Annotated in this window: 57 protein-coding genes and 1 pseudogene (2 of these 58 cut by a window edge); 23 read left to right on the top strand and 35 right to left on the bottom strand. The window is 67.6% G+C overall.

What is annotated here, in order from left to right; translation table 11 throughout:
• The 3 genes from recA to ABS361_03750 form a co-directional block, all read left to right on the top strand.
• Positions 1-262, top strand: the final stretch of a protein-coding gene (gene recA, locus ABS361_03740) for a recombinase RecA (GenBank protein ID XBY46802.1). Its footprint begins 821 nt before the window's first position; the window shows 262 of its 1,083 coding nt (coding positions 822-1,083); its start codon lies off the left edge, out of view; it ends in the stop codon at positions 260-262.
• A gap of 230 nt (positions 263-492) precedes the next feature.
• Entirely contained in the window at positions 493-3,165 is a 2,673-nt protein-coding gene (gene alaS, locus ABS361_03745) for an alanine--tRNA ligase (protein XBY45407.1), read from the top strand.
• 256 nt (positions 3,166-3,421) lie between these two features.
• Entirely contained in the window at positions 3,422-4,669 is a 1,248-nt protein-coding gene (locus ABS361_03750) for a cyclic nucleotide-gated ion channel (GenBank protein ID XBY45408.1), read from the top strand.
• On the opposite strand, the gene ABS361_03755 is transcribed toward ABS361_03750, so the two are convergent.
• The 3 genes from ABS361_03755 to ABS361_03765 form a co-directional block, all read right to left on the bottom strand.
• A complete protein-coding gene (locus ABS361_03755; GenBank protein XBY45409.1) occupies positions 4,650-5,306 on the bottom strand; it encodes a TIGR02466 family protein in 657 nt (218 codons plus the stop codon). The genes ABS361_03750 and ABS361_03755 overlap by 20 nt on opposite strands.
• Positions 5,307-5,569: 263 nt before the next feature.
• Positions 5,570-6,790 carry an NADP-dependent isocitrate dehydrogenase gene (locus ABS361_03760; GenBank protein XBY45410.1) on the bottom strand — a complete coding sequence of 407 codons (1,221 nt, stop codon included), beginning with the start codon at positions 6,788-6,790 and terminating at the stop codon, positions 5,570-5,572.
• Between the two features lie 132 nt (positions 6,791-6,922).
• Positions 6,923-7,393, bottom strand: a complete 471-nt coding sequence (locus ABS361_03765) for a hypothetical protein (GenBank protein XBY45411.1) — start codon at positions 7,391-7,393, stop codon at positions 6,923-6,925.
• A gap of 98 nt (positions 7,394-7,491) precedes the next feature.
• Here ABS361_03765 and ABS361_03770 point away from each other — a divergent pair, with 98 nt between their 5' ends.
• From ABS361_03770 to rpsD, 3 genes are all read left to right on the top strand, one after another.
• Positions 7,492-8,334 carry an RNA methyltransferase gene (locus tag ABS361_03770; GenBank protein XBY45412.1) on the top strand — a complete coding sequence of 281 codons (843 nt, stop codon included), beginning with the start codon at positions 7,492-7,494 and terminating at the stop codon, positions 8,332-8,334.
• Between the two features lie 161 nt (positions 8,335-8,495).
• On the top strand, positions 8,496-9,383 hold the full coding sequence (gene murI, locus ABS361_03775) for a glutamate racemase (GenBank protein XBY45413.1): 888 nt from the start codon (positions 8,496-8,498) through the stop codon (positions 9,381-9,383).
• 239 nt (positions 9,384-9,622) lie between these two features.
• Positions 9,623-10,240, top strand: a complete 618-nt coding sequence (gene rpsD / locus ABS361_03780; protein ID XBY45414.1) for a 30S ribosomal protein S4 — start codon at positions 9,623-9,625, stop codon at positions 10,238-10,240.
• Between the two features lie 218 nt (positions 10,241-10,458).
• On the opposite strand, the gene ABS361_03785 is transcribed toward rpsD, so the two are convergent.
• Positions 10,459-10,803, bottom strand: a complete 345-nt coding sequence (locus tag ABS361_03785) for a hypothetical protein (protein XBY45415.1) — start codon at positions 10,801-10,803, stop codon at positions 10,459-10,461.
• Positions 10,804-11,297: 494 nt separating this feature from the next.
• On the opposite strand from ABS361_03785, the gene ABS361_03790 reads away from it, so the two are divergent.
• Positions 11,298-11,870: a Fur family transcriptional regulator gene (locus ABS361_03790; GenBank protein XBY45416.1), complete on the top strand. Its 573-nt coding sequence runs from the start codon at positions 11,298-11,300 to the stop codon at positions 11,868-11,870.
• 56 nt (positions 11,871-11,926) lie between these two features.
• Positions 11,927-12,787 (top strand): DMT family transporter, encoded by an 861-nt coding sequence (locus ABS361_03795; GenBank protein XBY45417.1) that lies wholly within the window; start codon positions 11,927-11,929, stop codon positions 12,785-12,787.
• 91 nt (positions 12,788-12,878) lie between these two features.
• On the opposite strand, the gene grxD is transcribed toward ABS361_03795, so the two are convergent.
• The 10 genes from grxD to purC form a co-directional block, all read right to left on the bottom strand.
• On the bottom strand, positions 12,879-13,214 hold the full coding sequence (gene grxD / locus ABS361_03800; protein ID XBY45418.1) for a Grx4 family monothiol glutaredoxin: 336 nt from the start codon (positions 13,212-13,214) through the stop codon (positions 12,879-12,881).
• A 46-nt stretch (positions 13,215-13,260) separates the two neighbouring features.
• The gene (locus ABS361_03805; protein ID XBY45419.1) at positions 13,261-13,524 is read right to left on the bottom strand and encodes a hypothetical protein; all 264 of its coding nucleotides are present in this window, start codon (positions 13,522-13,524) and stop codon (positions 13,261-13,263) included.
• Between the two features lie 10 nt (positions 13,525-13,534).
• A complete protein-coding gene (locus ABS361_03810) occupies positions 13,535-13,768 on the bottom strand; it encodes a BolA family transcriptional regulator (protein XBY45420.1) in 234 nt (77 codons plus the stop codon).
• A 97-nt stretch (positions 13,769-13,865) separates the two neighbouring features.
• Complete coding sequence (purL, locus tag ABS361_03815; GenBank protein ID XBY45421.1) at positions 13,866-16,073, bottom strand: phosphoribosylformylglycinamidine synthase subunit PurL; 2,208 nt, start codon at positions 16,071-16,073, stop codon at positions 13,866-13,868.
• Between the two features lie 192 nt (positions 16,074-16,265).
• Positions 16,266-16,793 (bottom strand): hypothetical protein, encoded by a 528-nt coding sequence (locus ABS361_03820; GenBank protein XBY45422.1) that lies wholly within the window; start codon positions 16,791-16,793, stop codon positions 16,266-16,268.
• Between the two features lie 114 nt (positions 16,794-16,907).
• Entirely contained in the window at positions 16,908-17,597 is a 690-nt protein-coding gene (gene purQ / locus ABS361_03825) for a phosphoribosylformylglycinamidine synthase subunit PurQ (protein ID XBY45423.1), read from the bottom strand.
• A gap of 68 nt (positions 17,598-17,665) precedes the next feature.
• Positions 17,666-17,908: a phosphoribosylformylglycinamidine synthase subunit PurS gene (purS, locus tag ABS361_03830; protein ID XBY45424.1), complete on the bottom strand. Its 243-nt coding sequence runs from the start codon at positions 17,906-17,908 to the stop codon at positions 17,666-17,668.
• A gap of 30 nt (positions 17,909-17,938) precedes the next feature.
• Complete coding sequence (locus ABS361_03835; GenBank protein XBY45425.1) at positions 17,939-18,358, bottom strand: type II toxin-antitoxin system VapC family toxin; 420 nt, start codon at positions 18,356-18,358, stop codon at positions 17,939-17,941.
• Positions 18,359-18,655, bottom strand: coding sequence for a hypothetical protein (locus ABS361_03840; GenBank protein XBY45426.1), 297 nt, complete (start codon positions 18,653-18,655; stop codon positions 18,359-18,361).
• Between the two features lie 129 nt (positions 18,656-18,784).
• On the bottom strand, positions 18,785-19,582 hold the full coding sequence (gene purC, locus ABS361_03845; GenBank protein ID XBY45427.1) for a phosphoribosylaminoimidazolesuccinocarboxamide synthase: 798 nt from the start codon (positions 19,580-19,582) through the stop codon (positions 18,785-18,787).
• 359 nt (positions 19,583-19,941) lie between these two features.
• Here purC and ABS361_03850 point away from each other — a divergent pair, with 359 nt between their 5' ends.
• Together ABS361_03850 and ABS361_03855 are read left to right on the top strand one after the other, a co-directional pair.
• Positions 19,942-20,265 (top strand): DUF1476 domain-containing protein, encoded by a 324-nt coding sequence (locus tag ABS361_03850; protein ID XBY45428.1) that lies wholly within the window; start codon positions 19,942-19,944, stop codon positions 20,263-20,265.
• Between the two features lie 221 nt (positions 20,266-20,486).
• A complete protein-coding gene (locus ABS361_03855) occupies positions 20,487-21,290 on the top strand; it encodes an aldolase/citrate lyase family protein (GenBank protein XBY45429.1) in 804 nt (267 codons plus the stop codon).
• 97 nt (positions 21,291-21,387) lie between these two features.
• Here ABS361_03855 and ABS361_03860 read toward each other — a convergent pair whose 3' ends face one another.
• From ABS361_03860 to purB, 4 genes are all read right to left on the bottom strand, one after another.
• Entirely contained in the window at positions 21,388-22,215 is an 828-nt protein-coding gene (locus ABS361_03860) for a sterol desaturase family protein (GenBank protein ID XBY45430.1), read from the bottom strand.
• Positions 22,216-22,357: 142 nt separating this feature from the next.
• Positions 22,358-22,789, bottom strand: a complete 432-nt coding sequence (locus ABS361_03865; GenBank protein ID XBY45431.1) for a type II toxin-antitoxin system VapC family toxin — start codon at positions 22,787-22,789, stop codon at positions 22,358-22,360.
• On the bottom strand, positions 22,789-23,037 hold the full coding sequence (locus tag ABS361_03870; GenBank protein ID XBY45432.1) for a type II toxin-antitoxin system prevent-host-death family antitoxin: 249 nt from the start codon (positions 23,035-23,037) through the stop codon (positions 22,789-22,791). Before ABS361_03870 ends, ABS361_03865 begins: the two co-directional genes overlap by 1 nt.
• A gap of 62 nt (positions 23,038-23,099) precedes the next feature.
• The gene (gene purB / locus ABS361_03875) at positions 23,100-24,428 is read right to left on the bottom strand and encodes an adenylosuccinate lyase (GenBank protein ID XBY45433.1); all 1,329 of its coding nucleotides are present in this window, start codon (positions 24,426-24,428) and stop codon (positions 23,100-23,102) included.
• Positions 24,429-24,736: 308 nt separating this feature from the next.
• Here purB and ABS361_03880 point away from each other — a divergent pair, with 308 nt between their 5' ends.
• Both ABS361_03880 and ABS361_03885 read left to right on the top strand, forming a co-directional pair.
• Positions 24,737-25,981 (top strand): FAD-dependent oxidoreductase, encoded by a 1,245-nt coding sequence (locus ABS361_03880; GenBank protein ID XBY45434.1) that lies wholly within the window; start codon positions 24,737-24,739, stop codon positions 25,979-25,981.
• Positions 25,982-26,043: 62 nt separating this feature from the next.
• Positions 26,044-26,646 (top strand): DUF4893 domain-containing protein, encoded by a 603-nt coding sequence (locus ABS361_03885; GenBank protein ID XBY45435.1) that lies wholly within the window; start codon positions 26,044-26,046, stop codon positions 26,644-26,646.
• A 48-nt stretch (positions 26,647-26,694) separates the two neighbouring features.
• Here ABS361_03885 and ABS361_03890 read toward each other — a convergent pair whose 3' ends face one another.
• Positions 26,695-27,174 (bottom strand): Lrp/AsnC family transcriptional regulator, encoded by a 480-nt coding sequence (locus tag ABS361_03890; protein ID XBY45436.1) that lies wholly within the window; start codon positions 27,172-27,174, stop codon positions 26,695-26,697.
• 178 nt (positions 27,175-27,352) lie between these two features.
• On the opposite strand from ABS361_03890, the gene ABS361_03895 reads away from it, so the two are divergent.
• Positions 27,353-30,139, top strand: a complete 2,787-nt coding sequence (locus tag ABS361_03895; GenBank protein ID XBY45437.1) for an indolepyruvate ferredoxin oxidoreductase family protein — start codon at positions 27,353-27,355, stop codon at positions 30,137-30,139.
• Positions 30,140-30,162: 23 nt separating this feature from the next.
• Positions 30,163-30,711 (top strand): annotated as a pseudogene (locus ABS361_03900) (DUF6537 domain-containing protein).
• 197 nt (positions 30,712-30,908) lie between these two features.
• Here the strand turns inward: ABS361_03900 and ABS361_03905 are convergent.
• A complete protein-coding gene (locus tag ABS361_03905; GenBank protein ID XBY45438.1) occupies positions 30,909-31,952 on the bottom strand; it encodes a P1 family peptidase in 1,044 nt (347 codons plus the stop codon).
• Between the two features lie 3 nt (positions 31,953-31,955).
• Positions 31,956-32,570 (bottom strand): Uma2 family endonuclease, encoded by a 615-nt coding sequence (locus tag ABS361_03910; protein ID XBY45439.1) that lies wholly within the window; start codon positions 32,568-32,570, stop codon positions 31,956-31,958.
• Positions 32,571-32,833: 263 nt separating this feature from the next.
• Between ABS361_03910 and ABS361_03915 the strand changes: the two genes are divergently transcribed.
• Together ABS361_03915 and ABS361_03920 are read left to right on the top strand one after the other, a co-directional pair.
• Positions 32,834-33,649, top strand: a complete 816-nt coding sequence (locus ABS361_03915; protein ID XBY45440.1) for a hypothetical protein — start codon at positions 32,834-32,836, stop codon at positions 33,647-33,649.
• The gene (locus ABS361_03920; protein ID XBY45441.1) at positions 33,592-34,998 is read left to right on the top strand and encodes a hypothetical protein; all 1,407 of its coding nucleotides are present in this window, start codon (positions 33,592-33,594) and stop codon (positions 34,996-34,998) included. Before ABS361_03915 ends, ABS361_03920 begins: the two co-directional genes overlap by 58 nt.
• A gap of 243 nt (positions 34,999-35,241) precedes the next feature.
• Here the strand turns inward: ABS361_03920 and ABS361_03925 are convergent, their stop codons facing one another.
• The 6 genes from ABS361_03925 to ABS361_03950 form a co-directional block, all read right to left on the bottom strand.
• Positions 35,242-36,354, bottom strand: coding sequence for a branched-chain amino acid ABC transporter substrate-binding protein (locus ABS361_03925; GenBank protein ID XBY45442.1), 1,113 nt, complete (start codon positions 36,352-36,354; stop codon positions 35,242-35,244).
• 283 nt (positions 36,355-36,637) lie between these two features.
• The gene (locus ABS361_03930; GenBank protein ID XBY45443.1) at positions 36,638-36,985 is read right to left on the bottom strand and encodes a DUF6867 family protein; all 348 of its coding nucleotides are present in this window, start codon (positions 36,983-36,985) and stop codon (positions 36,638-36,640) included.
• A 14-nt stretch (positions 36,986-36,999) separates the two neighbouring features.
• Positions 37,000-37,728 carry an ABC transporter ATP-binding protein gene (locus ABS361_03935; protein ID XBY45444.1) on the bottom strand — a complete coding sequence of 243 codons (729 nt, stop codon included), beginning with the start codon at positions 37,726-37,728 and terminating at the stop codon, positions 37,000-37,002.
• Positions 37,725-38,636, bottom strand: a complete 912-nt coding sequence (locus tag ABS361_03940; protein XBY45445.1) for an ABC transporter ATP-binding protein — start codon at positions 38,634-38,636, stop codon at positions 37,725-37,727. Before ABS361_03940 ends, ABS361_03935 begins: the two co-directional genes overlap by 4 nt.
• A complete protein-coding gene (gene livM / locus ABS361_03945) occupies positions 38,636-39,991 on the bottom strand; it encodes a high-affinity branched-chain amino acid ABC transporter permease LivM (GenBank protein XBY45446.1) in 1,356 nt (451 codons plus the stop codon). The genes ABS361_03940 and livM overlap by 1 nt, the downstream gene beginning before the upstream one ends.
• 4 nt (positions 39,992-39,995) lie before the next feature.
• The gene (locus ABS361_03950) at positions 39,996-40,913 is read right to left on the bottom strand and encodes a branched-chain amino acid ABC transporter permease LivH (GenBank protein ID XBY45447.1); all 918 of its coding nucleotides are present in this window, start codon (positions 40,911-40,913) and stop codon (positions 39,996-39,998) included.
• A 708-nt stretch (positions 40,914-41,621) separates the two neighbouring features.
• On the opposite strand from ABS361_03950, the gene ABS361_03955 reads away from it, so the two are divergent.
• The 3 genes from ABS361_03955 (at position 41,622) to ABS361_03965 (ending at position 44,616) form a co-directional block, all read left to right on the top strand.
• The gene (locus ABS361_03955) at positions 41,622-42,137 is read left to right on the top strand and encodes a flavin reductase family protein (GenBank protein ID XBY45448.1); all 516 of its coding nucleotides are present in this window, start codon (positions 41,622-41,624) and stop codon (positions 42,135-42,137) included.
• A gap of 272 nt (positions 42,138-42,409) precedes the next feature.
• Entirely contained in the window at positions 42,410-43,348 is a 939-nt protein-coding gene (locus ABS361_03960) for a MoxR family ATPase (protein XBY45449.1), read from the top strand.
• Positions 43,345-44,616, top strand: coding sequence for a VWA domain-containing protein (locus tag ABS361_03965; protein ID XBY45450.1), 1,272 nt, complete (start codon positions 43,345-43,347; stop codon positions 44,614-44,616). The genes ABS361_03960 and ABS361_03965 overlap by 4 nt, the downstream gene beginning before the upstream one ends.
• A 42-nt stretch (positions 44,617-44,658) precedes the next feature.
• On the opposite strand, the gene ABS361_03970 is transcribed toward ABS361_03965, so the two are convergent.
• Complete coding sequence (locus ABS361_03970; GenBank protein ID XBY45451.1) at positions 44,659-45,132, bottom strand: protoglobin domain-containing protein; 474 nt, start codon at positions 45,130-45,132, stop codon at positions 44,659-44,661.
• 247 nt (positions 45,133-45,379) lie between these two features.
• Between ABS361_03970 and ABS361_03975 the strand changes: the two genes are divergently transcribed.
• Positions 45,380-45,709 (top strand): cytochrome c, encoded by a 330-nt coding sequence (locus ABS361_03975; GenBank protein XBY45452.1) that lies wholly within the window; start codon positions 45,380-45,382, stop codon positions 45,707-45,709.
• 95 nt (positions 45,710-45,804) lie between these two features.
• Here ABS361_03975 and ABS361_03980 read toward each other — a convergent pair whose 3' ends face one another.
• A complete protein-coding gene (locus tag ABS361_03980) occupies positions 45,805-47,463 on the bottom strand; it encodes a multicopper oxidase domain-containing protein (protein XBY45453.1) in 1,659 nt (552 codons plus the stop codon).
• A 185-nt stretch (positions 47,464-47,648) separates the two neighbouring features.
• Positions 47,649-49,451, bottom strand: coding sequence for an adenine deaminase (gene ade / locus ABS361_03985; GenBank protein ID XBY45454.1), 1,803 nt, complete (start codon positions 49,449-49,451; stop codon positions 47,649-47,651).
• A 212-nt stretch (positions 49,452-49,663) separates the two neighbouring features.
• Between ade and ABS361_03990 the strand changes: the two genes are divergently transcribed.
• Positions 49,664-49,807, top strand: a complete 144-nt coding sequence (locus tag ABS361_03990) for a hypothetical protein (GenBank protein XBY45455.1) — start codon at positions 49,664-49,666, stop codon at positions 49,805-49,807.
• A 342-nt stretch (positions 49,808-50,149) separates the two neighbouring features.
• Here ABS361_03990 and ABS361_03995 read toward each other — a convergent pair whose 3' ends face one another.
• The 4 genes from ABS361_03995 to ABS361_04010 form a co-directional block, all read right to left on the bottom strand.
• Positions 50,150-50,704, bottom strand: coding sequence for a hypothetical protein (locus ABS361_03995; protein ID XBY45456.1), 555 nt, complete (start codon positions 50,702-50,704; stop codon positions 50,150-50,152).
• Positions 50,705-50,944: 240 nt separating this feature from the next.
• The gene (gene groL, locus ABS361_04000) at positions 50,945-52,579 is read right to left on the bottom strand and encodes a chaperonin GroEL (GenBank protein ID XBY45457.1); all 1,635 of its coding nucleotides are present in this window, start codon (positions 52,577-52,579) and stop codon (positions 50,945-50,947) included.
• Between the two features lie 38 nt (positions 52,580-52,617).
• Positions 52,618-52,932: a co-chaperone GroES gene (gene groES, locus ABS361_04005; protein XBY45458.1), complete on the bottom strand. Its 315-nt coding sequence runs from the start codon at positions 52,930-52,932 to the stop codon at positions 52,618-52,620.
• A 235-nt stretch (positions 52,933-53,167) separates the two neighbouring features.
• Positions 53,168-53,770, bottom strand: coding sequence for a class I SAM-dependent methyltransferase (locus tag ABS361_04010; protein XBY45459.1), 603 nt, complete (start codon positions 53,768-53,770; stop codon positions 53,168-53,170).
• 155 nt (positions 53,771-53,925) lie between these two features.
• Here ABS361_04010 and ABS361_04015 point away from each other — a divergent pair, with 155 nt between their 5' ends.
• Positions 53,926-54,207 carry an usg protein gene (locus tag ABS361_04015; protein ID XBY45460.1) on the top strand — a complete coding sequence of 94 codons (282 nt, stop codon included), beginning with the start codon at positions 53,926-53,928 and terminating at the stop codon, positions 54,205-54,207.
• Positions 54,208-54,334: 127 nt separating this feature from the next.
• Positions 54,335-55,246 carry an NAD(P)-dependent oxidoreductase gene (locus ABS361_04020; GenBank protein ID XBY45461.1) on the top strand — a complete coding sequence of 304 codons (912 nt, stop codon included), beginning with the start codon at positions 54,335-54,337 and terminating at the stop codon, positions 55,244-55,246.
• Positions 55,247-55,282: 36 nt separating this feature from the next.
• On the opposite strand, the gene ABS361_04025 is transcribed toward ABS361_04020, so the two are convergent.
• Positions 55,283-55,497, bottom strand: partial view of a DUF1203 domain-containing protein gene (locus ABS361_04025; protein ID XBY45462.1) — the 3' portion only. 91 nt of this gene lie beyond the right edge of the window; only the last 215 of its 306 coding nucleotides appear in the window; its start codon lies off the right edge, out of view; the stop codon is at positions 55,283-55,285.

The raw sequence follows: 55,497 nt of genomic DNA on the forward strand, positions 1-55,497 counted from the left end.
CGGCGAGGGCATCTCGAAGGTCGGCGAGCTGATCGATCTCGGCGTCAAGGCTGGCGTGGTCGAGAAGGCGGGATCCTGGTTCTCCTTCGAGAGTCAGCGTATTGGCCAGGGGCGCGAGAACGCGAAACAGTTTTTGAAGGACAATCCGGACGTTGCCCGTCGCATCGAGCTGTCCTTGCGGCAGAATGCCGGCCTGATCGCGGACAAGATCATACCGACCGGCACGGCCGAGGACGAGGACGGACCGGTGACGGGCGATTGATCGGTTCGGTTTCTGTTTCGGGAGACTGAATGTGATAGTCGGGCCGACGTTTGTCGGCCCGGCGGTTTCGAGATCTATTCGAAGGGTGTTCGTCGGAGCGACTTCGGAGGGAGGTCGTTTCGTTCCGCTGTGTGTGCTTGGTCGATGCCGCACCGTCGGGATTTCTGGACAGGCGATGGGGCGGTCGTTAAAACCGCCGACCGGAGCATGAGAGAGGTCCGAGAGTTTCCATGAGCGGCGTCAACGATATCCGAGCGACATTCCTCGATTATTTTGCAAAGGCCGGTCATGCGGTCGTTCCGTCGAGCCCTCTGGTGCCGCGCAACGATCCGACGCTCATGTTCGCCAACTCCGGCATGGTTCAGTTCAAGAACTTGTTCACCGGGATCGAGAAGCGTGACTACGTGCGGGCGACAACGGCACAGAAGTGCGTGCGGGCCGGCGGGAAGCATAACGATCTCGACAACGTCGGCTATACGGCCCGTCATCATACGTTCTTCGAGATGCTCGGGAATTTTTCGTTCGGCGATTATTTCAAGGATCGCGCGATCGAACTCGCCTGGAATCTGGTCACCAAGGAGTTCGGGCTCGATCGTAGCAAGCTGCTCGTGACGGTGTATTCCGAGGACGACGAAGCCTATGAGCTCTGGCGCAAGATCGCGGGCCTTTCGGACCGGCGGATCATCAGGATCTCGACCTCCGACAACTTCTGGCAGATGGGCGATACGGGCCCGTGTGGTCCCTGTTCGGAGATCTTCTACGATCACGGCGATCATATCTGGGGCGGTCCTCCCGGTAGCCCCGAGGCCGATGGCGACCGGTTCATCGAAATCTGGAATCTCGTGTTCATGCAGTACGAGCAGTTCCAGGGTGGTGGCCGCGTGGCGCTGCCGAAGCCTTCTATCGATACGGGTATGGGGCTCGAGCGTATTGCTGCCGTGCTTCAGGGCGTTCACGACAATTACGATATCGATCTGTTCAAGACGCTGATCCGTGCCTCGGTCGAACTGACCGGGCGCCCGGCGGATGACGCGCAGCGCGCGAGCCATCGCGTGATCGCCGACCATCTCCGCGCAACGAGCTTCCTGATCTCGGACGGTGTCCTGCCGTCGAACGAGGGCCGTGGCTACGTGCTCAGGCGCATCATGCGTCGGGCCATGCGCCATGCGCACCTTCTCGGCGCGCGGGAGCCGCTGCTGTGGCGTCTCGTGCCGACGCTGGTCGCCGAGATGGGGCGTGCCTATCCGGAGCTCGTTCGCGCCGAAGCGCTGATCACGGAGACGCTGAAGCTCGAGGAGACGCGATTCCGGCGCACGCTGGAGCGCGGCCTCGGTCTGCTCGACGAAGCGACGAACGGAATGAGCACCGGCGACATGCTCGACGGCGAAACGGCCTTCAAGCTCTACGACACCTACGGCTTCCCGCTCGATCTCACGCAGGATGCGCTGCGTCAGCGCGGGATCCACGTCAATATCGACGGTTTCCAGGACGCAATGGCACGCCAAAAGGCCGAGGCGCGCGCCAACTGGGCCGGCTCGGGCGAGGCGGCCTCGGCGGCGATCTGGTTCGGGCTGAAGGAGAAGGTCGGTCCGACCGAGTTCCTGGGCTATGACACCGAGACCGCGGAGGCGGTCGTCGCGGCCGTGGTCGCCGGCGGTGCCGAGGTGACGGCCCTGACGGCCGGGCAGGAAGGCGCGATCATCGTCAACCAGACGCCGTTCTATGGCGAGTCCGGCGGCCAGGTCGGCGACACCGGCGTCATTCTCGGCGAGGGCTTGCGCTTCCGCGTGACCGACACGCAGAAGGAAGGCGAAGGTCTGTTCGTCCATCACGGTGTCGTCGAGGCCGGGACGATCGCGGCGGGACTCGCGGTTCAGATGGTGGTCGACCATGGGCGGCGGTCGGCGATCCGCGCGAACCACTCGGCGACGCATCTGCTTCACGAGGCGCTGCGGGAGGTGCTCGGCGATCACGTGGCGCAGAAGGGCTCGATGGTGTCGGCCGATCGGCTGCGCTTCGACTTCTCGCATCCGAAGCCGATCTCGGCGGAGGAGATTGCCCGGGTCGAGGAGATCGCCAATACGATCATCCTGCAGAACGCGCCGGTCGTGACGCGGCTGATGGCGGTCGATGATGCGATCGAGTCCGGCGCACGCGCGCTGTTCGGGGAAAAGTACGGGGACGAAGTCCGCGTCGTCTCGATGGGCACGTACGAAGACGGCAACCGCGCCGGCAAGTCCTATTCGGTCGAACTCTGCGGCGGTACGCACGTCAACCGGACCGGCGACATCGGCCTCGTCTCGGTTGTCGGGGAGAGCGCTGTGGCGGCCGGCGTCCGCCGGCTCGAGGCGCTGACCGCGCGCTCGGCGCGTCGGCATCTGGTGGCCCAGGACGAGCGGGTGCGCAGCTTGGCGGCGGTTCTGAAGACGTCGCAGGCCGAGGTTGTCGCCCGCGTGGAGGCGGTCGTCGACGAGCGGCGCAAACTCGAGCGCGAGCTCGGCGATGCCAAGCGCAAGCTCGCCATGGGCGGTGGCGGTGGTGCTTCGGGCGACGGCGTGAAGACCTTCGGCGAGGTGAAGTTCCTCGGCCGCGTGGTCAGCGGCATCGCGCCGAAGGATCTGAAGGGCGTCGTCGACGATGCCAAGGCCTCGATCGGGTCGGGCGTCGTCGCGATCGCGGGCGTCGGCGACGACGGCAAGGCTGGCATCGTCGTCGGCGTGACGGCGGACGTCGCCGGCCGGTTCAATGCGGTCGATCTCGTGCGCATCGGCTCTGAGCTCGTCGGCGGCAAGGGCGGCGGTGGCCGCCCGGACATGGCGCAGGCCGGCGGTCCGGACGGTGCCAAGGCGGCGGAGGCGATCGAGGCGATTTCGGCGCGGGTCGAGGCCTTGGCCGGCGCGTGACGCGACACCTCCGCCGAGGCGTCGGTCCAGGCCTCGCGGGAACATCCGGCGGGGCGGCCCGGTCGGCGAGTTCGTGCTCGGGCGGTCTTCGGGACCTTCGGCGCGGATTGCGACGAGGCCTGCGTCGTGGGGCGCGAACGCGTCCGTTGCGGCGGGCTGGCCGTCGGAGCGGTGCGCTCCGACGGGAGGCTTCGTCGATCGCAAGGCTACGGCCGGCTCTGCGCGGGCCGTCACATGAGCGGGGAAGGGGGTATCGATGGCGGACCTCGGAACCGCGGGCGCGCTGAAGCGGCGGGTCTACGAGGTGTTGGAGGTCGGCGCGGGCGGCGATGCGGTCGCGCGCTTCGTCGATCGAACCATCGTGGCGCTGATCGTCTTCAATCTGACGGCGGTCGTGCTGGAGACAGTGCCGAGCCTTGCGGCCGGTTACGGCCGTTACTTCGTCGCTGTCGAGGCGGCAACGGTCGCACTCTTCGCGGTCGAGTATGTCGCCCGCGTCTGGGTCGCCGACCTCAGCCCTCCGTACCGGCGGCTGCCGTCGGGGGCGGCGCGGCTGCGCGCCATGGTTCAGCCGGCGCTGCTGATCGACCTCTTCGCCGTGTTGCCGACGCTGCTCGGCTTCCTGTTCGACGTATGGGACGTGAACGTCTTCGTGGTGTTCCGGCTGCTCCGGTTCCTCAAGCTCGCGCGCTATTCGCCCGGGCTGAGATCGCTCTGGAGCGCCGTGGCCTCGGAGCGGCGGGCGCTGGTGGCGAGCGCGGTCGTCATGGCCGGCTTGATCGTATCGGCCGCCTCGCTGATGCATGTGATCGAGGGCGCGGTCCAGCCCGACAAGTTCGGATCGATCCCGCTCGCGATGTACTGGGCCGTGACGACGCTGACCACGGTCGGCTACGGCGACTTCGTGCCGGTAACGCCGCTCGGCCGGATCCTGTCGGGCATCGTCATGCTGTTCGGCTTCTGCATGTTCGCCCTGCCGGTCGGCATCGTCGCGACCGCGTTCGCGCGCGAGGTGCACAGCCGCGATTTCGTCGTGACCTGGGGCATGGTCGCGCGGGTGCCGCTGTTCGCCGAGCTGGCGGCGGCCGAGATCGCCGACGTGATGCGGCTCTTGCGCGCGCAGACGGTCGAGCCCGGTACGGTGATCACCTCGGCCGGTGAGCCGGCGCATTCGATGTATTTCATTGCCGCCGGTACGGTCGAGGTCGATCTGCCGCAAAAGAAGCTGACGCTCGGCGAAGGGGCGTTCTTCGGCGAGATCGCGATCCTGAAGCGCGTGCGTCGCTCGGCGGACGTGATCGCGCTGACCCAGTGCCGACTGCTGGTGCTCGATGCCGACGATCTGCACTTCCTGATGCAGAAGCGGCCGGTCATCGGCCACCACATCCGCGCGGTCGCCAAGGCGCGGATCGAAGGCGAGGAAGTGACGCCGCGCGGCGACATCGCCGCGGAGGAGTTGCCGGGCCGGAGCGCGGCCGAGCCGGTCAGACCGCCAGATTCATAGCGATCGAGATCCGCTCGCCTTCGCCCTCGAACGGCTTCACGGCATGCGGAATCCAGGACGGGAACACGACGAACTGGCCCGGTTGCGGCTCGTAATATTCCGAGGCACCGGCGGTGATGCAGTTCTTGATGCCCATGCGCAGGCTCGGCGCATACATGATCGGCAGCACGCCGCGCGGATCGACCAGCTCCAGCTCGCCAGCGTGCGGTGTGCGGTCCTCGTCCTGTTCGGGCACGGCGACGTAGTAGCAGGCCGACCAGTAGGCGCCGGCGTGGGTATGGACCTCGTTGCGGTCGCCGCGGCGATTGACGTTGGCCCAGGCGCTGACCCGCCACGGGATCTCGGCGCGCTCGAAGCTGCCGGCGGCCATCACGAAAGTGAGCTCGGAGGCGACCTTGGCGATCGCGGCGGTCAGTGCCGCGCCGGCCGGACCCGCCCAGGTCTCGAAATCGTCGGTCGACTGCCAGCCGCCCATGTTGCTCTTGGCGACGCTCGGCTGTGTTGCGGCGCGGCTGCGGATCGCCGCTTCCAGGGCCCTGTTGAGGGTCTCGGCGTCGTCGATCTCGGCGACCACGAAGGGGGTCGGGAAGATCGGCACGATGCTCATGTCCTTGACGGCGGGCTGGGCGAAAGACATGGGCTGGTCCTGGCTGGAAGGGCGGGCGGGCGCGCTGGCCCGAATCGAGGCGATGCCCGCAGCTTGCCGCATCGGCAGATGCCGAACCAGTCGATGTGTGTTTCCCGATATGTCTGATGCATGCGTAGCGACGCGTCGGAGCGGGGCCAGGGGCGCCGGAAAGGAGAGCCGCGCACGAAAAAGCCCCGGACCGTTGGCCGGGCCGGGGCTCATTGCGGGCGTAGGGGCAGGCGAAGCGGCGCAGCGGCCGCCTCGCCGGTGCCTCACTTCCAGTTGGCCATCTCGGCTTCGAGGTTCGAGGCGACCTTCTCGAGGAAGCCGGTGGTCGACAGCCACTTCTGTTCGGCGCCGACCAGGAGTGCCAGGTCCTTGGTCATGAAGCCGGCTTCGACCGTGTCGACGCAGACCTTCTCGAGGGTCGCGGCGAAGCGGGCGAGATCGGCGTTGTCGTCGAGCTTGGCGCGATGGGCGAGGCCACGGGTCCAGGCGAAGATCGACGCGATCGAGTTGGTCGAGGTCTCCTTGCCCTTCTGGTGCTCGCGGTAGTGGCGGGTCACGGTGCCGTGGGCGGCCTCGGCCTCGACGGTCTTGCCGTCCGGCGTCAGCAGCACCGAGGTCATCAGGCCGAGCGAGCCGAAGCCCTGCGCGACCGTGTCCGACTGCACGTCGCCGTCGTAGTTCTTGCAGGCCCAGACGTAGCCGCCGGACCACTTGAGCGCCGAGGCGACCATGTCGTCGATCAGGCGATGCTCGTAGGTGATCTTCAGCTCGTCGAACTTGGCCTTGAACTCGGTCTCGTAGACTTCCTGGAAGATGTCCTTGAAGCGGCCGTCGTAGGCCTTGAGGATCGTGTTCTTGGTCGACAGGTAGACCGGCCACTTGCGCATCAGGCCGTACATCATCGAGGCGCGGGCGAACTCGCGGATCGACTCGTCGAGATTGTACATGGCCATCGCGACGCCGGCGCCCGGCGCGTCGAAGACTTCCTTCTCGATCACCTGGCCGTCCTCGCCGACGAACTTGATCGTCAGCTTGCCCTTGCCGGGGAACTTGAAGTCGGTCGCGCGGTACTGGTCGCCGAAGGCGTGGCGGCCGACGACGATCGGCTGCGTCCAGCCGGGGACGAGGCGCGGCACGTTCTTGCAGATGATCGGCTCGCGGAAGATCACGCCGCCGAGGATGTTGCGGATCGTGCCGTTCGGCGACTTCCACATCTGCTTGAGGTTGAATTCCTTCACGCGCGCCTCATCCGGCGTGATGGTCGCGCACTTGATGCCGACGCCGTGCTTCTTGATCGCGTGGGCGGCGTCGATCGTGACCTGATCGTTGGTCGCGTCGCGGTTCTCGACCGAGAGGTCGTAGTATTCGATCTGAAGATCGAGGTAAGGCAGGATCAGCTTGTCCTTGATGAGCTGCCAGATGATCCGGGTCATCTCGTCGCCGTCGAGATCGACGACCGGGTTCGCTACCTTGATCTTCGCCATGGGAAGTTCCCTCTGTTCGGGGGCCGCGGACCGGCGCGGCCGATCGCTTTTCGCGGGCGCGAAACGAATGCGGCGGTCTATATCGCGGCGATTTGCCGCCGCCAAGCTATCCGTTTCGGGGAAGGGCGGAATTCAGCGCCGTTTCGGCTTCGATGCGATGAAATTTTCCTGAGCCTCGATCGTCTCGGCGCGGCCGTCGACCTGTTCGGCCTTGCAGGCGCCCGGCAGGACCGCGCCGCAGACGCGCGCGAGCTCCTTCCAGCCGACACAGCGGCCGTTCGGGCCGCGGTAGCCGGGACCGCCCTTGCAGCCGCAGCCACGGCAGGGCGGCGCCGACGGATCGCCCTTGGGCGTGGCGACCAGTGTTTCGCTCGCGGGGTCGGGGTTGTCCGGCGTGCAATGCGTGCTCGGCGGGATGCCGCATCGGTCCTCGAGCTGGCGCCAGGTGACACAGTGCCCCGCATCGTCGCGCCAGCCCGGCGCGCCGGCCTCGCAGGCGAAGGCACCGCCGAGCGTGATGCCGAGGCCGAGCGCGATCGCCGCGACGCGCAGGGCCGCGGCGAGGCACGGGGGCGAAATTCGCCGGCGAGGCGGGCGGGACACTCTTTCGCGTCGCATGCGACGGCCATATAGAAACGCCTTCCGCGCCACAACGAGCCGCCAACCGGGGATTTCAATCTGAGATGGATGCGCCGCAGCCCATGACGTCCGCTCTTCCGCCCGTCATCATTCTGGTCGAGACGCAGATGGGCGAGAACATCGGCGCGGCGGCGCGTGCGATGGCGAACTTCGGCCTGAAGGAGCTCCGGCTCGTCAAACCGCGCGACGGCTGGCCGAACGACAAGGCGCGGGCGGCGGCCTCGCGCGGCGACACGATCATCGACGAGGTCCGGCTGTTCGACCGGCTGGAGGACGCGATCACCGATCTCGAACTCGTCTTCGCCACCACGGCGCGTCCGCACGACATCGCCAAGGAGGTCGTGTCGCCGGCGGTCGCGGCGGGCGAGATGATGGCGGCGGCGTCGAGCGGGGCGCGGGTGGGCGTCGTGTTCGGACGCGAGAAGTGGGGGCTGACCTCGGACGAGGTCGGGCTCGCCGACAAGATCTGCACGGTGCCAGTCGATCCGGTGTTCGCCTCGCTCAATGTCGGGCAGGCGGTGATCCTGGTCGCCTACGAATGGCGCAAGCTGGTGGTCGGCGATGCGGCCTGGACGCCGTTCGGCGAGAAGGAGCGCTCGCCGCAGGCGACGAAGGCGGATGTGTTGCGCTTCTTCGAGCATCTGGAGCGGTCGCTCGACGCGGTCGAGTTCTTCCGGCCGCCTGAGAAGCGCCAGCACATGGTGCGCAACCTGCGCCAGATCTTCCAGAAGGCGCGGCTCTCCGATCAGGAGGTGCGCACGCTCCGCGGCATGGTCGCCGCGCTCGAGCGCCGGCCGACGCGGCTGACCCTGTCGCGCGAGGCCGAGGTTCAGGCGGGAGAGGGGCAGGGTGGCGGTGGGCAGGGACCGTTGGGCGGCGCCGACGACGCGGCGCGCAAGGACTGACACGGCCCCGGCGCGCCGTTCATATTCATATCTCGTCAACCAATTCGAAACCGCGTCTTAACCTCGTCCATGCCTTCTTATCGCCGAGGCCGGGCGATAGAAGGTTTTGCGTCGCGCCCGCGCCCACCCCTTTCGCTGGCGTCGCCCTCATCGGACCGCCCATGCCCAGCGCTTCCGCTCCCCTCGCTCCGTCGCCCACGCCTCTCCTGGCGGCGGAGCCGCCGTGCCGGCGGATCCTCGTGTTCGATTCCGGCGTCGGCGGCCTCTCGGTGCTGCGCGAGATCCGGCGTGCCGAGCCCGGCGCCGACATCATCTATGTCGCCGACGATGCGGCGTTTCCGTACGGCGCGTGGGGCGAGTCGGAGCTGGTGGCGCGTATCGTGGCGCTGATGGCCCGGCTGATCGACGCGTTCCGGCCCGACATGGTGGTCATCGCCTGCAACACCGCCTCGACGCTGGTGCTGCCGGGCCTGCGCGCGCGCTTCGCCTTGCCCTTCGTCGGCACCGTGCCGGCGATCAAGCCGGCGGCGACGGCGACGCAGAGCCGGCTCGTCAGCGTGCTGGCGACGCCGGGGACCGTAAAGCGCGACTATACGCGCGCGCTGATCGATACTTACGCGAGCCATATCGGCGTTACGCTGGTCGGCTCGGAGCATCTGGCCGCGCTCGCCGAGGCGCACATGCGCGGCGAGCCGATCGACGAGGCGCGGGTCGCGGCCGAGATCCGGCCGTGCTTCCGGCGCGCGGGCGGCCAGCGCACCGATATGATCGTGCTCGGCTGCACGCATTATCCGTTCCTGACCGCGATCTTCGAACGGGTCGCGCCCTGGCCGGTCACGTGGATCGATCCGGCGCCGGCGATCGCCCGACGCGTGTCGAGCCTGCTCGCCGGAGCCGGACGCGCGTCCCATGCCGAGGCCGACGATGTCGGGCCGGGGCGGGTGGTGTTCACATCCGGCCGTCCGGTTCCGACCGCGCTGGCGCCGCTGCTCGTCGCGCTCGGGATCGGCGAGCCGGTCCGCTTCGTCGCGCCGCGCGACGGCGTCTGACCCGGCGCTCGACCGGTTCAGAGCCGGCGAAGCTTGACTTCCAGCGCCTCGGGCTCTAACACCACGCCAGCTTCGCGGGCCTCGACGGCCCGCGAAGCCGTTTAGCGCACCCGTGGATCCGCTCGCACGCTCGATGCCGGATCCTGTCGGCCCCCGAGAGGGGGCAGAGGAGGGCGCGGTTCTCGAAACCCAAAGCCTCGGGGCGCAAGCCTCGCGGGCGAAAAACACGTGAGAACGCGATGTCGAAGCGTCATTCCGCGAAGTTCAAGATCGACCGCCGCATGGGCCAGAATCTCTGGGGCCGCGGCAAGTCTCCGGTCAACAAGCGCGAGTACGGCCCGGGCCAGCACGGCCAGCGCCGCAAGGGCAAGGTGTCGGACTACGGCGCCCAGCTCAAGGCCAAGCAGAAGCTCAAGGGCTACTACGGCAACATCTCCGAGAAGCAGTTCAAGAAGGTCTACTTCGAGGCCATCCGTCTGAAGGGCGACTCGTCGGAGAACCTGATCGGCCTGCTGGAGCGCCGTCTCGACGCGGTCGTGTACCGCGCCAAGTTCGTGCCGACCCCGTTCGCCGCGCGCCAGTTCGTCAACCACGGCCACATCCTGGTCAACGGCCGCCGCGTCAACGTGGCGTCGTACCGGGTCAAGGTCGGCGACGTGATCGAGGTCAAGCAGGCTTCGAAGCAGCTCGCCCTGGTGCTCGAGGCCTCGCAGTCGGCCGAGCGCGACGTGCCGGAGTATCTCGAGGTCGATCACGGCAAGATGGTCGCCAAGTTCGTGCGCACCCCGGGCCTCACCGACGTGCCGTACCCGGTGCACATGGAACCGAACCTGGTCGTCGAGTTCTACTCGCGCTGATCGGGTGGTCCGGACGGCGTCCGGACCGGTTCCGCGGGCTCATCGAGCCGCAAAATGGAAAGGCCGCCTCCGGGGCGGCCTTTTTCGTTGGGGCGCTTTTCGTCCGTGGGCCTTGCGCAAGGCTGCTGGGAGGAGACGGCGGCGACGAGCAGCGTACACATGCCGGCATCGACAACACGGCACCGGCCGTGCAGCCGAACGCGGTTCGGGCGCGAAACTCAGGCCGCGAAGCACTCCGGTGCGCAGGCCCGCGCGGAGGGGGCGAAGCCGCCGGCGAGGCGCAGTGACTGCGCGACCAGGAAACGCTCGACCGCATGGCGATCGAGGCCGTCGCGCGCGAGCACCGCCTCGACGATCTCGTCGTCGAGGATCTCGTGCAGGCTCGGCTCGGTCGCCGGATCGGCCCACGCGGATGCGCCGTCGCCGTCGGACATGCCCTCGCCGGTGTGCCGGCCGTTCAAGCCGGCAAGTGCCTGATAGATGGTCGAGCGATTGGCTCCGTCGCGCTGGACCCGGCACCAGTCCAGCGGGCGCTGCGTTCCTTCCGAGAAGCAAACGGTCATAGCGGCCTCCTCTGTTCCCACCGTCGCGAGACTCGCCGCCCAATCGGGCAGCAACGCGGCAGACCGGAGCCCCCGAACCGATCTCTCCCGGGCAAATTAGCGCCGCGCCATGTCAGCGGCGTGAATGTCGCTGCGGCGTACGTAATCCCACCCGATCGATCGCCGGCGCCGGCCCTCACATGCGCGTGAGCGCAGCACTCCCTCATCGAGCCCAAGCTTTCGTGCTCGGTGCTTCGCTTATCGACTTTCAGTATGATTCGTTCGGAGCTGTCGTGCAACGAATGATTTGCTGAAATTCCTTGTATCGCGAGGATGGATTGCACATTGCTGGAGATCTGCGCTGATATATATTGCAGCGCACACAGTATTTGCTGCGCAGATGCGGCGAGGGTGACGAGGGACGCCCGATCGCCTATCTTCAGGGGCAGAACCGCTTCTGGACGCCCGGTCTCAGCGCGCTTGATCGCGTGGACGGCGTCGTTTTCGAGGAACCCATGGCTCGTCCCCGTTCCGGCACCGACGAGGCCGTTCTGCAGGTGTTGCAGGACGCCGGTACGCCGCTCACCGCCTATCAGGTGCTCGCGGCGCTGAAGACCGAGGGCGTGCAATCGCCGCCGGTCGTCTATCGCGCGCTCGACCGGCTGGAGAAGGCCGGTCAGGTCCATCGCCTGGAGCGGTTGAACGCCTATTTCGTCTGCCATGGCCATCATGCCGGGGAGACGGGCGTCGTCTTCGCGATCTGCTCGAACTGCAAGCGGGTCGAGGAGTGGAACGTCGAGGCCGTCGACGTCGCGCTCGCCCGCGCGGCCGAGACGATGGGCTTCGCCGTCGAAGGCCGCACGATCGAGCTGCGCGGCCTGTGCGCGGCCTGTCGCGGCCTCGCCGAGGCGACCGACGGACCGTCGTGCTGCGGCGTCCACGGCGAGCACGAGGGCGGCCACAGCCATCCCCACGATCACGGGCACCAGCACCAGAATCACGGCCACCAGGATCACGGGAACCACGAACACGGGAAACGCGCCGCCGGCGGGGCGGCCAGGGCGACGGGCCGGGGCGACCGGCATTGACGACCAGCGGCTCGGAACACGGCGCGCGCGGATTGCCGCCCGCGGCGATCGCCACGATGCTGGTGTTGACGGCGACCTGGGGCATTCAGTTGTCGCTGGTCAAAATCGCACTGCCGGAGCTCTCGGCGATCATGCAATCGCTGATCCGAGCCGTGCTTTCGACGGCGCTCCTGTCGATCTACATGATCGCGCGCGGCGAATCGCTGCTGGGCAGCCCGGCGGAACGGCCTGCCGGCGTGATCGTCGGCGTGTTGTTCGCACTGGAGTTCCTGCTGCTGTTCGTCGGGCTCGGGCATACGACGGCGGCGCGCGGCGTGGTGTTCTTCTACACGATGCCGTTCTTCGTCGCGGCCGGCGCCTGGCTGTTTCTGAAGGCGGAGCGCCTGCGACCGCTGCAATGGCTCGGGCTCGCGGTCGCGTTCGGCGGTGTCGCCTTTGCCTTCGCGGACGGCCTTCGGGCAGGGAGCGGCGCACCGACCTTGTTCGGTGACACGCTGATGATCGGCGCCGCCATCGCCTGGGCCGCGACGACCATCGTGCTCAAGAGCAGCCCGCTCGCCGCCGCGCCGGCGACGCGCGTGCTCTGGTATCAGCTCGCCCTGTCGATCCCGGTGTCCGCGCTCGCCGCCGCGGCGGCCGGCGAGGGGATGCCGGCCTGGCAGGTCTCCGCGACGACCCTGGCCATCGTGGTGTTCCAGAGCGTCTGGGTCGCCTTCGTCACCTATCTGGTCTGGTTCGCGCTGATCCAGCGCCACTCGGCCTCGGTCCTGTCGACGTTCTCGTTTCTGACGCCGCTGTTCGGTGTCGCGGCCGGGCACTTCATCCTCGGCGAGACGATCGGCTGGACGCTCGGCATGGCGCTGGGGCTTGTGATCGCCGGGCTCGTGCTGGTCAACCGTCGGCCGAGACGCGGTTGACGCGATCCTGCCGAGCAGGGCAGCAAAACGAAACCGGCGCCGTGCGGGCCGCACGACGCCGGTCGAAATGTCTTGCCGATGGCGGATCGGATCAGGCGGTCGTCTCGCGGACCGCGACGCCGGCGTCCTTGAAGTGGGTCTGCAGCTCGCCCGCCTGGAACATCTCGCGGACGATATCGCAGCCGCCGACGAACTCGCCCTTGACGTAGAGCTGCGGGATGGTCGGCCAATTGGCGTAGTCCTTGATGCCCTGGCGCAGGGCGTCGGACTCCAGCACGTTGATGCCCTTGTAGGGCACGCCGAGGTAGTCGAGGATCTGCACGACCTGACCGGAGAACCCGCACATCGGGAACTGCGGCGTGCCCTTCATGAAGAGCACCACGTCGTTGGTCTTCACTTCGTTGTCGATGAAGCTATGCGCGTCCATGGCTCGTTCCTTTCGTCTCGCCGGGGTCAAGGCCCGGCAGCCGGGATTACGGACTTGGGCGGTCGTCGGGACTGGCATCCAGCCGCTCGACGATCTCCTCGATCTTCAGTTGCAGTCGGATCGACTCGTTCATCCGGGTCAGCATCTGATTCTCGATCAGCACCAGATCGCTCTTCAACTCGTTCGTGTTGCGCTCCAGCCTGCCAAGGCGTGTTTCTTGCCGTTCCAGCACCTCTCGCACGCCCTCGAGCTCCCTCTTGATGTCGCGGAGCAGCCGATGGCTGGCAACATCAGTCTCGGTCGTGCTCATCGGGGGGCCCTTATTTAGGCGCGCTCGTCTGCAGGGCGAGGGCGTGGAGATCGCCGCCCATCTTGCCGCGCAGCGCCTGATAGACAAGCTGGTGCTGTTGCACACGTGTCTTGCCGGTGAAGGCGGACGACACGACCTCGGCCGCGTAGTGGTCGCCGTCGCCGGCGAGGTCGCGGATCGTCACGACGGCGTCCGGCAGCGCCTCCCGGATCATGGCTTCGATCTCGCGTGCGTCCATCGCCATGGGGCGGCTTCCCTCCGGGTTCGTTCGACTGTCTGCGATCGACTGTCTGCGGTCCGACGATCCGCGATCCCGCTTGGCCGAGATCGCGGACCCTTCGTCAGGCGGCGCTCATGAAGGCCGGGAACCAGCCCTCGTGCGCCGACTTCAGATCCTTCAGAGATATGGAGAACAGATCCGTCACCGTCAAATCCGTGCCGCCGACATTTCCGAGCATGGAGACAGGCATCGCCGCCATGGCGGCCTCGACCAGGATGCGCGAAGCCTCCTCGGGCGTGGCCGTGATGACGTAGCGGGCCTGATCCTCGCCGAACAGATAGGCATGCGGGGCGACCGAGGTCTCAGGCAGGGCGAGGCGTGCGCCCTTGGCCCCGGCCATGGCCATCTCGGCGAGGCCGATCGCCAGACCGCCGTCGGAGAGATCGTGCACGGCGGTGACGCGGCCGGACCGGATCAACTCGCGGATGAAGTCGCCGGTCTTCTTCTCGGCCTCGAGATCGACCGGCGGCGGGGCGCCTTCCTCGCGGCCTTCGATCTCGCGCAGGAACACCGAGGCGCCGAGCCAGCCGGCGGTCTCGCCGACCAGAATCACCGCGTCGCCGTCGTTGCGGAAGCCGAGGCCGACGGTCTTGGTGACGTCCGGCAGCAGGCCGACGCCGCCGATCGCCGGCGTCGGCAGGATCGCCTCGCCGTTGGTCTCGTTGTAGAGGCTGACGTTGCCCGAGACGACGGGGAAGTCGAGCGTGCGGCAGGCCTCGCCGATGCCGCGGATGCAGCCGACGAACTGGCCCATGATCTCCGGACGCTCCGGATTGCCGAAGTTCAGGTTGTCGGTCACCGCGAGTGGCGTGGCGCCGACGGCGGTCAGGTTGCGCCAGGCCTCGGCGATCGCCTGCTTGCCGCCCTGATAGGGATCGGCCTCGCAGTAGCGGGGCGTGACGTCGCAGGTGAAGGCGAGGCCCTTCGGCGTGCCTTCGACGCGCACCACGCCGGCGTCGCCGCCCGGATGCTGGATCGTGTTGCCCTGGATGTAATGGTCGTACTGCTCGACCACCCAGCGGCGCGACGACAGGTCCGGCGAGCCGACCAGCTTCAGGAGCGCGGCGGCATAATCGGCCGGCGGCGCGATGTCGGCGGCCAGCACGATCGGCCGCTTCGGCGTCTCGACCCAGGGGCGGTCGTACTCCGGCGCCTTGTCGCCGAGCTCCTTGATCGGCAGGTCGGCCATGACCTCGCCCTGGTGCTTGACGACGAAGCGCAGCGTGTCCGTGGTGTAGCCGACGATCGCGAAATCGAGGCCCCACTTGCGGAACACCGCCTCGGCCTCCGCCTCCTTCTCCGGGTGCAGCACCATGAGCATGCGCTCCTGGCTCTCGGAGAGCATCATCTCGTAGGCGGTCATGCCCGGCTCGCGGCAGGGCACCTTGTCGAGGTCGAGTTCGAGGCCGAGATCGCCCTTGGCGCCCATCTCGACCGCCGAGCAGGTGAGCCCCGCCGCGCCCATGTCCTGGATCGCGATCACGGCGCCGGTCTTCATCAGCTCGAGGCAGGCTTCGAGCAGCAGCTTCTCGGAGAAGGGGTCGCCGACCTGCACGGTCGGGCGCTTCTCCTCGGAATTCTCGCCGAACTCGGCCGAGGCCATGGTCGCGCCGTGGATGCCGTCGCGGCCGGTCTTGGAGCCGAGATAGACGACCGGCATGCCGACGCCCTTGGCCTCGGACAGGAAGATCTTGTCGGTGTCGAGCAGGCCGGCGGCGAAGGCGTTGACGAGGCAGTTGCCGTTGTAGCGCGGGTGGAAGTTCACCTCGCCGCCGACGGTCGGCACGCCGAAGGAATTGCCGTAGCCGCCGACGCCGGCGACCACGCCGCCGACGATGTGGCGGGTGCGCGGATGGTCGGGCGAGCCGAAGCGCAGCGCGTTCATGGCCGCGACCGGGCGCGCGCCCATGGTGAAGACGTCGCGCAGGATGCCTCCGACGCCGGTCGCCGCGCCCTGATAGGGCTCGATATAGGAAGGATGGTTGTGGCTCTCCATCTTGAAGGCCACGGCCTGGCCGTCGCCGATGTCGACGACGCCGGCGTTCTCGCCCGGGCCGACGAGCACGCGCGGACCGGTGGTCGGCAGCGTCTTCAGCCACTTCTTCGAGGACTTGTACGAGCAGTGCTCGTTCCACATGGCCGAGAAGATGCCGAGCTCGGTCAGCGTCGGCTCGCGGCCGATCAGATCCAGGATCCGCTGATATTCGTCGGGCTTCAGCCCGTGGTCGCGGACGAGTTCGGGCGTGATGGCGATGTCGTTCTTCAGCATTCCCGGCCTTCTCGTGTGGTCACGGAACGTCGGGCTTCTTTTGCGCCGAAAGGGGGGGAGGGGGCAAGGGGCGCGGCGCTGTTTTCCGCCGCGCTGGGCCGGCATGCGTGGGCGCGGCCATCGGAGTGGTCGTCGACGCGGATCCGTGCGCTCCCCGACCGCCGGTTGGAGGCGGTCGGGGAGTGGTTGCGATCACTGGCTCGTGAACGGATAGGCGTAACCGCTCTGGCTGCAGTCGACGGAGTAGCCGGACCCGTCAGCGTTGAGCGTGACCGTCCAGTTGGTCGTTGCCGACTGGGTCTTGTCGGTCGAGGTGCGCCACGCACAGGAAGACGCATAGCCGCGGGTCGAGCTGCTGCAGTAGTTCGCGAGCGGGTTTGCCGTGCAGTTGTTGCCGCTGCCGGTCAGGAGCAGCGACTGGCACGCCGACGTCAGAGTAACGCTCATCGTATTCGGGATGCAGATGACCTGTCCCATGTTCTTGGGCGAGCTCGTCTGCTTCTCAGAGTTCTTGCAAGGATTGCTGTTGGTCGTCGTGCAGACGGTCGGATCCGCGAGGAAATCCGTCGTCTGGATCGCTGCCTTCACTGACTTGTTGGAAAAACCCGTCTCCGTCAACGTGATGTAGGTCTCCTGACCATCGATCGCGTGCGAGATCGACGAGCCGCCCAGCACAAGACCGGCAGCTATTCCCGTCATGATAGCGAAATTGAGTTTCATTGTCGGCCTCCCCATTGGCAAGCCGAGGCTAACACTCACCGTCTCTTGATCGCAATGGGTGTGTCTAAGTAAAATTTTTTATCAACGGTGGCATTTGGTTCGAGCCTCATTCGCTCAACCGATCGCGCGAACGAGGCTCTCGAAGAAGCCGCGGCCGTCGGTGCAGCCCTGGATCGGCTCCACGTAGTTCTCGGGGTGGGGCATCATGCCGAGCACGTTGCCCTTGTCGTTCAGGATGCCGGCGATGTGGTTGATCGAGCCGTTCGGGTCGGCAACCGCCGTCGTCTCGCCGTTCTCGTCGCAATAGCGCGCGACGACCCGGCCCTCGCCCTCCAGGCGCTTGATCGTCTCGGCGTCGGCGAAATAGTTGCCCTCGCCGTGGGCGACCGGGGTGCGCACGACCTGGCCGGCCGTGTAGGCGCCGGTGAAGGCGGTGTCGGCGTTCTCGATGCGCAGGCGCACTTCCTTGCAGACGAACTTCAGCGAGGCGTTGCGCATCAGCGCGCCCGGCAGCAGGCCGGCCTCGGTGATGATCTGGAAGCCGTTGCAGACGCCGAGCACGTAGCGGCCCTGGCCGGCATGGGCGTGCACGGCCGGCATGATCGGCGAGCGCGCGGCGATGGCGCCGCAGCGCAGGTAGTCGCCGTAGGAGAAGCCGCCCGGCACGACCACGAGGTCGACGTCCGGCAGCTCCGTATCGCCGTGCCAGACCATGTGCGGCTTGACGCCCGACACGGTCTCCAGCGCGTGGGCCATGTCGCGTTCGCGGTTGATGCCGGGGAAGACGACGACGGCGGACTTCATGGGCGGATCCTCGAATGCGCGTCACATGGCATCGGCAGGCAGAAGGGCGATGGGGCGAGGCGCCGGCCTCAGCCGACCAGCTCGATGCGGTAGTTCTCGATCACCGTGTTGGCGATCAGCTTCTCGCACATCGCCTTGAGCTGCGCCTCGGCGGCGGCCTTGTCGACGGTCTTGAGCGCGACCTCGAAATACTTGCCCTGGCGGACTTCCTCGACGCCCTCGAAGCCGAGGGTGCCGAGCGCGCCTTCGATCGCCTTGCCCTGCGGGTCGAGCACGCCGGTCTTCAGGGTCACGGTGATGCGGGCTTTCATGGGCAGATCCTCGAGGCCGGGGAGAGGGCGTCACGCGAAGACGGCGACACCTTCGTCTGCCGCGGCGCGTAGCATGGCGCGGTCGAGTGAGGCAAGGGTCGCCTTGGTCCGGAGCGCGAGTTCGAGGTATGCGGCGTCGTAGACGGTGAGGCCATGGCGCTGGGCGAGGGTCGTCGCGGCCAGTGTGGCGCGGAGGCTTGCCGGCTCGCAGGTCACCGCCAGAGCAGCCACGTCGTCGAGGATCGGCGCAATTTCCTCCGCCTGGAGGCGGTTGCGACGTAGGGCCACGACCAGCGTGTTGGCGATTTCCGCCCACCATTGGCTCGGCGCCAAGCCACTGCCCTGTCGGATCTGTTCGAAAACGCGAAACGCCAGCGCACGATCGTCGCGGTTCTCGTCCCGCAGGCTCCCGGCGATGACGATCGACGCGTCGACGACGACGATGGTCATTCAGCGGCGCCCCTCCCGAATCCACGCGAGAATCTCGTCGGTGGTCACGCTTGCGCCCATGGCATCGGACCTTGCCCGCATCCGCTCGATCGCCACGCGCCGACGTTCCATCTCGGCTGCGTCGGGCGCGGGCGGGATTTCGAGCGGCGCGTGTTGCGCAGGAGCAGGCGCGGTCGCGGTCACCGTGCCGAGCTCGCGGCCGTCGCCCGTGAGCGCGATCTCGGCGCCGCTCTCCGCTGCCGCAATGACCGCCCGTGCGATCTCGGCCGGCAGTTCGATCGTGACGCGCTTGTTCATGCGATGGCTCCGGACAAAAACAGCCCCGGACAAACGATGAGGCGCGCCGGTTAGAACCGGCGCGCCTCACGATATCACATCTGTCGGTCCGACGGGCCCGAGGGCACGTCAGGCCTCCATGGGCCAGGGTCACTGCACCAGCGTCGGGCCCGGACCGGCGGAGCGCTCGTTGTCGTTCAGGATGCCGAGACGGCGCGCGACCTCCTGATAGGCTTCGAGCATGCCGCCGAGATCGCGGCGGAAGCGATCCTTGTCGAGCTTGTCGCCCGAGGAGGCATCCCACAGGCGGCAGCTGTCCGGCGAGATCTCGTCGGCGACGACGATCCGCATCATGTCGCCTTCCCAGAGGCGGCCGAATTCGAGCTTGAAGTCGACCAGCCGGATGCCGACGCCGAGGAAGAGGCCGGACAGGAAGTCGTTGACGCGGATGGCGAGCGCCATGATGTCGTCGATGTCCTGCGGGCTCGCCCAGCCGAAGGCGGTGATGTGCTCCTCGGAGACCATCGGGTCACCGAGCTCGTCGTTCTTGTAGTAGAACTCGATGATCGAGCGGGGGAGCTGCGTGCCCTCCGGAATGCCGAGCTTCGTCGACAGCGAGCCGGCGGCGACATTGCGCACGACGACCTCGAGCGGGATGATCTCCACTTCGCGGATCAGCTGCTCACGCATGTTGAGCCGCTTGATGAAGTGGGTCGGAACGCCGAGCGAGTTGAGCTGCGTGAAGATGTACTCGGAGATCCGGTTGTTGAGCACGCCCTTGCCGTCGATGACCGCATGCTTCTTGTTGTTGAAGGCGGTCGCGTCATCCTTGAAGTGCTGGATGAGCGTGCCCGGCTCCGGCCCCTCGTAGAGGATCTTGGCCTTGCCTTCGTAGATGCGCCGACGTCGATTCATGGGGACGTACCGTGGTCTGAAGAGAAAATCCATGAAGCCTGAGGTCTCCGGAGGGTCGTGATCATGGACTTCGGACGTCCGGACGGTGTCACTCCGGTCCGGACCGGAACCCCGGCGAAGGAATACGCGCGGGCCGTTGGAATCGTCCACCGAGCCCGCGCGTCCATTCGCACACTATCCGATAGAGCCCGGTTCCACAATGCCGCGGCATTGATCGTGGCTCTGTTCCGCCGAAATCCGGCCGTCGATCCCTGATCGAGGTGAATGGTCTTGTCCGTGCAGTCCGATCGCGCTGCGCCGCAGTGCGCTTTCCGCTGCGTTTGGTCTGGCCAGACCTGCCTGTCAGGCCCATATAGGTTGTCGTCGGGTCGTTTGACAGGAGTTTCCTGCCCATGACGTCTATGGACCAACGTGAAGAAGCCTTCGAACGCAAGTTCGCTCATGACGAGGAGTTGCGGTTCAAGGCGACCGCGCGCCGCAACAAGCTGCTCGGCCTCTGGGCCGCGCAGAAGATGGGGCTCTCGCCGGAGAAGGCCGAGGAATACGCGAAGGAGGTCGTTCGCGCCGATTTCGAGGAGGCGGGCGACGAGGACGTCTTCCGCAAGATCCGGGCGGATTTCGACGCCGCCAAGGTCGAACAGTCCGATCATCAGATCCGGCGCACGATGGAGGAACTGCTGGCGGTCGCCGCCGAGCAGATCAAGACCGCCGGGTGACGAGACGAGGCGCGCGCCACCGCTGGTCGCGCGCGCCGTTCCCCGCCTGCACGCGCCGGGGGCCGGGCAGGTGGATCTCCGGGCACTTGGATCCCTGGGCGCGTGGATCTCGGGACACGGCTGCCCCTTGCGTGCGAGGGGTCGACCGCCGCCCTCGGACCATGCTTTCCTCCACCGACGACACCCGGCGATCAAGCCGGGGACAGGTCCGGAGGAAACGCATGTCCTATACCGCCGCGATCGGCGCTGCTCCCGCCTTCGACGCGTTCGCCCTCGCTACCCGTTTGCGGGCCGGCGGACATGCGACCATCGCCTGGGTCGGCAATCCGGAGCCGCTGGTTGCGGAGGCGATCGCGCGATCGGCCTTCGACGCCGTCACCCTCGACATGCAGCACGGGCTCGCGGACACCGCCTCGGTGATGCGCGGCATCACGGCCGTCGCCGGAGCCGGCAAGCCCTCGATCGTCCGCGTCCCGGTCGGCGATTTCGCGATGGCGAGCCGGGCGCTCGACTTCGGGGCGAGCGGCGTCATCGCGCCAATGATCAACACGGTCGCCGATGCCCGCGCCTTCGCCGATTTCATGAAATACCCGCCGCTCGGCCGCCGCAGCTGGGGGCCGACGCGGGCGATGACGCTCGCCGGCGTCGACGACGCGCAGCATTACCTGAAGAGCGCCAACGCCGGCACGCTGGCGCTCGCCATGATCGAGACGCGCGAGGCCCTGGACAACCTCGAGGCCATCCTTGACGTCGAAGGCATCGACGGCGTGTTCATCGGCCCGTCCGACCTGTCGCTGACACTCTCGGGCGGCGCCTTCGTCGACCAGCATCATCCGATCATCGACGAACCGGTGCGCCGGGTCGTCGCCGCGGCGTCGGCGCGAGGCAAGATCGCGGCGATCTTCGGCGGCGCGCCGGAACGGGCGCGGGCGATGCGCGATCTCGGCTTCCGCCTCGTCTCGCTCGGCATCGATCCGGCCTACACGACGCTCGGCTGCGACACGATGTTGAAGGCGATGGGCTGAAGGCGACGGGCTGAGTCGCTGCCGCTCGACCACCGCATCGTTCAAACGAAAACGGGGCCGTTTCGGCCCCGCAGGTCGTTCGCGCATTTCCCGCGGTTCAGCGGGTTTCGGGGCGCTCCGACGCCGGCGGTTCGACCGCGCCGCTCGCCGGCGTCGTTACCGTCTCGAATCGCTTGACCGTCTCGTCGTAGCGCGGATGCAGCGTGCCCATCAGCCGGTCCCAGAACGAGAAGGAATGGGCATAGTTGTAGCGGAAATAGCCGTGGTGCTGATCGTGGAACACGGTCGAGGCGAAGGGCCAGGGCGTGCGGCCCATCGGCGAGGCGAAGTGCTCGTAACCGGCGTGGCCGAGCATGCCGGAGATCTGGTCGTAGATCTTCTCGGCGACGAGCACCGGCCACGGGATCGGGATCACGAAGACGATCAGGAAATAGAAGCTCTGGTTCAGGATCGCCTCGACCAGCGTCTCGTGGTGGTTGGTCCAGACGGTCGGGGCGACGCTCTTGTGGTGCAGCGCGTGGAAGCGATAGAGCGGCTTCCAGTGCAGGAGCCGGTGCAGCCAGTAGAACCAGGCATCGTAGAGCAGCACGGACGCCGCAAGCGTCAGCGGCACCGACCACCAGGTGATCGGCAGCGGCGTCAGCGCCCAGCCCTGTCCTTGCGCGAACAGGCCGCCCGAGAAGCACAGCGCGATCACGCCGATCGAGCCGGGAGCGTATTTGAGTTCGCCCCACTTGTTCTCGTTGGTGCGGTGGATCTGGATGCGGCGCTCGGGATGGCGCGCGTTCATGATCTCGAAAAAGGCGCCGGTGACGAGCCCGATCACCACGATCGAGGCGACCACGAGCGCGAACAGGGCGAGGAATTCGGTCCAGCCCGCGCCGGGCCGAAGCGCGGCGCCGGCGGTCTCGATCCAGGTCAGCATGGGGAACTCCAGCCTCGAATGCGTTTGCGGCGGACACTAGTGGCGTGTGTGCGCCGCCACAAGCCGCGATACTGCGGAGGTGGGGCGGTTCGATGGCCAGAGGTGTCGCAAATGCGTGTTCGCATTCGGCAACACGAAGTTGTCAGCCGATCGTCCAGAGTTCGACGCCGATTTCGGCTGCGGCGCGTGCCAGCTGGCGGTCGAAAGTCGCCAGCGCACATTTTTCCGTCTGAGCGAGATGCAGGTAGGCCGCATCATAGGCCGAGAGGCCGGTTTTACGGGCGAGCCGAGCGATGGCGGCGGCTTCGATCGTGTCGGCGGCGAGAATCCGCACCGGCAATCGCAACAAGGCCATCAATGCACGCTCGCCGGCAGCAGCCTGCGCCAGCGTGTTGAATACCTTTCGGACCAGGACATTGGCAATTTCGAGCGGCCAGATCGCAGGAACCAGCGCGCCGCGATGGCGGATGGCGTCGATGACGGCGGCGGCGGTCCGCTCGTCTTCGTTCGGAGCCACCATGGCAAGCGCGACACTGGCGTCCAGGACAAGCTCGCGGCCGCCGTCCGATGCCATCACCGCCGACCCTCGTCGCGAAGGACGCGGATCTCCTCGGTCGTCAGGGTGACGTTCGATGCTGCAAGGGCATCCCGGGCGGCGGTGATTTCCCGTGCGATCTCGCCGAAGTCGTCAACCGCGACAGCGGGAACGAGCCTCGCGACCGGGCGACCGTGACGGGTTATCACCACTTCCTCGCCACGCACGACATGGTCGAGCAGCGCGGAGAGCTTGTTTTTCGCTTCGAGCGTTCCGACCGTAATCATTTCTGGCCTCAAATCTGGCTAGAAAATAGCCCGGCAGGCCTCGGTTGACAAGGACAATGGCCTCACGCGTCGCCGAACACGCGGCGGAAGATCGTGTCGACGTGCTTCAGGTGATAGCCGAGGTCGAACTTCTCGCGGATCTCGGCCTCCGACAGCGCGGCGCGGACTTCCGGGTCGCCGAGCAGCTCGGTCAGGAAGTCGACGGTCGCCGTGCCGGACTTCTGGTAGCTGTCCCACACCTTCATGGCGTTGCGCTGGACCAGCCGGTAGGCGTCCTCGCGGCTCACGCCCTTCTGGGTCAGCGCCAAGAGGATGCGCTGCGAGTGCACGAGGCCGCCGAGGCGGTCCATGTTGAGGCTCATGCGCTCGGGATAGATCACCAGCTTCTCGACCACGCCGGCGAGGCGGTTCAGCGCGAAATCGAGCGTGACGGTCGCGTCCGGACCGATCATGCGCTCGACCGAGGAATGCGAGATGTCGCGCTCGTGCCAGAGCGCGACGTTCTCCATCGCCGGCATTGCATAGGAGCGCACCATGCGGGCGAGACCGGTCAGGTTTTCGGTCAGCACTGGGTTGCGCTTGTGCGGCATGGCCGACGAGCCTTTCTGGCCCGGCGAGAAATACTCCTCGGCCTCGAGCACTTCCGTCCGCTGCAGATGGCGGATCTCCACCGCGAGGCGCTCCACCGACGAGGCGACGACGCCGAGCACGGCGAAGAACATCGCGTGGCGGTCGCGCGGGATGACCTGGGTCGAGACCGGCTCGACCGCGAGGCCCATCTTCTCGGCGACGTAGTCTTCGACGCGCGGATCGATGTTGGCGAAGGTGCCGACCGCTCCGGAGATCGCGCAGGTGGCGATCTCCTGGCGGGCGAACACCAGCCGGGCGCGGGCGCGGGAGAACTCGGCGAAGGCTTCCGCGAGCTTCAGGCCGAAGGTGACCGGCTCGGCGTGGATGCCGTGGCTGCGGCCGATGGTCGGGGTCAGCTTGTGCTCGAAGGCGCGGGTCTTCAGCGCGGCGAGCACGCGGTCGACGTCGGCGATCAGCAGATCGGCGGCGCGGACGAGCTGGACGCTCAGGCAGGTGTCGAGCACGTCCGAGGAGGTCATGCCCTGGTGCACAAAGCGCGCCTCGGGGCCGACGATTTCCGCCAGATGGGTCAGGAAGGCGATGACGTCGTGCTTGGTGACGCGCTCGATCTCGTCGATGCGGTCGACGTCGAAGGTCGCATCCTTGGCCATCGCCCAGATCTTGGCGGCCGCATCCTTCGGCACGACGCCGATCTCGGCCAGCGCGTCGGTCGCATGCGCCTCGATCTCGAACCAGATCCGGAACCGGGTCTGCGGCTCCCAGATGGCGGTCATCTCGGGGCGGGAATAGCGCGGGATCATCGGCGGGCCTCGGACAGGTTCGGGCGGCGGGGGCGGGCGAGCGGGTTCGGCGGACGAGCGTCGCCGGCGCCGCCCGCGCATTACCAGAGCGTCGCCCTCGCGACAATCCGGAGCGCGTCGCCCTCGCGACAATGCGGAACGGCGGCGGGCGCTAGGCTGCGATGCGCGACGGTCCGGCGCCCGCGCCGCGGCACGGCTGCGCTTACGCATCTTTGCCGACATGCGCGGGAGCGGTTGCCGGCGCCGCGGCGGCGACGCATGATCCGGTCCGCTTCGTCCCTTTGCCTTTCCTGTCCGGGAGTTGTCCCTTGTCTTCCATCGACGTGATCGCCCTCGGCGCCGGTATGGTCGGCGTGTCGGCCGCCCTCCAGCTGACGCGGCGCGGCCGCAAGGTCGTGCTGGTCGATCGCCGCGAGCCGGGGCAGGAGACGAGCTTCGGGAACGCCGGCATTCTCGAGCGCGAAGGCCTGGTGCCGACCGGCTTCCCGCGCGAGCTCTCCGCGCTGCTGCGCTACGGGCTCAATCTGGCGCCGGAGGCGAACTACCGGCTGCGCGACCTGCCGGGGCTCGCGTCCTGGCTCTGGGCGTTCCGCAAGCACTCGACCGACGCGGCGGCGGAAGCCTATGCCGCGGCGAACGATGCGCTATGCCGGGAGGGCATCGCCGAGCACCGGCTGCTCAGCGCCGAGGCCGGGGCCGATCGGCTGTTCCGCGAGACCGGCTGGATCCGGCTCTACCGCACCCCGCAGGGCTTTGCCGGCACGAAACTCCTGCTCGCGCTGTCGGATCGCTACGGGGTCAAGTACCAGCACCTGACGACCAAGGAACTGACCGACCTCGAGCCGCATATCGCCGCCGACAAGGTCTTCGAGGCCTTGCGTTTTCCCGAGACGCAGTCGGTCTCCTGGCCCGAGGCGGTGACGCGCGCCTATGCCGACCTGTTCCTCAAGCTCGGCGGCCGGTTCGTGACCGGCGAGGCGCAGTCGCTGCGCCAGACCGAGACCGGCTGGGCGGTCAATACGGCCGAGGGCGAGATCGCGGCGCCCGAGGTCGTGCTCGCGCTCGGACCGTGGTCGGCGGAACTGGCCGCGAAGTTCGGCTATCGCTTCCCGCTCGCCTCCAAGCGCGGCTACCACGTGCATTACGGCTCCGAGGGCAATGCCGTCCTCAACGCGCCGGTGGTCGATTGCGAGCGCGGCTATGTGCTGGCGCCGATGGAGAAGGGCATCCGGCTCACGACCGGCATCGAGATCGCCGATCGCGATGCGCCGCCGAACTACCGGCAGCTCAACCAGCTCGACCAGATTGCGCGCGAGATGTTCCCGCTCGCCGAGGAACGGGCGCCGCGCTGGCTCGGCCGGCGCCCGGCGATGCCCGACCACCTGCCGGTGCTCGGCCCGGCGCCGCGCCACCGCGGCCTGTGGTTCGACTTCGGCCACGGCCATCTCGGCTTCACGCAAGGGCCGGTCTCGGGCCGGCTGCTCGCCGACATGATGACCGGGGCGCAACCCTTCCTCGACGTCTCCGCGTTGAAGCCGACGCGCTTCGTCTGAACCGGGCCTCGAGGCCCGGTGCGGTCGCGCATCGACGGACATTGCGAACGGGGAGGGTGTTCATGAAGCGGATCGTGGTCGCGCTGGTGCTCGGGCTGACGGTGCCTGGGCTGGTGGTCGGCGCCGCGCCTTCGGCTCGGGCCGACAGCAGCTATCTCGAGGACAACGTCTCGAAGGCCGATCGCGATCGGCTGGAGCGGTTCGAGGCGGCGCGGACCGCCGGGCTCGCCGAGGCGCGGGCCGGCGGCGCGCCGGCGGATCTCTCGGTGCTCGATCAGGTGCTTGCGGGCAAGCCGCAGTCGCTGCGCGAGGGCGACATCCGCGGCAAGTATCGCTGCCGGACCATCAAGCTCGGCGGCCAGCCGCCGCTGACCATCTACGGCTGGTTCGATTGCGTGCTCGGCGAGGACGATCTCGGCTACAGGCTCGACAAGACCACCGGTTCGCAGCGTTTCTCCGGCCATTTCATCGACGACACCGACACGTCGATGATCTTCTGGGGCGCCAATTACGTGCAGGGCGAGAAGCCCCGCCGCTACGGCGCCGATGCCGACCAGAACAGCGTCGGCCGGCTGGTGAAGCTCGGCCCGAAGCGGCTCAGGCTCGAACTGCCCTGGCCGAAGTTCGAATCCAAGTTCGACATCATCGAGCTGGTGAAGCCCTGAAGCCGGCCGCTGCCGGCCGGCGGGCGCCGCGCCCGTCGGTCGGGAGGCTCAGCCTTCGCGGAGCGGCAGGCTCGGCGTGTCCTTGACCGTGTTGACCACGATGCGCGACTGCACGTCGCTGACCAGATTGTTGTTGAGCAGCTTGTTCCGGAGAAAGGCGTCGTAGGTCTTGATGTCCTCGGCGACGACCTTGATCAGATAGTCGACCGCCCCGGTGATCCGCTCGCAGGTGACGACTTCGGGCCAGCGCGTCACCAGCCGGTCGAACTCCTCCATGTTCTCGCGCGACGGCAGCGCGAGTTTCACGAAAGCGTAGGACACGAAGCCGAGACCGACCGCTTCGCGGTCGACGTGGGCCGCGATCTGCGTGATGATACCGCTCTCCTTCAGCCGCTTGATCCGGCGCCAGCACGGCGTCTGGCTCATGCCGGCCTCGCGCGCGACATCGGCGATGGCGAGCGAGGCGTCGCGCTGCAGGATGCGCAGGATGCGGATGTCGCCGGCGTCGAGATGGATCTTTTCGCTCATGGGTCCGTTTCGAGAAGAAAATCACGGCTAAAATGGATTGTAGCGGGACAATAGCACGGAAATCGCCCGAAACGAGGAGCATCATCATACCATAGGCCGATGGCTGGCCGGCGGCCGACGCGAAGCTCGGGGACGGCGAGTGCGTCGGCGGGGCAGCCGATCGCGAGGAGGATCGCCGATGACGCATGTCGCCCGGAACATCGATCTCGCGGACAAGTACACGCTCGAACAGGGACGAGCGTATCTGACCGGCATCCAGGCGCTGGTCCGGGTCGGCTTCGACCGCATCCGCCTCGATCGCCGGGCCGGCCTCAAGACCGGCGGCTTCATCTCCGGCTACCGCGGCTCGCCGCTCGGCGGCTACGACCAGCAGCTCCAGTCGGCCCGCACGCTGCTCCGCGCCCACGACATCGTGTTCCAGCCGGGCGTCAACGAGGAGCTCGCGGCCGCGGCGGTCTGGGGCACGCAGAAGGTCGATCTCGCGGGCCAGGGCTCCACGCATCAGGGCGTGTTCGGCATCTGGTACGGCAAGGCGCCGGGCGTCGATCGCTCGGGCGACGTGTTCCGCCATGCCAACGCCTCCGGCACCGCGCGGCTCGGCGGGTGCCTCGCCATCGCCGGCGACGACCACCTTGCGAAATCCTCGACGGTCGCCTGCCAGTCGGAACTGACCTTCGCCGATCTCGAAATGCCGGTTCTGAACCCGGCCGATCTGCAGGACGTGCTCGACTACGGTCTGCACGGGCTCGAGCTGTCGCGCTGGTCCGGGCTCTGGACCGCGATGATCGCGCTCGCCGATACGATGGATTCCTCCGGCATCATCAACGTCGACCTCGACCGCCACGTATTCAATCGGCCGCTCGACGTCGCCGATCCGCGTGGGGACAGCGACCTCAACAAGAAGATCTTTCTCGCCAACCGGCTCGAATTCGAAGTCTCTGTGCGCGAGAGGCGGCTCCCGGCCGCGCAGGGGTACGCTCGGGCCAACGGGCTCGACGGCGTGCGCTTCGGCTCGCGCCGGCCGCGCATCGGGCTGGTCGCGACCGGCAAGGCCTATCGCGACCTGCGGCAGGCGCTCGACATCATCGGCATCGACGAGGCGCGCGCCCGCGAGATCGGCCTTGCGATCTACAAGGTGGCGATGAGCTGGCCCATTGAGCCGAACGGCATCGCCGCCTTCGCGCGCGGGCTGGAAAAGCTGGTCGTGGTCGAGCACAAGCGCGGCTTCATGGAGCCGCAGATCAAGGACATCCTGTTCCATTGGCCGGAGCACATGCGCCCGGAGGTCTGGGGCAAGACGACGCCGAAGGGCGCGCCGTTCCTCGCCTCGGTGCGCGAACTGTCCTCGGCCGACATCGTGCCGGCGCTGCTCGCGGTCATTCCCGAGGCGCAGCAGGGCGAGGACATGCGCGCTGCGGCGCGGCGGCTCGTCGAACAGTCGGTGTTCGCCGCCGGCCACGCGACCGACGCGCGCCGCTCGCCCTACTTCTGCTCGGGCTGCCCGCATTCGTCCTCGACGAAGACACCCGAAGGCAGTCGCGCCATGCCGGGCATCGGCTGTCACGCGATGGCTGAAATCGCCGAGCGCGCGACCGACGGCGTGGTGGCGATGGGGGGCGAGGGCGTGCCCTGGATCGGCCAGCAGCCGTTCTCCAAGGACGGCCACATGTTTGCCAACCTCGGCGACGGCACGTTCTACCATTCCGGCAGCCTCGCGATTCGCCAGGCGGTCGCGGCCAAGGCGCATATCACCTACAAGATCCTCTACAATGACGCGGTCGCGATGACCGGCGGCCAGGTCCACGACGGCCCGCTCAGCCCGCAGAAGATCGCCGCGCTGGTGCGCGCGGAGGGCGTCGAGCGCATCGTCGTCGTCACCGACGAACCCGAGCGCTATGACGGCGCCAACGGCCTGCCGGCCTTCGTCACCGTGCATCATCGCGACGAACTGATGCCGGTGCAGAAGGACCTCGCGGCCTATCCGGGCGTCTCGGTCATGATCTACGACCAGACCTGCGCGGCGGAAAAGCGCCGACGGCGCAAGAAGGGGCATTACCCGGATCCGGCGACGCGGCTGTTCGTCAACGACCGCGTCTGCGAGGACTGCGGCGACTGCTCGGTGCAGTCGAACTGCGTCTCGGTCGAGCCGATCGAGACGGATTTCGGCCGCAAGCGGCACATCAACCAGTCGAGCTGCAACAAGGATTTCTCTTGCGTTTCGGGCTTCTGCCCGTCGTTCGTCTGGGTCGACGGCGCGGGCCCGCGCAAGGCGGCCGGGCGGCTCGATGCGCATGATCTGCTCGCCGGGCTGGCCGATCCGGCGATCGCGCCGCTCGAGCGAACGCTGAACCTGCTCATCACCGGCATCGGCGGCAACGGCGTCACGACGGTCGCGGCCGTGCTGGCGATGGCCGCGCATGTCGACGGCATCGAGACGCTGACGCTCGACATGACCGGGCTCGCGCAGAAGGGCGGCCCGGTGACGAGCCATGTCCGCTTCGCCGCACCCGGTCGCGAGATCGAGGGGCCGCGCGTGCCGCTCGCCTCGCTCGACGTGCTGATCGCGGCCGACATGCTGGTCGCGGCCGGCGGCGAGACGCTGGCGATGACACATCGCGACCGCACCCGCACCGTCGCCAACGGCCGGGTCGCGCCGTCGGCGGAATTCGTGCTGCGCCAGACCCAGTCGTTCGAGGCGGCGAAGCTCGCGCGCACACTCGGCGAGGCCTCGCTCGGCTTCGATGCCTTCGACGCGGCCGGCATCGCCGAGCAGCTGTTCGGCGATGCGATCTACGCCAACATGATGCTGATCGGCTACGCGCTGCAGAAGGGCCTGCTGCCGGTCTCGCCGCTCGGCATCGAGACGGCGATCCGGCTGAACGGCGCGTCCGTTGCGCAGAACATCGCCGCGGTCGCGGCGGGCGCGCGCTCGCCGCCGATCCGGCGCGGATCGAGCGGCTGGTGAAGCCGCGGCCGGCGCCAGCGCCGATGGCGCTCGCGGCGCGGATCGGCTTCCTCGCCGGCGAGCTCGAAGCCTATCAGGACGCGGCTTACGCCCGCCGCTTCCGCGATCTTGTGGCCAAGGTCGGCGCGGCCGAGGCCGCCGCCATGGGGACGGGCGTCGAGACGCTGACGCGGGCGGTGGCGGAAAGCCTCTACAAGGTCATGGCGATCAAGGACGAATACGAGGTGGCGCGGCTCTATGCCGACCCGGCCTTCCGCGCCAAGCTCGAAGCCGAGTTCGACGGCGTCGACAAGCTGCGCGTGATGCTCGCCCCGCCGCTGTTCGCCCGTATCGACCCGGCGACCGGCCGGCCGCGCAAGCGGGCGTTCGGGCCCTGGGTCTTCACCGCCTTCAAGGGGCTCGCGGCGGCGAAGCGACTGCGCGGCACGATGCTCGATCCGTTCGGCTATACGGCCGAGCGCAAGGCCGAGCGCGCCTGGCGCGAGGCCTATGTCGCCGAGATCGAGCGCATCGTCGCGGCGCTGACGCCGGCGAGCCATGGCCTGCTCGCCGAGATCGCGGCGGTGCCGATGCAGGCCAAGGGCTATGGCCCGGTCAAGCACGCCAACATGGAAAGGCGAAGGCGCGCCGCGCGGCGCTTTGGGCGCGGCTCGCGCCGGTCGATGCCGGCGAACGGCTCGGCGTCGCGGCGGAATGAGCGGCCGCGCACCGAGCCGCCCCTCGGTCGGGTGACGTCCGGCCGGAGATCCGGAGAGCGGCGGGCGCGGGTTCAGGGCAGCTCGTGCCCGAACCGTTCTTGCCATGTCGGCAGCTGGTCGCCGGCGGCCGGGGTCGCGGCAGCGACGCCGCGCGCGATGGCACGGGCGAGCACGTTGCCGGCCTCGATGGTCAGCGCGACGAAGTCGGGAAGCGGATCGGCGAGCGCGATCTTGCCGGTCGCGAGCGTGAAGATCAGATCGCCGTCGAAGGGCGTATGCGCCGGATAGATCGCGCGGGCGAAACCGTCGTGCGCCTGCACCGCCAGACGCTTGGCCTGCGCCTTGGTGATCGCCGCGTCGGTCGCAACGATGGCGATCGTGGTGTTGCCGCCGAGGGCAGGGGCATCCGCGGCATCGCTGCGTGCGACGCCTTTCAGGCGGGGCACGGCGGCATCCGCGGGTAGAGGCGAGGGCAGGCCGAGGCCGCCGAATTCCGCACCGATCTCGAAGGGAGCCGCCCAGAAGTGCGCACCGTCGCCGACATTGGTCGAGCCGACGGCATTGACCACCACGAGCGCCGCGACCGTCGCACCGCTGGCGAGCACGGTCGAGGCGGTGCCGAGGCCGCCCTTCAGGATCGCGGTGGTGGCGCCTACGCCGGCGCCGGTCGTGCCACAGGCGAAGGGCGCGCGGCTCGCCGCAGTGGCCGCCGCATAGCCGAGATCGCGGTAGGGCGGGAAGCGGCCCCACGCCTTGTCGCCGCCGTTCAGCAGATCGAACACGATCGCGCCCGGCACGATCGGCACCGTCACAGGGCCGATCGCGAAGCCGCGCCCCTGCTCGCGCAAGGCCGCCTGCACGCCGGCGACGGCATCGAGACCGAAGGCCGAGCCGCCCGAGAGCACGAGCGCGTCGATGCGGTCGACGGTCTCTTCCGGCGCCAGCAATTCCGTGTCGCGCGTGCCGGGCGCGCCGCCCATCACCTGCACGGAGGCGGTCGCCGGCTCGTCCGCAATTACGACCGTGACGCCGGACTTCAGGCGTGCGTCTTCGGCATGGCCGACGGTGAGGCCGGCGACATCGAGGATGGAATTGGTCGGTCCGGGACGGGGCATGGTTCAGGCGGAGGCTGCGGCTGCTGGCGAAAGATCGACGTCTTCGTAGACGAGCGCGAGCGGCAGGTCCGCCTCGAGCGCGGGCAGGGGCAGCGCGGCCTCGATGCCGACGAAGGGCGTCATGATCCAGGCGGGGTCGTCGTCCTCGGACCCGGGCGAGCGGGTCCAGGATTCGACGCGCGCCTCGTTCTGATGCACGAGCAGGATCTGCGTCAGGCTCGGGATCGAGGCATAGCGTTCGAACTTGTAGCCGCGGTCCTTCACGATGGTCGACGGCGACAGCACTTCGACGACGATCACCGGATCGGTGATCACCCGGCCCTCGATCGGGGGGCCGCAGCGCACGAAGACATCGGGCACGCCAAGGAAGTGGTCGTCAGATCCAGTGCCGATGAAGACATCGCCGGGATAGGTGCGGCAACCGCGCGGACGAGAGCGCTCACGGAGCGCGGTATACAGGTTTCCGACCAGTGACTGATGCCGCAACGTGTTGCCGGTCATGGCGACGGCGCGGCCGTCGATGAGCTCGAACCGGTCCTCCTTGGCCTCCGAGACGAGGTCGAGAAAGTCGGTGATCGTCAGATCCGGTTCGACCAGTTTGCGCAGCGGCCGGTTCATTGACCATCCTCCAACCAATGCGACCAGGATACCACGAGATCCCGCGAAGCGGGGCATCGCGGCGAGAGCGGTATCCGATCCCGCGGGATCGCATGCCGCTCTCCTGATCCCGATTGATGCATGCGGTCCATGCCGTGGTTCCCGAGCCTTCCGAGTGACAGTGCACGTCGAGGCAAAAAGTATGATCTAACCTGACTGATCGGTCATTTTGGGGGGCTGGAAACGAAATGAGCAGAAGCCAAACGTGCGGAGCCCTTTTCCTGATGCTGACTGCTTCGGCGGCGGTCGCGCAGGAAGAGCCATGGGGCGGCAACGTTCCCGGCTGGAAGTTCACGCAGACCGGGGAAGCCGCCAACGTGGTGAACTGCCGTGCGGTGCAGGGGGCGAATCTGATCTCGCGCCGCACGAACGGTCGCTCGTATGTTTCCGTCCCCGTGCCCGCCGGTCTGCCGCAGGGATGGTACAGGGAAGGTAAGGCTTCGATCATCATCGGAGGCAACGCCGAACCGATCGACGCCGAGGTGACCGGGCGGCTGCTGTTTCACATCGACGACAGCCACTATGCGGCTCTTGCGCGGGCGCGCGCCTACCAGTGGCGCGTCTCCGGACCGCGCGGCATCCTGTCGGGCTCGGTGTCGTTTTCGGGGGACGTCGCCAAGGTCCTGGCCGAGGTTCGCAAATGCGCCAGCGCCAACACTGTCGCCAGGCCCGAGCCGGCGACCAAGCCCAGCTCCGCTGGCAAGTGGTCGGGGGAATGGCGTTGGATCCGTCCCCTCGTGTTCAATTTCGGCGGTGGCCAGCCGCCTCCTGCTCCGGGACCGCAGGACGTGACTGTACGCCAGCGCACGACGGCTTCGTTCGAATTGCAGCCGAACAACCAAGTGAAGGTCTGTATCTCGACCAATCCGTGCAACGTGTATTCCTTCGCTTACTCGAACGGCGCGTACAACGTCGAAGTGTCAGGGGGTGCGATGTCGGTCGTGACCAACGATCAGGGCCGCAGCCTGAACGGTGAGTTCTGGTGGAAGAAGGAAAACCGCGCACGGACGACCCCGGACGCGACCTTCACTTTGCGGTAACGGCCGCGCTGCCGAAAGCCGCGCCGGTGTTCCACGAATTCGCTTCCGGACGCGGCTATCCGAAGCCCGCACGATCGAAAGCTGCTCCCATGTTTCAAGCTCGCATTCTGGCCATGGCCGCGACGGCCGCGGTGGCCGCCGCCGCCCAAGTCGCACCCGCCCGGGCGCAATCGAATGACGCCAACTTCTGCCGGCAGTACGCCGCGACCGCCGCGACGGCATCCGAAGACGCCATCAAGATGAACCCGTCCTGCCTCAACCCGGGTTCGGGTGTTCATGGCGACCGGAAGTCGCATTTCGACTGGTGCATGCGTACGTCGCAGCAAGGCGTGGAGGGCGCCTCGGTCAACATCCGCCGGCTCGCGAGCCGCTGCACCAACTGGCTGGTGACACCGGAGGAATACGGCGGCTATGCCATCATCGGCGCCGGCCAGTTCGAGGAGCCCTACGGCAAGACGCGCGGATGGGAGGTCAGCGCCGCCTACTCCGGGCGCGTGTTCATGTACTGCGTCGCCTCCAACAACGCCGGCGACCGCACGGTCAAGATCGGCGTCGATCAGGCGATGCCGGGCGACGGCCGGCAGTGGCAACTCGCGGTTCAGCTGCCGTCCAAGAAGGATTGGCAGGGGCGGCTGGAGATCGACGGCAGGGAGCCGGCCAACGGCGCGGGCGCCGACGTGAATGGCACCGCTGTCTGGGACTGGACGATCGCCTGGCTGAACATGGGGCAACTCGACGCCCTGCGGCAGGGCAGGACCGCCGTCCTGGGCGTCGGCAAGGGCGACTTCGATTTCAGCCTCGACGGAATGGCCGCCGCCATCTCCAAGGTCGAGGAGTGTCGCGCGCGCAAGGGCGCTGCATCGCCGGGGGGCGCGCTCGCCAGCGCCGCGCCATCGCCCGTACCCGCCGCGCCGGTTGCCTCGGACACGCCCGGCGCGACCGCCGGACCCGAGCCCGCAGACCTCGTCGACAGCATCTACCGCAGCGCGATGGAGGGCCGTGATGTTTTCGACAAGCGCACCCGCGCGCAATATCTATCGCGCCAGCTCCTTCGCCTGATCGTCGAGGACGAGCAGAACAGCGCCCGCAACAGCGAGCCGGGCAAACTGGATTATTCGCTGCTCAGCGGCGGACAGGATCAGCTCAAGATCGGTGATTTGCAGGTCACCGAGGTTTCGCGCCAGCAGGATCGCGTCATTGTTCGCGTGCAATTCCGCAACATCGCCTTCACGGGTCCGGCACCGGTCGAGACCGTCACCTACCATTTGCAGTCGGGCGATCGGGGCTGGCGCATTACCAACATCATTTATAACGGCCAGCATAATCTGCTGGCGTCACTGACGAGGTAAGGCGCGTCCGGCCCGTTCATCGACGGCCAGACGCAGGCCGGGACGTGCTCGAAAGCCGGCGTCGGGCCGATGCCCGGTCTCCGCCAAGGTCTTGATGTACCCCGGTCCTTTCACGGGGGCGCGCGCCCCGAGCGATGCCGGCGTCGCATTTCCCGAGGCTCAAAACAAAACCGCCGCGGAGATCGCTCTCCGCGGCGGCTTCGTAACGGATCGATCAGGCGATCGATCGCCTCGTCAAGACGATCAGTCCTGGACGTAGGTGATCTTGTCGCCGACCTTCTTCCACGTGTACATCACGTAGTCGACGTCCTTGCGGTCGCCCTTCTTGTCGTAGCTGAGGTCGCCGAGGACGGTCTTGAAGACCTTACCCGAGTGGATGACCTCGGCCATCTTCTTGGTGTCGAGCGACTTCGCCTCTTCCGCGGCCTGCTTCATGATCTGAACGGCGGCGTAGGAGTAGAGGGTGTAGGCCTGCGGCTCGAACTTCTTGGCGCGGAACTTCTCGACCACGTCCTTGGCGGCCGGGTTGGTGCGCGGATCCGGGCCGAAGGACATCAGCGTGCCGATGACGCCGTCGCCGCCGATGGTAGCGAACTCGTCGTCGGTGATGCCGTCGCCCGAGAGCATGACGGTCTTCAGGCCCTGGTCGCGCATCTGACGGACGATCAGGCCGCCTTCGGTGTGCAGGCCGCCCCACATGAGGACGTCGGCGCCGGAGGCCTTGATCTTGGAAACGAGCGCCGAGTAGTCCTTCTCGCCGGTGTTCACACCTTCGTAGAGGACTTCCTTGATGCCTTCCTTGTTCATGAAGCCCTTGGCGGCGTCGGCGAGGCCCTGGCCGTAGGTGGTCTTGTCATGAACGACGGCGATCTTCTTGCCCTTGAAGTTCTTGACCGCGTAGTCCGACCACAGCTTGCCCTGCTGGTCGTCGCGACCGCAGGTACGGAACACGTTCCAGAGACCCTTTTCGGTGATCTTCGGATTGGTGGCCGACGGGGTGATCATCAAGAGGCCGTTCTCGGCGTAGACGTCCGAGGCCGGGTTGGTGACGCCCGAGTTGAAGTGGCCGACGACGAGCTTGACGCCGTCACCGACGAACTTGTTGGCGACCGACACGCCCTGCTTCGGATCGGAGACGTCGTCGCCGATCGAGAGGACGATCTTCTGGCCGAGGATGCCGCCGGCGGCGTTGATGTCCTCGACCGCCTGCTCGGTGCCGTTCTTCAGCTGCGCGCCGAAGGCGGCGTTCGGGCCGGTGATCGGGCCGGCGACGCCGAGCTTGATGTCGGCGTGCGCCTGACCGGCGAAAGCGAGGCCGGCGGCGAGAACGACGCCCGAAACCCAAGACTTCTTCATCGAAGTACACTCCTCTCCACGAGTACCGACGGATGCGGCCGTCGAAAGCTGCGGCCGCTGTCCGCAATTCCTTCGAACCATCGGCGCGCGCTCCCCGGCTTTCGCCGAAGGGGCGTCCGACCTCCGCGACGGGCGAGAAAGCTCCGTCGCGGCGTGTGACAACCCCGGCGCGCCGAACCTCCCGGTTCGACAGACGAGGGATGTCACTCCATTTCCTCCCTTTCGGGAAGCCCAAAAATCAGGAAGCCGTCGACTATGGATAAGGCGACGGCTCCCGATGAAGTCACTGACGTGCGGTCCAGCCGAACGGGCCGGCCGCGGCGTAGAGCCAGCGGTATTTGGATACCATCTGGCGCGTGCGCATGTGGCGGTAGCCGAGCGCGCCGATCGCCTGGACGACGACGAGGTCGACCAGGAAATAGTGCGCCGAGAAGAGCGTTCCGCCGAACAGCGCGAAGTGGATGAAGCGCACCGCGGCGGTCAGCAGGACCAGATAGACCGCGAGCACGGGGTAGGGGCGCCAGGTCGAGGCGCAGGCCTTGCCGGTCATCCAGGCCGCCCAGCCGCCCATCAGGCAGGTCACGAGCAGGAACAACCAGATCGACGATTCTTCGTAGATGATGCCTTGCATGATCAACGATCCTCTCAGTGATGGCCGCCTTCGAGGTAGGCCGCGCGGACCTCCTCGCGGGAGAGGAGTTCCTGGCCGGTGCCACTCATGGTGATGACACCGTTGACCATCACGTAGCCGCGGTGGGCGAGCTTCAGCGCGTGGAACGCGTTCTGCTCGACCAGGAACACGGTCAGGCCTTCGGTCCGGTTCAGTTCCTTGATGGCGTCGAAGATCTGCTTGACGATCAGCGGCGCGAGGCCGAGCGACGGCTCGTCGAGCAGCAGCAGCTTCGGCCGGCTCATCAGCGCGCGGGCGATGGCGAGCATCTGCTGCTCGCCGCCCGAGAGCGTGCCGCCGCGCTGGTTCACGCGCTCCTTGAGACGCGGGAACAGCGTGAACATGCGTTCCAGATCTTCCTCGAAGAAGGCGAAGTCGTTGATCGCCGCCCCCATCTGGAGGTTCTCGAACACGGTCATGCGCGGGAAGATGCGGCGGCCTTCCGGCGACTGCGCGATGCGCAGCCGGGCGATGTGATGCGTCGGCAGCTTGGTGATGTCGCGGCCGGCGTAGGTGATCGTGCCCTCGCGGGCGCGCGGGCTGCCGAAGATGGTCATCATCAGCGTCGACTTGCCGGCGCCGTTGGCGCCGATCAGCGTGACGATCTCGCCTTCGTGGACGTCGATGTCGACGCCCTTCAGCGCGATGATGTTGCCGTAGTAGGTTTTTACGCCACGGACGGAGAGGAGCGGGGTCGTCGTCACAGCGACACCTCCGCCTCGGCTTCGGCCACCTCGTCGTCGGAGACGCCGAGGTAGGCCGCGATCACCTTCTGGTCGTTCTTCACGTGGTCAGGCGTCCCGTCCGAGATCTTCGTACCGTAGTCGAGCACGACGACATGGTCGGAGATCTCCATGACCACCGACATGTCGTGTTCGATCAAGAGCACCGAGGTGCCGTGATCCTTGCGGATGGCGCGGAGCAGCTTGTTGAGCTCGGCGCTCTCGCGCGGGTTCAGGCCCGCGGCCGGCTCGTCGAGACAGAGCAGCACCGGCTCGGTGCACATGGCGCGGGCGATCTCCAGCCGGCGCTGGTCGCCGTAGGGGAGGTCGCCGGCGGGGTCGTCGGCGCGCTCGGTCAGGCCGATCTTGTCGAGCCAGTACTTGGCCCGATCGATCGCCACCTTCTCCGACGAGCGGAAGCCCGGCAGGCCGAGGATGCCGAACACGGTCAGGCCCGAGGCGATCATCAGCGGATTGTGCTGGGCGACGAGCAGGTTCTCCAGAACCGTCATGCCCGAGAACAGGCGGATGTTCTGGAACGTGCGCGCGACCTTGGCCTTGGCCGAGACCAGAAAGTCCGGCATGCGCTCGAGCAGGTAGAGCCCGTCGCCGCCGCGGGTGAGCTGCCGGTCGGCCTTGGCGGTCAGCCGGTCGAGGTCGTCCCAGATCGCGAGATCGCCGTGGCGCAGCGCGATCCGGCCTTCGGTCGGCTTGTAGAAGCCGGTGATGCAGTTGAACACCGTGGTCTTGCCGGCGCCGTTCGGGCCGATCAGCGCGGTGATGTCGCCTTCGCCGACGGTGAACGACAGGTCGTTGACCGCGACCAGGCCGCCGAAGCGCATGGTCAGGTGCTCGACCTTGAGGAGCGGGTTGGTTTCCCAGCGGGTCATCAGCCGTGACCCTCCTTGACGTGATCGCCGGACACGGCCTTGCGTTCCTTCAGGAAGGCGGTGGGTTCGCGGGTCGAGATCAGACCGCGCGGCTTCCACAGCATGATACCGACCATCGCCGCGCCGAAGAGCAGCGTGCGGTACTGCGTCGGGTCGAAATCGGCGCCGAACACGAGCTTCAGGAAGTCCATCTCGCGCATCAGCTCGAAGCCGCCGACCATCACGATCGCCGCGATGACGACGCCGTAGAGCGAACCCATGCCGCCGAGCACGACGATCGCGAGGATCTGCGCGGACTCGATGAAGGTGAAGCTCTCCGGCGAAATGAAGCCCTGACGGGCGCCGAAGAAGCAGCCGGCGAAGCCGCCGAACATGGCGCCGAGCGCAAAGGCGGTGAGCTTGGTGTTGGTCGTGTTGATGCCGAGCGAGCGGCAGGCGATCTCGTCCTCGCGCAGCGCTTCCCAGGCGCGGCCGATCGGCAGGCGCCGGAGCCGCGTCGTGACGAAGGCGGTGACGAGCGCCAGCACCAGGATCACGTAATAGAGGAAGATCGTGCGGTGGATCGGCGTGAACTCGAGGCCGAAGGTCGCCGCGAAGCCGTTGTCGGCCGCGGTGAACGGGATGCCGAACAGGGTCGGGCGCGGAATGCCCGAGATGCCGGCATAGCCGCCCGAGAAGTCGACCCAGTTGATCAGCACGAGGCGGATGATCTCGCCGAAGGCGAGCGTCACGATGGCGAGATAGTCGCCACGCAGACGCAGCACGGGGAAGCCGAGGATCATGCCCCACATGGCCGCCAGAATGCCCGAGACCGGCAGCAGCACCCAGAACGACAGACCGAAGGTCTGCGACAGGAGCGCGTAGGAATAGGCGCCGACCGCATAGAAGGCGACATAGCCGAGGTCGAGCAGACCGGCGAGGCCGACCACGATATTGAGGCCCCAGCCGAGCATCACGTAGATCAGGATCTGGATGCCGAAATTGTCGATCCACTTGATCGAGCCGCCGGGCCCGTTGATCGCCAGCATGGCCATCGGGTAGGCGAAGACCAAGCCGAGCAGCAGCGGGCCGACCCAGCCGTACTTGGCGGTCGAGGCCGCGGCCGCCTTGGTCTTCTTCGGCCGCGACCAGACGAAGATCGTCATGAGCAGGCGGCCGGCCATCAGCAGGCCGACAAAGGCCGCGAGCAGGGGCCAGCGCGTCTCGAGGACGAGCTGGTTCTGCATGTTCTGCACGGTCTTGAGGCCGATGAAGGGGCCGAGGATCGCCAGCGCGACGAGGCCGGTGATCAGCGTATCCTTGATGACGGCGCGGACGTCGAGTTCGACGGCGCCGGCGTTCGTGTTCGAAGCCATGTCGTCAGACCTTCTCGACTTCGGGTTTGCCGAGGATGCCCTGCGGCATGAAGATCAGCACGATGACCAGGATGGAGAAGGTCGCCACGTCCTTGTAGTCGATCGTGAAATAGGCCGACCACAGCGTCTCGATCAGGCCGATCAGCAACCCGCCGAGCACGGCGCCGGGCAGCGAGCCGATGCCGCCGAGCACGGCGGCGGTGAAGGCCTTCACACCCGGCGTGAAGCCGTCCGAGAAGCTCACGACGCCGTAGTAGACCATGTACATGGTGCCGGCGACGGCGGCGAGCGCGGCGCCCATCACGAAGGTCAGCGAGATGGTGCGGTCGACGTCGATGCCGAGCAGCGAGGCCATCTTGCGGTCCTGCTCACAGGCGCGCTGCGCCCGGCCGAGCGAGGTCTTCTGGACCAGATACCAGAAGGCGGCCAGCAGGATCGCGTTCACGACGATGATCAGGATCTGCTTGTAGGAGATCGTGACCGGGTAGCTCGCCGACTGGATGACCGTGATCACGTCGTTCATGATCGGCGGCAGCGGCTTGTTGCGCGGGCCCTGCGTCACCTGCACGAAGTTCGACAGGAAGATCGACATGCCGATCGCCGAGATCAGCGGGGCGAGGCGGAAGGAGCCGCGCAGCGGCCGATAGGCGACCCGCTCGATCGCCCAGTTCCAGACCGAGGTCAGGACCATCGCCGTGATCAGGCAGATCAGGAGGCTGAAGACGACCGAGCCGAGGCCCAGCACGGTCGAGATCACCAGGAAGGTGATCATCGCGATGAAGGCCGACACCATGAACACGTCGCCGTGGGCGAAGTTCACCATGCCGATGATGCCGAACACCATCGTGTAGCCGATGGCGATGAGCCCGTAGATCGAGCCGAGCGTGATGCCGTTGATGAGCTGCTGGACGAATACTTCCACTCTGAGACGAGCTCCCACACCGAAACGCGGATTTCGGCCCCATCGGACCGCCACCCGCGTCACTCCGTCCCGTGACGGGGGCTAGATGCCCCATTTCGGTCACGTTCTTAACCCGCGCTTTCGAGCGAGACAATTCCCACCGTCAAATGCTCGTCACAAAAAACAAATCGTTCTGTCGCCCCCGAAAAGGCGGAAAAATTTGTTTGATTGCCGCAATGCGAATTCGACCGTGCGGCGTCCGCGAGCCATGCACGCGTCGCCGTGGATTTCACTATTTTTCCGTCCATAGACGGTGGAAAACGCTATGCGGCGAGGGCTGCAACGCCTCTCGAATTTGCATTTCACATATGCGCTGCGCGAAATGGTTATCGCGTCGCGCACCACCGGAGGGGGATGACTTTGCCGCGCGCGAAACCAGGTTTTCCCCAGGATCACGGCTCGTTGATGCCCGCAAATGCGTCAGGCACGGCAGTGCCTGCATCCTGAGCTGCGGCCGGCGGGCTCCGTCCGGTCTCCGGGGCGGCGGGGCCCACCGATCCGGGACCCGGACCGCGGCGGCGCAAGCGTGGCCGCGGAGCGCCGGCGCGAAACGGCACGCCGCTCATGGTCTCTTCAGACCCTGTGCCTATATTGAGGCGACGACATTCAAGCGGCGATCGCGCGTGCCGGCTTCTGCGGGCCCGGCGAACCATCGCCGGTGGAGCGGGCATGAAGACGACGGCACTGGTCCGGGACGAACCGACGGCTCCCGATCCGATCCTGTTTCGCGAGGCGATGAGCCGCGTGGCGGCGGCCGTCCATATCGTCACCACCGACGGCCCGGCCGGGCGCGGCGGCACGACCATGACCGCCGTCGCCTCGGTGACCGACCAGCCGCCGACCCTGCTCGTCTGTCTCGCGCGCCAGAGCCGGCTCAACGCCGTGCTGAAGGCCAACGGCGTCTTCGCGGTCAACACGCTCGGCGCCGGCGCCGAGCGGCTCGCCGACGTCTTCGCCGGCCGCATCGACATCGACTACCAGGACCGGTTCGGACAGGCGGACTGGACGACCGGCGCGACGGGGGCGCCGCTGCTCGGCGGTGCAAGGGTCGCCTTCGACTGCGTCGTCGCCGCGATCCACGAAGTCGGCACCCATACGATCGTGTTCGGCGAGATCCGCGCCGTATCGCTCGGCGATGCGAGCGGCGCGCTGCTCTATGCCGACCGCGCCTATCGCACACTCTGATCATCACGGCCGGTCGCCCGTCTCCCGGACCTCGCTTGTCCGTCGTCATGCTCTCGCGCCGGGCATGCCGCAGGCGAAGCCCTCTGGTCCGCCGAAGCCCTCTGGTCTCAACCGGGGCGGGGCGCGTATGGTGCGGGTGCGGCGCTCGCCGTGAGTTCTGGTCCCGCGCCGGTCCGGCGACAGGCGCGGCGTCCGTTTCCCCCAGCGTGTGATCCGGTCGTGGCGGCTCCGTCCCGATCGCACCGCGCGCGCTTCGAGAGACCGATCCGCCGATGCCCTCCGATCCGACCTCGACGTCCGTCCGTTCCATCCCGGCCTCGATCGACGCCACGCTCGCGCTGCTCTCCGCTGACGGCTACGTCGCCGACCGTGCGCTCGCGACCGTGCTCTATCTGGCGCTCAAGATGCGTCGGCCGCTGTTCCTCGAAGGCGAGGCCGGCGTCGGCAAGACCGAGATCGCCAAGGTCCTGTCGCGCATGTTCGGGCGCAAGCTGATCCGGCTGCAGTGCTACGAGGGCCTCGACGTCTCGACCGCGGTCTACGAGTGGAACTACCCGGCGCAGATGGTCGAGATCCGCATGGCCGAGGCCTCCGGCGCGGTCGATCGTGGCGAGCTGTCCTCGGACGTGTTCTCCGAGCGGTTCCTGATCAAGCGGCCGGTCCTGCAGGCGCTCGAGCCCGACATTGCCGGCGCGCCGATCTTCCTGATCGACGAACTGGACCGTGCCGACGAGGCGTTTGAAGCCTTCCTGCTCGAGGTGCTCGCCGACAGCCAGGTGACGATCCCGGAGATCGGCACGGTCAAGGCGCCCGAGCCGCCGATCGTGATCATCACCACCAACCGCACGCGCGAGATCCACGACGCGCTGAAGCGGCGCTGCCTCTATCACTGGGTCGACTATCCCGACACCGAGCGCGAGATGGCGATCGTGCGCAACAAGGTGCCGGAGGCGCCGGAGCGGCTGACCGCCGAGGTCGTCGGCTTCGTGCAGCGGCTGCGCAAGATGGAGCTGTTCAAGGCGCCGGGCGTGGCCGAGACGCTCGACTGGGCGACGGCGCTGACCGAGCTAGACCAGCTCGCGCTCGATCCGGACGTCGTTTCCGATACGCTCGGCGTGCTGCTCAAGTATCAGGACGACATCGCGCGGATCCAGGGCTCGGAGGCGCGGCGGATCGTCGACGAGATCCGGCAGGAGGCGCGGCGCGCATGAGCGGGGCGGCGCGCGGCGACGGGACGGGGCACATCGCTGCTGCTGGTCCTACCGGGGTGGCTCCGGCCGAGGCGAGCGGCGGCAAGCTCGCCGAGAACATCGTCTATTTCGCCCGCGTGCTGCGCGCGGCCGGACTGCCGGTCGGGCCGGCATCGGTGGTCGATGCGATCCGCGCGGTCGAGGCCGCCGGCATCGGCGTGCGCGAGGACTTCTATTGGACGCTGCATGCGGTGTTCGTGACCAAGCGCGAGCACCGGCTGATCTTCGACGAGGCGTTCCGCGTGTTCTGGCGCAACCGCGGCCTGGTCGAGAAGATGCTGGCGATCATGTCGCCGGTCGCGCTGCCCTCGGCGCCGCAGAAGCCGAAGCCGGGGCAGGCGCGCGTCGGCAAGGCGCTCGGTGGCCAGGATCAGCCGACCAAGGAGGCCGAGCGGCCGGAGATCGAGGTCGACGCCCGCTTCACGGTGTCCGAGCGCGAGTTGTTGCAGGCCAAGGACTTCGCGCTGATGAGCGCGGAGGAGATCGCGCGCGCCAAGCAGGCGATCCGCGATCTGGTGCTGCCGGTCGACACCTTCCTGACCCGCCGGATGGGCGCGGCGAACCGCGGGCGCGTGATCGATCCGCGCCGGACGATCCGCGCCTCGCTCAGGACCGGCGGTTCGATGATCGCGCTCAAGTACCGCGAACGGCGCGAGGAGCGGCCGCCCGTGGTCGCGCTGCTCGACATCTCCGGTTCGATGAGCCAGTACAGCCGCATCTTCCTGCATTTCCTGCATGCGCTCGCCGAGAAGCGGAAGGTCACCACCTTCCTGTTCGGCACGCGGCTCACCAACGTGACGCGGCAGCTCCGCACCAAGGATCCGGACGAGGCGCTGGCGGCCTGTTCCGCGAGCGTGATGGACTGGTCGGGCGGCACGCGCATCGCCACGGCGCTCGCCGGCTTCAACCGGCTGTGGTCGCGGCGCGTGCTGTCGGGCGGGCCGATCGTGCTCCTGATCACCGACGGGCTGGAGCGCGACACCGACGAGGATCTCGCGCGCGAGATGGACCGGCTGCACCGGTCCTGCCGTCGGCTGGTCTGGCTGAACCCGTTGCTCAGGTTCGACGGCTTCGAGGCCCGCGCCCGTGGCGTGCGGCTGATGCTGCCGCATGTCGACGAGTTCCGCTCGGTGCACAATCTCGAATCGATCGCGGATCTCTGCCGGGCGCTGGCCGGAGACGGCGGCGGGGTGAGGGTCGATCCGCGGCGGTTCCTCGCCGTCGCCTGAGAGTACACGGTCGGCGCTGCAGCCGACCGGCCGTCGCGTGTGTCAGTCGATCATCTGGGCGGCGAAGGTCCGGCTCGCCAAGGCCAGTTCGACGGTCAGCAGCAGGTTGGCGACCGTCGCCAGCCGGCGCATCTCGGGGCGGGGGCGGCCGACCTCGGTATCGAGCAACTCGGCGAGGCGGGTGCTGATCCAGCCGTGGGCGACGACCTGCGCCTCGGTCGTGCGCCCGGCGTCGCGGTGACGGATCGCCAGCGTGATCGCGCGGTCCTCCAGCGCCTGATCCATCCGGCCGCCGAACAGGTTGCGCCAGAACTCGATCTGCAGCGTGTCGAGATGCCGATCGTCGAAGCCGCGCCAGAAGGCGCGATCCGGCGCGGTGGCGATATGGCGCTGGAAGTCGCTGGCGACCCGGCTCAGCTTGGCAACCAGGAGATCGGCATAACGTGCGGCCAGATCGAGATCCTGCTCGAAGAGACCGAGCCCATCGATCAATGTCTCGATATGTCGCGCAAACATGTTCTCACCCGAGCCCTCAATCTTGTCTGATCATAAGACAATTCGGGCTGGTTTTCTCTGGAATTCCAAAACGGAAAACACGTATATCATGAAATAAGACTAGGTGTATACGCGTATCTTTGGTGTTGTTCCGCCGCATGCGTGAAGGCTAGCCGTCGCCATCCTTCACCCGCATTGATCGCCATCATTCCCATCGTGCCGTGAACGCTGTTCCATGGCGATGAGTTCGATGGAGGGAGGGCGATCCATGAAACTGTTCAATGCCGGCGCGATCGCGGTTGTGATCGGCTTCCTGACGGTGATGCCGGCCTCGAGCGAGGAGGAGGGGGGCGCGGCGCGGGGACGCGAGATCGCCGAGGCGGCGTGTGCGCCCTGTCATGCGATCGGCCGTTCGGGCACCAGCCCCAATCCGAAGGCGACGCCGTTTCGCGAGATCGGCCGGAACTACCCGGTCGACAATCTCGAGGAGACGCTCGCGGAAGGGGTCGTCACCGGCCATCCGGAGATGCCGAAGGTCAAGATGACCCCGAAGGACATCGGCGCCTTCATCGCCTATCTGCGGACCATCCAGCAGTGACGGCGTCCGCCTCGGCGGGGCGCCATGATCGCCCCCCTTCGCGTCGATGACCGGTCGGTCGAGAGCCTCGCGGACGGCGGCGGGCGAGCCGTCTGTCAGGAGACCGTGAACGTCCCCATCATGCCGGCGTCCTCGTGTTCGAGCACGTGGCAATGGTAGACGAACGGTGCCGAACGGTCGGCGCGATGCGGGAAGGTGATCAGCAATTCGGCCGAGTTCTCAACCAGCACGGTGTCCTTGAGACCCGAGTTCCACGTCTTCGGCGGCCCGCCATCCTCGCCGAGGACGCGGAACTGCACGCCGTGGACGTGGAACGGGTGTGCCATCTCGGCCGAGACGATCTCCCAGATCTCGGTCGTGCCGAGCCCGACTTCCTCGTCGATCCGGCCCATCGCAAAAGCCTTGCCGTTGATGCCGAGGGCCGGACGTGGGGCGCCGTCGGACGCGCCGCTCGTGGTGCGGGATGTGGGCTGGGCCGTGGTCTGGCCATGGCCCGCATGGCCCATCGCCGCATGATCCATGGTCGTGTGATCCATCGCGGCATGATCGCCGGCCGCGTAGGGCATGGCGGTCGCGGCGAGCGACTTCAGTTCGAAGCGGCGGCGCCGCACGGCGGTCTTCGGATCGGCCGGCGGTAGCACGACCAGGCGGTCGGGGCGCTTGGTCCCCGGCCTGTTGTCGGAGAACGGATCGAAGCCGCAGACCCGGAACGGCTTGTCGATCACATCGGGCAGGCTCATCGCCGTCGCACCCATGCGGTGCTCGTGCACATCCGGGGTCGACATCAGGTTGGTCGAGCCGAGACTGAAGTCGATCAGGATCTCGGCGCGCTCGCCGGGCGCCAGCACCAGCATGGTGATCTCGACCGGACCCGGCAAATAGCCGCCGTCGGTCGCGATCAGGTCGAAGCCGCGCTCGTCCTCGCAATAGAGCCGATAGGTCCGCGCGCTGGAGGCATTGAGGAGGCGGAAGCGCACCGGGCGCTGCGGCACCCGCGCGACCGCCTCGCGCACGCCGTTGACCAGCACCGTGCGGCCACGGAAGCCGTGCTCGATCGCGTCGGCGTCGGGTGCGTAGACCGGCGCGCCGGCGGCGTCGAAGTCCTTGTCCTGGATCAGGAGCGGGATGTCGTCGACACCCCAGGTCGACGGCAGGCCGAGGCCGATCTCGTCCGGGTCCTCGACGATCAGGAAGCCGGCGAGGCCGTCGTGCACGTCGCGGCCGACGCTGCCGTGGACATGGGCGTGGTACCAGAGCGTCGCGCTCGACTGATCGGCGGTGATCTTGTAGGTGGCGGAAGCGCCGGGGGCGAGCGGCGGCTGCATCGCGCCGTCCAGCTTGGCATCGACACTGAGGCCGTGCCAATGGACGTTGGTCGGCCGGTCGAGCTTGTTCTCGATCCGGATGGTCGCCGACTGGCCACGGACCAGCCGCAGCGCCGGGCCGAGGTGGCGGCCGTTGTAGCCGGCGACGCGCGCGGGCTTGTCCTTGATGAAGGCATGGTCAGCGAAGCCGGCGGCGATCGTCGTCTCGCCGTCTGCGGCGACCGTGATGAGCTCCGGGATCGGCAGCGCGGTGCCGTTCGGCGGTGGCGGCGTCTGCGGCGCGCTGGCGGCGGCCGCGCGCGAGGCCTTGCCGCGGCTGGCCTTCCGGCCGCCGCTGCGCCGCCGCTTCGAGCGCGCCTCGGCGCTCTCCACGAGCGCGAACAGGGCGGCGGCAGAGCCGAGAAGGAGACTGCGGCGGCTGAGCGTCATGGTGTCCCGGTCGCGGTTTCGAAAGCATCGGTCCGGGTGGCCGCCCATGCGGGGGCGCGCCCGATCCGCAGCCTTCCTGACATATCATTCCGGCCGCATTGCGGATGTCGGTGGTGCGAATGCCGATCTCGCAAACGTCGGTGTCGCGACTGTCCGGGCATCCGAACACGGCCGGCGGCACCGGCTCAGACGAACAGCTCGACCTTCTCGAAGCGGGTGACATCGACGAGGCCGAGGTCGGAGATCCGCAGTTCCGGGATCACCACCAGCGCCAGCAGCGAGTGCTGCATGTAGGCGTTGTTGAGCGTGCAGCCGCAGGCGCGCATCGCCGCGACCAGCCGGTCCGCCTTGGCCGCGACGACCTCGGCCCGCTCGTCCGACATGAGACCGGCGATCGGCAGCTCGACCAGCGCCAGCACCTCGCCGCCGGAGACGACGATGACGCCGCCGCCGACCGCGCCGAGCGTGTTGGCGGCAAAGGCCATGTCGGCCTCGTCGGTGCCGACGACGATCATGTGATGGCTGTCGTGGGCGACGGTCGAGGCGACCGCGCAGGGCTTGTCGTAGCCGAAGCCGGAGACGAAGCCGTTCACCACGGTGCCGAGGCCGCGATGGCGCTCGACCAGCGCGATCTTGGCGACGTCCTGGCGCGCATCGGCGCGGACGAGACCGTCGGCGACGGCGAGCCGCGCCGTCAGGGCGCGCGTCGGCGCCTGGTTCTCGATCACGCCGATGACGCGGGCTTCGACCTCGTTGGCGCCGGCGTGGGCGGGGATGTCGAAGTCCGTCGGCTCGAGCTTGCGGCCGAGCTTGACGGTGCCCTTGGCCATGGCCGGATAGGCGTAGGGTTCGATGGTCGCGGCGAGCGCGCCGTCGCGGGCGACGACGGTGCCGCGCGCGATCACGGTCTCGATCGGCAGCGTCACCAGGTCCGAGGTCAGGATCAGGTCGGCGCGCCGGCCGGGCGCGATCGAGCCCAATTCGCGCTCGAGACCGAAATGGGTCGCGGTGTTGATCGTCGCCATCTGGATCGCGGTCACGGGTTTGAGCCCCTGCGCGATCGCGTGGCGGACGACGCGGTTCATGTGGCCGTCGCCGACCAGCGTGCCGGAATGGCTGTCGTCGGTGCACAGGATGAAGTTGCGCGGGTCGAGACCCATCTCGGTCACGGCCTTCACCTGCGTCGCGACGTCGTACCAAGCCGAGCCGAGGCGCAGCATCGCGCGCATGCCGAGGCGAACGCGCGTGACCGCGTCGATCACGCGCGTGCCTTCGTGGTCGTCGGCCGGGCCGCCGGCGACATAGCCGAGGAACGAGCGGCCGAGATCGGGCGAGGCATAGTGGCCGCCGACGGTCTTCGCCGCGCGCATCGTAGAGGCGATCTCGCCGAGCATCTTCTCGTCGGCCGCCGCCACGCCGGGAAAGTTCATCATCTCGCCGAGGCCGATGATGCCGGGCCAGGTCATGGCCTCGGCAACCTCGGCCGGGCCGATCGAGGCGCCGGCGTTCTCCAGCCCCGGCGCGGAGGGCACGCAGCTCGGCATCTGGACATAGATGTTGATCGGCAGCGTCAGCGCCTCGTCGTGCATGAGCCGGACGCCGGGAAGACCGAGCACGTTGGCGATCTCGTGCGGATCGATGAACATCGAGGTGGTGCCGTGCGGGATCACCGCGCGGGCGAACTCGGTCACCGTCACCATGCCGGATTCGACATGCATGTGACCGTCGCAGAGGCCCGGAACCATGTAGCGGCCCTCGGCCTCGACGACTTCCGTGTCCGGCCCGATGCAGTAGGACAGATCCTCGGCGACCGCCGCGAAACGGCCGGCCGCGATCGCGACATCGTGGCGACCCAGCACCTCGCCGGAGTGGACGTTCACCCAGCGCGCGCCGCGCACCACCATGTCCGCCGGCGACCGGCCGGTCGCGACATCGACGAGGCGGGTGGCGGATTCGGCCCAGGATTTCGGTCCGGCGGGAAGGGTCATGCGAGTCGCCTCCGGGTTCATTTCGGCCCGAGGATAGACCAGGGGTGCTGCGGCGCAACGGCGATCCGTTCGTGCCGAGGCGATCGGGCAGGCGGCCGAGCCGTGCCGGTGAATGCCGGCTGAACGCGGCGCTCAGGCTCGCCTCAGCCGCACCCGGCTAGAACGGCATCGTCGCCGGGTATACCTCGGCCGCGAACCGGGGAGCCAAACCCATGTACCGCACCATCGCCGCCCTGTTCGGCATCGGCATCAGCGTCGCCGCCAGCGCGCTGGTGCTGACTGTCTCCGCCTTCGACGCCAAGGCCTCGGCCGACGCCTACCAGCGTGCGACGACGATCATTCTCGCCTCGGAGTGACGGGCGTTCGCATTCTGTTGCGGCATATGACCATTTCGACATGTGCTGTAGAAAAGTCTTTCAACCAATTGAAATGGTCGTCATTTTCGGTGCGGGCCTCGGAAGGTTAAGGCGATCTTAACCTTGGTCGGCCACCTTCGTTTTCAGATCGGGTCGCCTTGGCGCGAACCCCTCGTTTTTCGATCAAGAGTCATCGTCATGAGCCGGATGTTCATCGTCATCCTCGGCGTTTGCGCCGCCATTGCCTCGTTCGGTCAGCCGCGCGCCGACGGCGTGTCGCGGTCGTCGGTCGAGATCACCTCGTCGATCCCGCACTGATCGGGCCTCGCCTGCGGCGCGGCGTCAGCGGATCGGGCAGGCCCAGATCGCCTTGACGCGGGTTGCGTAGCGCGCGTTCGGATAGCCGTCGAAGAAGCCGGCGACGAGGGCGGTCGACTGCTCGCCGGGCAGCACGGTCGCCGGCGCGGTCATCTCGGTGTCGGCGAGCGACATGGTCTGGGTGACGATCTCGACCTCGCGCACGATCTTGTCCGGCAGCGGGTTCTTCAAATCCCAGGTGAAGGCGTTCGACTGCACGACATAGCTCGGGCTCGCGCCGCGGATCGCCCGGAACTCCTCGATCGAGACCGGTTCGGGCTTGCAGGCGGCGAGCGCCTTCGTCAGCCCGCGCCGCTCGGCCTCGGCCTTCACCTCCGCCTCGCAGCGGTCGCGGCAGCCTTTCATCTCGAACCGGATCTGGTCGTCAGTCGCCTCGCTCGAGGTGACGCGGCTTGCAAGGCATTGCCGGAAGCAGGTCTCGGCCGAGGCGGGGGCGGGCGTCAGGGCTGGGGTCAGCACGGTGAGGAGGGCGAGCGCGCGGGGCGCGCTGATCCAGGTCTTTTGGCGGTCGAGCGGCATGGGCGTTCCTCCTTTTTGGGAGGAGATACGCGCCCTGATGCGGATCGGTTGAGTGGCTGACATAAAAGAAGCGCGGGCCGGAGCCCGCGCTTCAATTCGTCCCTGCGCTTTAGAGCGTGGGCGGTGATTCAGGACTTTCGATCCTGCGGATCAGAAGTCCATCCCGCCACCGAAGTCGGCATTTGCCGACTTCGGCGCTTTAGAGCGTGGGCGGTGATTCAGGACTTCTGATCCTGCGGATCAGAAGTCCATCCCGCCCATGCCCCCGCCCGGCATGGCCGGGGCGGCGTCCTTCTTGGGCTTCTCGGCGATCATGGCTTCGGTGGTGATCAGGAGACCCGAGACCGAGGCGGCGTCCTGCAGCGCGGTGCGGACGACCTTGGCCGGGTCGATCACGCCGAACTGGTACATGTCGCCGTATTCGCCCGACTGGGCGTTCCAGCCGAAGGCGTCGGCGCCGTTCTCGAGGATCTTGCCGACCACGATCGAGCCGTCGGCGCCGGCATTCGAGGCGATCTGACGCGCCGGGGCCTGGATGGCGCGGCGGACGATGTCGACACCGGTCTTCTGGTCGGAGTTGGCGACCTGGATGCCGTCGAGCACCTTGAGCGAGCGCAGCAGCGCCACGCCGCCGCCCGGCAGCACGCCTTCCTCCACCGCGGCGCGGGTCGCGTGCATGGCGTCGTCGACGCGGTCCTTCTTCTCCTTCACTTCAACCTCGGTCGCGCCGCCGACGCGGATCACCGCGACGCCGCCCGCGAGCTTGGCGAGACGCTCCTGCAGCTTCTCGCGGTCGTAGTCGGAGGTGGTCTCCTCGATCTGGGCGCGGATCTGGGCCACGCGCGCGTCGATCTCCTTCTTGGAGCCGGCGCCGTCGACGATCGTGGTGTTCTCCTTCTCGATCATCACGCGCTTGGCGCGGCCGAGCATGTCGATCGTGACGTTCTCGAGCTTGATGCCGAGGTCTTCCGAGATCACCTGGCCGTTGGTCAGGATCGCGATATCCTCGAGCATGGCCTTGCGACGGTCACCGAAGCCCGGCGCCTTGACGGCCGCGATCTTGAGGCCGCCGCGCAGCTTGTTGACGACCAGGGTCGCCAGCGCTTCGCCCTCGACGTCCTCGGCAATGATCAGCAGCGGCTTGCCGGACTGCACGACCGCCTCGAGCACCGGCAGCAGCGACTGCAGGCCGGAAAGCTTCTTCTCGTGGATCAGGATGTAGGGATCCTCGAGCTCGGCGCGCATCTTGTCGGCATTGGTGACGAAGTAGGGCGAGATGTAGCCGCGGTCGAACTGCATGCCCTCGACGACGTCGAGTTCGGTCGTCAGGCTCTTGGCCTCCTCGACCGTGATGACACCCTCGTTGCCGACCTTCTGCATCGCCTCGGCGAGGAAGCGGCCGATCTCGGTGTCGCCGTTGGCCGAAATGGTGCCGACCTGGGCGATCTCCTCGTTGGAGGTGACCTTCTTGGCGCGACCCTTGAGGTCGGTGACGATGGCGTCGACCGCGAGGTCGATGCCGCGCTTCAGGTCCATCGGGTTCATGCCGGCGGCGACCGCCTTGGCGCCCTCCTTGACGATCGCCTGGGCGAGCACGGTCGCGGTCGTGGTGCCGTCGCCGGCGAGGTCGTTGGTCTTCGAGGCCACTTCGCGCACCATCTGGGCGCCCATGTTCTCGAACTTGTCCTCGAGCTCGATCTCCTTGGCGACGGTGACGCCGTCCTTGGTGATGCGCGGGGCGCCGAACGACTTCTCGATCACGACGTTGCGGCCCTTCGGGCCGAGCGTGACCTTCACCGCGTTGGCGAGGATGTCGACGCCGCGCAGCATGCGGTCGCGCGCGTCGAGCGAGAATTTCACGTCCTTGGCAGCCATCTGACTAGCTCCTTCAATTCAGATCGTCGGGTGCGGGTTCAGGCGGCCTTCTTGGCCGAGGCGGTCGCCTCGATGACGCCCATGATGTCGCTCTCCTTCATGATCAGGAGATCCTGGCCGTCGATCTTGACCTCGGTGCCGGACCACTTGCCGAACAGAACCCGGTCGCCGACCTTGACGTCGAGGGGGACGAGCTTGCCGCTGTCGTCGCGGGCGCCGGAGCCGACGGCCACGATCTCACCCTCCTGCGGCTTCTCCTTCGCCGTATCCGGGATGATGATGCCGCCGGCGGTCTTCTGCTCGGCCTCGATGCGCTTGACGACGACGCGGTCGTGGAGCGGACGGAATGCCATGTGATGTCTCCTCCGAATGGAAAAGCTTCGGGATGAACGCTTCCCTTGATCGGGAGCGCGGCGCCGGTCCCGTTCGATCGACCCGGGAGCGGCGAACCACGCGAGCCGGAGTTAGGCGTGCGCGAAAACGGCTTCAAGGGGGAGATCGGAAAATTTTGGCACTCTCTTGTGGAGAGTGCCAGGCGCCTTGCGCAGCGGTGCCCGAGGAGCGCTCGGCGGCGGCGGCCCGATCGGGTCAGCGAGCGCGCGCCAGCCAGACCGTGTGGCCGGCGCAGTCCGGATCCTCGGCGACATGCATCACGACATCGAAGCCGTGGCGGTCTAGAAGGGCGCGGTACTCGCTCGGATCGAGACTGGCATGAAACAGCCGTTCGCCGTCGAGCGCGCCGATCGCTTCGCCTTCAGCGGGCCCGCTGGTGAACATGAGCGCAGCTCCGGGCGCGGCATGGCGCTGGAAGACGTCGAACATCCGCCGCTGGTCGTCGCCGCGCAGGTGAAAGAAGCTGTTCCAGGCGAGAATGCCGTTGAATCGCTCGATGAGGCGAAGGTCGCGCATGTCGGCGAAGATCCAGCGATGACCGGGAAAGCGTTCGCGGGCGCGATCGAGAAGGGCGGGCGAGGTATCGATCCCGGTCACAGCGAAGCCGCGCTCGATGAAATAGCGCGCGATCGGATCGGCGCCGCCGCAGCCGAGATCCAGGACGGCGCCCCCGTCCGGCAACAGCGCCCGGAAGCGGTCGAGCCAGACCCTTTCGAACAGGCTGCGGCCGCGACCGGCGTCCCAGGCGGCGCCGTGGTCGCGGTAGATCTCGATGATCCGATCGGCCAGGTCGTTCATGAAAAACCGCTCGCGGAAGGTCGCTCGACGGAGGTAGCAGCACTCTCAGAGGATTGCTGCTAAATCATTGAATTTACACAGAATTAATCAAAGCCGGCTTGAATTTTCGCGTGGCCCATTCACACTCTTCTTCGAGCACTGTCAAGGAGGGGCTCATGCGCGAAAGACAGGTTGATTCCGCATTCCAGCGTCAGCTCGAAGGCTACGGCCTCACCACCGCCCATATCCTCTACCGCCTGCCGGACCATCCCGCGATCCTGCAATCCTACCTCTGGCAAGAGTACGATCTGGCACCGAAATTCCCCGAACTGGAGCGCTTCCTCGATTTCTGGGAGCGCGAGCTCGCCGGGCCGATCCATTCGGTCGAAGTGGCTCACAAGAAACTTGTCGGCCCGAACGAATGGAAGTCGGTCGCCGGCGTCTATCGCCTGCATTGATGCACGAAGGGCAACGCCGACCGGCATGGCGGCCGTGCGCCGCTGCCGGACGGCGGGTGCTTTGACACCGGACGCCGCCCCGCTACAGTCCCGGCCGATAAGAGAAATCGCCGGGAGGAGGGCGGGCATGTCATTGAAGGTGGCGTTCATCGGGACGGGGCTCATGGGCGGGCCGATGGCGCGCAACATCGCGCGCGCCGGCATCCCGATCACGGTGTGGAATCGCAGCCGCGCCAAGGCCGAGGCGATCGCCGCCGACGGCGCGGTCGTCGCCGATACGATCGCCGAGGCGGTCGCGGACGCCGATGTCGTGATCACCATGCTCGCCGACGGGGCGACCGTGACGGAGGTCTATTTCGCGGGCGGGGCGGCCGAGGCGGCGCGGCCGGGCACGATCTTCGTCGACATGTCGTCGATCCCACCCTCGGTCGCGCGCGACCACGCCGCAAAGCTCGGCGACCTCGGCATCAGCCACATCGATGCGCCGGTCTCCGGCGGCACGGTCGGCGCGACGGAGGCCTCGCTCGCGATCATGGCCGGCGGCGAGGCGGCGGCGATCGCTCGCGTGCGGCCGGTGTTCGAAGCCATGGGACGCGTGGTGCGCGTCGGGCCGCATGGCGCCGGGCAGCTGTCGAAGCTCGCCAATCAGGCGATCGTCGCCGTGACGATCGGCGCGGTCGCCGAAGGGCTCATGCTGGCGGCGGCCGGCGGGGCGGATCCGGCCGCTGTGCGCGACGCGATCCGCGGCGGCTATGCCGAGAGCCGGATCCTGGAGATCCACGGCGGCCGCATGGTCCAGCGCAATTTCGTGCCGGGCGGGCCGTCGAAGTTCCAGCTCAAGGATCTGAACACGATCCTCGACGCGGCGGCCGAATCCGGCATCGACCTGCCGCTGACCCGCAACGTGCGCGACCGGTTCGCCCGCCTCGTCGGCGAGCTCGGCGGTGCGGACTACGATCATTCCGCGCTGCTCCTCGAACTCGAGGCGCTCAACGCGCCGCACCGGGTCGGCGGCGCGCCGGACAAGCTGCCGGGGTGAACAGGTGCACGGCCGCCATCCGGGTGGCGGCCGCACTCACGCCCGGACCACGCGCGCCGCATAGCAGCCGTGGCGGGCGAAATGGGCGTGGAGATAGGCGATTCGCCGATCGGCGAAGGCGGTCGTGATCCAGTCGGCCAGCGCTTCGCCGGGCAGGACCTCGGCCGTCACCATCATCGCATCGGCATCATAGGCGCGGACCGACAGGAGCCGGCGCCGGAGTTGGCCGGGAACCTCGCCGGGCCGTGGCA

The sequence above is a fragment of the Ancalomicrobiaceae bacterium S20 genome (assembly GCA_040269895.1).
Lineage (GTDB): Bacteria > Pseudomonadota > Alphaproteobacteria > Rhizobiales > Ancalomicrobiaceae > Methyloraptor > Methyloraptor flagellatus.

Coding starts and splice junctions, on each gene's coding strand:
- ABS361_03870 (XBY45432.1), bottom strand. CDS start 23,037: ATGATTACGGTCGGAACGCTCGAAGCGAAAAACAAGCTCTCCGCGCTG.
- ABS361_03910 (XBY45439.1), bottom strand. CDS start 32,570: ATGAACCGGCCGCTGCGCAAACTGGTCGAACCGGATCTGACGATCACC.
- ABS361_03960 (XBY45449.1), top strand. CDS start 42,410: ATGCCCTCCGATCCGACCTCGACGTCCGTCCGTTCCATCCCGGCCTCG.
- groL (XBY45457.1), bottom strand. CDS start 52,579: ATGGCTGCCAAGGACGTGAAATTCTCGCTCGACGCGCGCGACCGCATG.
- ABS361_03990 (XBY45455.1), top strand. CDS start 49,664: ATGTACCGCACCATCGCCGCCCTGTTCGGCATCGGCATCAGCGTCGCC.
- ABS361_03995 (XBY45456.1), bottom strand. CDS start 50,704: ATGCCGCTCGACCGCCAAAAGACCTGGATCAGCGCGCCCCGCGCGCTC.
- ade (XBY45454.1), bottom strand. CDS start 49,451: ATGACCCTTCCCGCCGGACCGAAATCCTGGGCCGAATCCGCCACCCGC.
- ABS361_03930 (XBY45443.1), bottom strand. CDS start 36,985: ATGCAAGGCATCATCTACGAAGAATCGTCGATCTGGTTGTTCCTGCTC.
- ABS361_03890 (XBY45436.1), bottom strand. CDS start 27,174: ATGAGCGAAAAGATCCATCTCGACGCCGGCGACATCCGCATCCTGCGC.
- ABS361_03860 (XBY45430.1), bottom strand. CDS start 22,215: ATGCTGACCTGGATCGAGACCGCCGGCGCCGCGCTTCGGCCCGGCGCG.
- grxD (XBY45418.1), bottom strand. CDS start 13,214: ATGGACGCGCATAGCTTCATCGACAACGAAGTGAAGACCAACGACGTG.
- ABS361_03965 (XBY45450.1), top strand. CDS start 43,345: ATGAGCGGGGCGGCGCGCGGCGACGGGACGGGGCACATCGCTGCTGCT.
- ABS361_03980 (XBY45453.1), bottom strand. CDS start 47,463: ATGACGCTCAGCCGCCGCAGTCTCCTTCTCGGCTCTGCCGCCGCCCTG.
- murI (XBY45413.1), top strand. CDS start 8,496: ATGCCCAGCGCTTCCGCTCCCCTCGCTCCGTCGCCCACGCCTCTCCTG.
- ABS361_03760 (XBY45410.1), bottom strand. CDS start 6,790: ATGGCGAAGATCAAGGTAGCGAACCCGGTCGTCGATCTCGACGGCGAC.
- purQ (XBY45423.1), bottom strand. CDS start 17,597: ATGAAGTCCGCCGTCGTCGTCTTCCCCGGCATCAACCGCGAACGCGAC.
- ABS361_03975 (XBY45452.1), top strand. CDS start 45,380: ATGAAACTGTTCAATGCCGGCGCGATCGCGGTTGTGATCGGCTTCCTG.
- ABS361_03955 (XBY45448.1), top strand. CDS start 41,622: ATGAAGACGACGGCACTGGTCCGGGACGAACCGACGGCTCCCGATCCG.
- ABS361_03865 (XBY45431.1), bottom strand. CDS start 22,789: ATGGCATCGGACGGCGGCCGCGAGCTTGTCCTGGACGCCAGTGTCGCG.
- ABS361_03750 (XBY45408.1), top strand. CDS start 3,422: ATGGCGGACCTCGGAACCGCGGGCGCGCTGAAGCGGCGGGTCTACGAG.
- ABS361_03770 (XBY45412.1), top strand. CDS start 7,492: ATGACGTCCGCTCTTCCGCCCGTCATCATTCTGGTCGAGACGCAGATG.
- ABS361_03855 (XBY45429.1), top strand. CDS start 20,487: ATGTCCTATACCGCCGCGATCGGCGCTGCTCCCGCCTTCGACGCGTTC.
- groES (XBY45458.1), bottom strand. CDS start 52,932: ATGGCATTCCGTCCGCTCCACGACCGCGTCGTCGTCAAGCGCATCGAG.
- ABS361_03970 (XBY45451.1), bottom strand. CDS start 45,132: ATGTTTGCGCGACATATCGAGACATTGATCGATGGGCTCGGTCTCTTC.
- purL (XBY45421.1), bottom strand. CDS start 16,073: ATGCTGAAGAACGACATCGCCATCACGCCCGAACTCGTCCGCGACCAC.
- ABS361_03915 (XBY45440.1), top strand. CDS start 32,834: ATGCTGACTGCTTCGGCGGCGGTCGCGCAGGAAGAGCCATGGGGCGGC.
- alaS (XBY45407.1), top strand. CDS start 493: ATGAGCGGCGTCAACGATATCCGAGCGACATTCCTCGATTATTTTGCA.
- ABS361_03810 (XBY45420.1), bottom strand. CDS start 13,768: ATGGCGATGGACGCACGCGAGATCGAAGCCATGATCCGGGAGGCGCTG.
- livM (XBY45446.1), bottom strand. CDS start 39,991: ATGGCTTCGAACACGAACGCCGGCGCCGTCGAACTCGACGTCCGCGCC.
- ABS361_03885 (XBY45435.1), top strand. CDS start 26,044: ATGAAGCGGATCGTGGTCGCGCTGGTGCTCGGGCTGACGGTGCCTGGG.
- ABS361_03940 (XBY45445.1), bottom strand. CDS start 38,636: ATGACCCGCTGGGAAACCAACCCGCTCCTCAAGGTCGAGCACCTGACC.
- ABS361_04010 (XBY45459.1), bottom strand. CDS start 53,770: ATGAACGACCTGGCCGATCGGATCATCGAGATCTACCGCGACCACGGC.
- ABS361_03905 (XBY45438.1), bottom strand. CDS start 31,952: ATGCCCCGTCCCGGACCGACCAATTCCATCCTCGATGTCGCCGGCCTC.
- rpsD (XBY45414.1), top strand. CDS start 9,623: ATGTCGAAGCGTCATTCCGCGAAGTTCAAGATCGACCGCCGCATGGGC.
- ABS361_03850 (XBY45428.1), top strand. CDS start 19,942: ATGACGTCTATGGACCAACGTGAAGAAGCCTTCGAACGCAAGTTCGCT.
- ABS361_03895 (XBY45437.1), top strand. CDS start 27,353: ATGACGCATGTCGCCCGGAACATCGATCTCGCGGACAAGTACACGCTC.
- purB (XBY45433.1), bottom strand. CDS start 24,428: ATGATCCCGCGCTATTCCCGCCCCGAGATGACCGCCATCTGGGAGCCG.
- ABS361_03790 (XBY45416.1), top strand. CDS start 11,298: ATGGCTCGTCCCCGTTCCGGCACCGACGAGGCCGTTCTGCAGGTGTTG.
- ABS361_03925 (XBY45442.1), bottom strand. CDS start 36,354: ATGAAGAAGTCTTGGGTTTCGGGCGTCGTTCTCGCCGCCGGCCTCGCT.
- purS (XBY45424.1), bottom strand. CDS start 17,908: ATGAAAGCCCGCATCACCGTGACCCTGAAGACCGGCGTGCTCGACCCG.
- ABS361_04020 (XBY45461.1), top strand. CDS start 54,335: ATGTCATTGAAGGTGGCGTTCATCGGGACGGGGCTCATGGGCGGGCCG.
- ABS361_03795 (XBY45417.1), top strand. CDS start 11,927: ATGCTGGTGTTGACGGCGACCTGGGGCATTCAGTTGTCGCTGGTCAAA.
- ABS361_03805 (XBY45419.1), bottom strand. CDS start 13,524: ATGAGCACGACCGAGACTGATGTTGCCAGCCATCGGCTGCTCCGCGAC.
- ABS361_03835 (XBY45425.1), bottom strand. CDS start 18,358: ATGACCATCGTCGTCGTCGACGCGTCGATCGTCATCGCCGGGAGCCTG.
- ABS361_03840 (XBY45426.1), bottom strand. CDS start 18,655: ATGAACAAGCGCGTCACGATCGAACTGCCGGCCGAGATCGCACGGGCG.
- ABS361_04015 (XBY45460.1), top strand. CDS start 53,926: ATGCGCGAAAGACAGGTTGATTCCGCATTCCAGCGTCAGCTCGAAGGC.
- purC (XBY45427.1), bottom strand. CDS start 19,582: ATGGATTTTCTCTTCAGACCACGGTACGTCCCCATGAATCGACGTCGG.
- ABS361_03785 (XBY45415.1), bottom strand. CDS start 10,803: ATGACCGTTTGCTTCTCGGAAGGAACGCAGCGCCCGCTGGACTGGTGC.
- ABS361_03755 (XBY45409.1), bottom strand. CDS start 5,306: ATGTCTTTCGCCCAGCCCGCCGTCAAGGACATGAGCATCGTGCCGATC.
- ABS361_03820 (XBY45422.1), bottom strand. CDS start 16,793: ATGAAACTCAATTTCGCTATCATGACGGGAATAGCTGCCGGTCTTGTG.